Annotated in this window: 49 protein-coding genes (1 of these 49 cut by a window edge); 21 read left to right on the plus strand and 28 right to left on the minus strand. The window is 65.9% G+C overall.

From position 1 onward, the window contains the following. Positions 1-45: 45 nt before the first annotated feature. The 4 genes from gcvH to ACFWZ1_RS14180 all read right to left on the minus strand — a co-directional run bounded on the left by gcvH (position 46) and on the right by ACFWZ1_RS14180 (position 3,740). The gene (gene gcvH / locus ACFWZ1_RS14165) at positions 46-441 is read right to left on the minus strand and encodes a glycine cleavage system protein GcvH (protein WP_231321437.1); all 396 of its coding nucleotides are present in this window, start codon (positions 439-441) and stop codon (positions 46-48) included. Positions 442-525: 84 nt separating this feature from the next. Continuing rightward, positions 526-1,626 (minus strand): glycine cleavage system aminomethyltransferase GcvT, encoded by a 1,101-nt coding sequence (gcvT, locus tag ACFWZ1_RS14170; protein ID WP_439666909.1) that lies wholly within the window; start codon positions 1,624-1,626, stop codon positions 526-528. 124 nt (positions 1,627-1,750) lie between these two features. Continuing rightward, the gene (locus ACFWZ1_RS14175; RefSeq protein ID WP_439666910.1) at positions 1,751-2,338 is read right to left on the minus strand and encodes an alpha-ketoglutarate-dependent dioxygenase AlkB family protein; all 588 of its coding nucleotides are present in this window, start codon (positions 2,336-2,338) and stop codon (positions 1,751-1,753) included. Between the two features lie 4 nt (positions 2,339-2,342). Continuing rightward, positions 2,343-3,740: an amidase gene (locus tag ACFWZ1_RS14180; RefSeq protein WP_439666911.1), complete on the minus strand. Its 1,398-nt coding sequence runs from the start codon at positions 3,738-3,740 to the stop codon at positions 2,343-2,345. Positions 3,741-3,889: 149 nt separating this feature from the next. Between ACFWZ1_RS14180 and ACFWZ1_RS14185 the strand changes: the two genes are divergently transcribed. Beyond that, positions 3,890-5,506, plus strand: coding sequence for a 4Fe-4S dicluster domain-containing protein (locus tag ACFWZ1_RS14185; RefSeq protein WP_439666912.1), 1,617 nt, complete (start codon positions 3,890-3,892; stop codon positions 5,504-5,506). A gap of 95 nt (positions 5,507-5,601) precedes the next feature. Here the strand turns inward: ACFWZ1_RS14185 and ACFWZ1_RS14190 are convergent, their stop codons facing one another. After that, complete coding sequence (locus ACFWZ1_RS14190; protein ID WP_439666913.1) at positions 5,602-6,513, minus strand: glycosyltransferase family 2 protein; 912 nt, start codon at positions 6,511-6,513, stop codon at positions 5,602-5,604. A 239-nt stretch (positions 6,514-6,752) separates the two neighbouring features. Here ACFWZ1_RS14190 and ACFWZ1_RS14195 point away from each other — a divergent pair, with 239 nt between their 5' ends. The 7 genes from ACFWZ1_RS14195 (at position 6,753) to ACFWZ1_RS14225 (ending at position 14,018) form a co-directional block, all read left to right on the plus strand. After that, positions 6,753-7,499: an electron transfer flavoprotein subunit beta/FixA family protein gene (locus ACFWZ1_RS14195; RefSeq protein WP_439666914.1), complete on the plus strand. Its 747-nt coding sequence runs from the start codon at positions 6,753-6,755 to the stop codon at positions 7,497-7,499. Positions 7,500-7,614: 115 nt separating this feature from the next. Next, complete coding sequence (locus tag ACFWZ1_RS14200; protein WP_439666915.1) at positions 7,615-8,559, plus strand: electron transfer flavoprotein subunit alpha/FixB family protein; 945 nt, start codon at positions 7,615-7,617, stop codon at positions 8,557-8,559. A gap of 45 nt (positions 8,560-8,604) precedes the next feature. Beyond that, complete coding sequence (locus tag ACFWZ1_RS14205) at positions 8,605-9,714, plus strand: glycosyltransferase family 4 protein (protein ID WP_439666916.1); 1,110 nt, start codon at positions 8,605-8,607, stop codon at positions 9,712-9,714. Between the two features lie 10 nt (positions 9,715-9,724). Continuing rightward, entirely contained in the window at positions 9,725-10,432 is a 708-nt protein-coding gene (locus ACFWZ1_RS14210) for a class I SAM-dependent methyltransferase (protein ID WP_439666917.1), read from the plus strand. Positions 10,433-10,435: 3 nt separating this feature from the next. Next, a complete protein-coding gene (locus ACFWZ1_RS14215; protein ID WP_439666918.1) occupies positions 10,436-11,377 on the plus strand; it encodes a lysylphosphatidylglycerol synthase domain-containing protein in 942 nt (313 codons plus the stop codon). Between the two features lie 119 nt (positions 11,378-11,496). Continuing rightward, entirely contained in the window at positions 11,497-12,441 is a 945-nt protein-coding gene (locus tag ACFWZ1_RS14220) for a glycosyltransferase family 2 protein (protein ID WP_439666919.1), read from the plus strand. Between the two features lie 167 nt (positions 12,442-12,608). Further along, positions 12,609-14,018, plus strand: coding sequence for a mannose-1-phosphate guanylyltransferase/mannose-6-phosphate isomerase (locus tag ACFWZ1_RS14225; RefSeq protein WP_439666920.1), 1,410 nt, complete (start codon positions 12,609-12,611; stop codon positions 14,016-14,018). Between the two features lie 40 nt (positions 14,019-14,058). On the opposite strand, the gene ACFWZ1_RS14230 is transcribed toward ACFWZ1_RS14225, so the two are convergent. The 10 genes from ACFWZ1_RS14230 to ACFWZ1_RS14275 all read right to left on the minus strand — a co-directional run bounded on the left by ACFWZ1_RS14230 (position 14,059) and on the right by ACFWZ1_RS14275 (position 29,580). After that, the gene (locus ACFWZ1_RS14230) at positions 14,059-15,405 is read right to left on the minus strand and encodes a phosphomannomutase (RefSeq protein WP_439666921.1); all 1,347 of its coding nucleotides are present in this window, start codon (positions 15,403-15,405) and stop codon (positions 14,059-14,061) included. Between the two features lie 4 nt (positions 15,406-15,409). Continuing rightward, a complete protein-coding gene (locus ACFWZ1_RS14235) occupies positions 15,410-17,908 on the minus strand; it encodes an ArnT family glycosyltransferase (RefSeq protein ID WP_439666922.1) in 2,499 nt (832 codons plus the stop codon). 115 nt (positions 17,909-18,023) lie between these two features. After that, entirely contained in the window at positions 18,024-18,917 is an 894-nt protein-coding gene (locus tag ACFWZ1_RS14240) for an NAD-dependent epimerase/dehydratase family protein (protein ID WP_439666923.1), read from the minus strand. Continuing rightward, on the minus strand, positions 18,917-19,951 hold the full coding sequence (gmd, locus tag ACFWZ1_RS14245; RefSeq protein WP_439666924.1) for a GDP-mannose 4,6-dehydratase: 1,035 nt from the start codon (positions 19,949-19,951) through the stop codon (positions 18,917-18,919). The genes ACFWZ1_RS14240 and gmd overlap by 1 nt, the downstream gene beginning before the upstream one ends. Before the next feature lie 76 nt (positions 19,952-20,027). Beyond that, complete coding sequence (locus tag ACFWZ1_RS14250; RefSeq protein WP_439666925.1) at positions 20,028-23,480, minus strand: glycosyltransferase family 4 protein; 3,453 nt, start codon at positions 23,478-23,480, stop codon at positions 20,028-20,030. A 2-nt stretch (positions 23,481-23,482) separates the two neighbouring features. Beyond that, the gene (locus tag ACFWZ1_RS14255) at positions 23,483-24,934 is read right to left on the minus strand and encodes an FkbM family methyltransferase (RefSeq protein WP_439666926.1); all 1,452 of its coding nucleotides are present in this window, start codon (positions 24,932-24,934) and stop codon (positions 23,483-23,485) included. Continuing rightward, positions 24,931-26,157 (minus strand): ABC transporter ATP-binding protein, encoded by a 1,227-nt coding sequence (locus ACFWZ1_RS14260; RefSeq protein ID WP_439666927.1) that lies wholly within the window; start codon positions 26,155-26,157, stop codon positions 24,931-24,933. Before ACFWZ1_RS14260 ends, ACFWZ1_RS14255 begins: the two co-directional genes overlap by 4 nt. Then, complete coding sequence (locus ACFWZ1_RS14265) at positions 26,154-26,948, minus strand: ABC transporter permease (RefSeq protein ID WP_439666928.1); 795 nt, start codon at positions 26,946-26,948, stop codon at positions 26,154-26,156. The genes ACFWZ1_RS14260 and ACFWZ1_RS14265 overlap by 4 nt, the downstream gene beginning before the upstream one ends. Continuing rightward, positions 26,945-28,417: a glycosyltransferase gene (locus ACFWZ1_RS14270; protein WP_439666929.1), complete on the minus strand. Its 1,473-nt coding sequence runs from the start codon at positions 28,415-28,417 to the stop codon at positions 26,945-26,947. Before ACFWZ1_RS14270 ends, ACFWZ1_RS14265 begins: the two co-directional genes overlap by 4 nt. Continuing rightward, positions 28,414-29,580 carry a trans-sulfuration enzyme family protein gene (locus ACFWZ1_RS14275; protein ID WP_439666930.1) on the minus strand — a complete coding sequence of 389 codons (1,167 nt, stop codon included), beginning with the start codon at positions 29,578-29,580 and terminating at the stop codon, positions 28,414-28,416. Before ACFWZ1_RS14275 ends, ACFWZ1_RS14270 begins: the two co-directional genes overlap by 4 nt. Before the next feature lie 158 nt (positions 29,581-29,738). Between ACFWZ1_RS14275 and rfbB the strand changes: the two genes are divergently transcribed. The 8 genes from rfbB (at position 29,739) to ACFWZ1_RS14315 (ending at position 37,901) form a co-directional block, all read left to right on the plus strand. Further along, complete coding sequence (rfbB, locus tag ACFWZ1_RS14280) at positions 29,739-30,788, plus strand: dTDP-glucose 4,6-dehydratase (protein WP_439666931.1); 1,050 nt, start codon at positions 29,739-29,741, stop codon at positions 30,786-30,788. 10 nt (positions 30,789-30,798) lie between these two features. Beyond that, positions 30,799-31,686 (plus strand): glucose-1-phosphate thymidylyltransferase RfbA, encoded by an 888-nt coding sequence (gene rfbA / locus ACFWZ1_RS14285; RefSeq protein WP_439666932.1) that lies wholly within the window; start codon positions 30,799-30,801, stop codon positions 31,684-31,686. After that, positions 31,683-32,240 (plus strand): dTDP-4-dehydrorhamnose 3,5-epimerase, encoded by a 558-nt coding sequence (gene rfbC / locus ACFWZ1_RS14290; protein ID WP_439666933.1) that lies wholly within the window; start codon positions 31,683-31,685, stop codon positions 32,238-32,240. The genes rfbA and rfbC overlap by 4 nt, the downstream gene beginning before the upstream one ends. Further along, positions 32,237-33,166 carry a dTDP-4-dehydrorhamnose reductase gene (rfbD, locus tag ACFWZ1_RS14295; protein ID WP_439666934.1) on the plus strand — a complete coding sequence of 310 codons (930 nt, stop codon included), beginning with the start codon at positions 32,237-32,239 and terminating at the stop codon, positions 33,164-33,166. Before rfbC ends, rfbD begins: the two co-directional genes overlap by 4 nt. Positions 33,167-33,277: 111 nt before the next feature. After that, positions 33,278-35,464: a TIR domain-containing protein gene (locus ACFWZ1_RS14300; protein WP_439666935.1), complete on the plus strand. Its 2,187-nt coding sequence runs from the start codon at positions 33,278-33,280 to the stop codon at positions 35,462-35,464. 26 nt (positions 35,465-35,490) lie between these two features. After that, complete coding sequence (locus ACFWZ1_RS14305; RefSeq protein ID WP_231321490.1) at positions 35,491-35,865, plus strand: hypothetical protein; 375 nt, start codon at positions 35,491-35,493, stop codon at positions 35,863-35,865. 95 nt (positions 35,866-35,960) lie between these two features. Further along, positions 35,961-36,119 carry a hypothetical protein gene (locus ACFWZ1_RS14310; RefSeq protein ID WP_439666936.1) on the plus strand — a complete coding sequence of 53 codons (159 nt, stop codon included), beginning with the start codon at positions 35,961-35,963 and terminating at the stop codon, positions 36,117-36,119. 90 nt (positions 36,120-36,209) lie between these two features. After that, positions 36,210-37,901 carry a hypothetical protein gene (locus tag ACFWZ1_RS14315; RefSeq protein WP_439666937.1) on the plus strand — a complete coding sequence of 564 codons (1,692 nt, stop codon included), beginning with the start codon at positions 36,210-36,212 and terminating at the stop codon, positions 37,899-37,901. Positions 37,902-37,917: 16 nt separating this feature from the next. On the opposite strand, the gene glmS is transcribed toward ACFWZ1_RS14315, so the two are convergent. The 5 genes from glmS to ACFWZ1_RS14340 all read right to left on the minus strand — a co-directional run bounded on the left by glmS (position 37,918) and on the right by ACFWZ1_RS14340 (position 43,162). After that, positions 37,918-39,747 (minus strand): glutamine--fructose-6-phosphate transaminase (isomerizing), encoded by a 1,830-nt coding sequence (gene glmS / locus ACFWZ1_RS14320; protein WP_231321495.1) that lies wholly within the window; start codon positions 39,745-39,747, stop codon positions 37,918-37,920. Positions 39,748-39,818: 71 nt separating this feature from the next. After that, on the minus strand, positions 39,819-41,189 hold the full coding sequence (locus tag ACFWZ1_RS14325) for a pyridoxal-phosphate dependent enzyme (RefSeq protein ID WP_231321496.1): 1,371 nt from the start codon (positions 41,187-41,189) through the stop codon (positions 39,819-39,821). A 172-nt stretch (positions 41,190-41,361) separates the two neighbouring features. After that, positions 41,362-41,589 carry a YdcH family protein gene (locus tag ACFWZ1_RS14330; protein WP_231321497.1) on the minus strand — a complete coding sequence of 76 codons (228 nt, stop codon included), beginning with the start codon at positions 41,587-41,589 and terminating at the stop codon, positions 41,362-41,364. A gap of 344 nt (positions 41,590-41,933) precedes the next feature. Continuing rightward, positions 41,934-42,590, minus strand: a complete 657-nt coding sequence (locus ACFWZ1_RS14335) for a hypothetical protein (protein WP_231321498.1) — start codon at positions 42,588-42,590, stop codon at positions 41,934-41,936. Next, a complete protein-coding gene (locus ACFWZ1_RS14340) occupies positions 42,587-43,162 on the minus strand; it encodes a DUF4398 domain-containing protein (protein ID WP_439666938.1) in 576 nt (191 codons plus the stop codon). Before ACFWZ1_RS14340 ends, ACFWZ1_RS14335 begins: the two co-directional genes overlap by 4 nt. A gap of 97 nt (positions 43,163-43,259) precedes the next feature. On the opposite strand from ACFWZ1_RS14340, the gene ACFWZ1_RS14345 reads away from it, so the two are divergent. Continuing rightward, on the plus strand, positions 43,260-44,375 hold the full coding sequence (locus ACFWZ1_RS14345; RefSeq protein WP_231321500.1) for a PilT/PilU family type 4a pilus ATPase: 1,116 nt from the start codon (positions 43,260-43,262) through the stop codon (positions 44,373-44,375). A 148-nt stretch (positions 44,376-44,523) separates the two neighbouring features. Here the strand turns inward: ACFWZ1_RS14345 and mnhG are convergent, their stop codons facing one another. From mnhG to ACFWZ1_RS14375, 6 genes are read right to left on the minus strand one after another with little or no spacing between them, the layout of a single operon-like run. Beyond that, on the minus strand, positions 44,524-44,865 hold the full coding sequence (gene mnhG, locus ACFWZ1_RS14350) for a monovalent cation/H(+) antiporter subunit G (protein ID WP_439666939.1): 342 nt from the start codon (positions 44,863-44,865) through the stop codon (positions 44,524-44,526). Beyond that, positions 44,862-45,143 carry a K+/H+ antiporter subunit F gene (locus tag ACFWZ1_RS14355; RefSeq protein WP_209622171.1) on the minus strand — a complete coding sequence of 94 codons (282 nt, stop codon included), beginning with the start codon at positions 45,141-45,143 and terminating at the stop codon, positions 44,862-44,864. Before ACFWZ1_RS14355 ends, mnhG begins: the two co-directional genes overlap by 4 nt. Next, the gene (locus ACFWZ1_RS14360) at positions 45,140-45,625 is read right to left on the minus strand and encodes a Na+/H+ antiporter subunit E (protein WP_439666940.1); all 486 of its coding nucleotides are present in this window, start codon (positions 45,623-45,625) and stop codon (positions 45,140-45,142) included. The genes ACFWZ1_RS14355 and ACFWZ1_RS14360 overlap by 4 nt, the downstream gene beginning before the upstream one ends. Further along, entirely contained in the window at positions 45,622-47,175 is a 1,554-nt protein-coding gene (locus ACFWZ1_RS14365; protein ID WP_439666941.1) for a monovalent cation/H+ antiporter subunit D, read from the minus strand. Before ACFWZ1_RS14365 ends, ACFWZ1_RS14360 begins: the two co-directional genes overlap by 4 nt. Next, positions 47,172-47,510: a Na+/H+ antiporter subunit C gene (locus tag ACFWZ1_RS14370; protein ID WP_439666942.1), complete on the minus strand. Its 339-nt coding sequence runs from the start codon at positions 47,508-47,510 to the stop codon at positions 47,172-47,174. Before ACFWZ1_RS14370 ends, ACFWZ1_RS14365 begins: the two co-directional genes overlap by 4 nt. Further along, a complete protein-coding gene (locus ACFWZ1_RS14375; protein ID WP_439666943.1) occupies positions 47,510-50,398 on the minus strand; it encodes a monovalent cation/H+ antiporter subunit A in 2,889 nt (962 codons plus the stop codon). Before ACFWZ1_RS14375 ends, ACFWZ1_RS14370 begins: the two co-directional genes overlap by 1 nt. Before the next feature lie 190 nt (positions 50,399-50,588). Between ACFWZ1_RS14375 and ACFWZ1_RS14380 the strand changes: the two genes are divergently transcribed. Continuing rightward, positions 50,589-51,473 (plus strand): universal stress protein, encoded by an 885-nt coding sequence (locus ACFWZ1_RS14380; RefSeq protein ID WP_439666944.1) that lies wholly within the window; start codon positions 50,589-50,591, stop codon positions 51,471-51,473. 174 nt (positions 51,474-51,647) lie between these two features. Here ACFWZ1_RS14380 and maiA read toward each other — a convergent pair whose 3' ends face one another. After that, complete coding sequence (gene maiA, locus ACFWZ1_RS14385) at positions 51,648-52,307, minus strand: maleylacetoacetate isomerase (RefSeq protein ID WP_439666945.1); 660 nt, start codon at positions 52,305-52,307, stop codon at positions 51,648-51,650. A gap of 189 nt (positions 52,308-52,496) precedes the next feature. On the opposite strand from maiA, the gene ACFWZ1_RS14390 reads away from it, so the two are divergent. Together ACFWZ1_RS14390 and ACFWZ1_RS14395 are read left to right on the plus strand one after the other, a co-directional pair. Continuing rightward, entirely contained in the window at positions 52,497-53,675 is a 1,179-nt protein-coding gene (locus ACFWZ1_RS14390; protein ID WP_439666946.1) for a phosphoglycerate kinase, read from the plus strand. Next, positions 53,675-54,313: an HAD hydrolase-like protein gene (locus ACFWZ1_RS14395; protein WP_231321517.1), complete on the plus strand. Its 639-nt coding sequence runs from the start codon at positions 53,675-53,677 to the stop codon at positions 54,311-54,313. Before ACFWZ1_RS14390 ends, ACFWZ1_RS14395 begins: the two co-directional genes overlap by 1 nt. A gap of 171 nt (positions 54,314-54,484) precedes the next feature. Here ACFWZ1_RS14395 and tkt read toward each other — a convergent pair whose 3' ends face one another. Then, on the minus strand, positions 54,485-56,494 hold the full coding sequence (gene tkt, locus ACFWZ1_RS14400; protein WP_439666947.1) for a transketolase: 2,010 nt from the start codon (positions 56,492-56,494) through the stop codon (positions 54,485-54,487). A 395-nt stretch (positions 56,495-56,889) separates the two neighbouring features. Between tkt and ACFWZ1_RS14405 the strand changes: the two genes are divergently transcribed. Continuing rightward, positions 56,890-57,307: the 5' portion of a porin family protein gene (locus ACFWZ1_RS14405; protein WP_231321521.1), read on the plus strand. Its footprint extends 176 nt past the window's final position; 418 of the gene's 594 nt are visible here — the first part of the coding sequence; it begins with the start codon at positions 56,890-56,892; its stop codon lies off the right edge, out of view.

Here is a 57,307-nt window from a genome sequence, read left to right on the forward strand (position 1 = left end):
CGCGCCGCTGGGGCGCCCCCGCGGGCGGCCCACGACGATGGACCGTCAGTGGTCTTCGTTCTCGATCTGCTCGGCGTACGCGTCGGCATCGAGCAGTTCGTCCAGCTCGGCGCGATCGCTGATGCGCACGGCGAAAATCCAACCGTCGCCGAAGGCGTCTTCGTTGATCGTCTCGGGCTTGTCGTTGAGCAGCTCGTTGACCTCGACGATCTCGCCGGACACCGGCGAATAGATGTCCGACGCGGCCTTCACCGACTCGACCACGGCCACGCCGGTGCCGGCCTGCACGCTGGCGCCGATCTCCGGCAACTCCACGTACACCAGGTCGCCCAACTGGCCCTGCGCGTGGTCGGAGATGCCCACGCGCACCACGCCGTTGTCTTCGACGCGGGCCCACTCGTGGGATTTGAGGAACTTCAGGTCGCCGGGAATCTCGCTCATGGTCGGGTCCAGTCGTTGTCGTGGGATTGGAGCGGCGATTCTAGCCGCTCCGGAGGAAACTCTATAAAGGGTTGCGGGCCTGGATCAGATGCCTTCGCAAGGCTTGCCATCGCGCACGAACGGATACTTCACCACGCGCACCGGCACCTCGCGGCCACGGATGTCCACCCGCACCTCGCCCGGCTCGCCGGCCGGGATGCGCGCGAACGCCACCGCCTTGTCGAGCGTGGGCGCAAAGCTGCCGGACAGGACCTCGCCCTCGCCGTTGGCAGTGAGCACCTTCTGGCCGTGGCGCAGCACGCCTTTTTCGTCGAGCACCAGGCCGACCATCACACGCGGCACACCAGCATCTTTCTGCGCCTCGAGCGCCGTGCGGCCGATGAAGTCGCGCCCCTCGTCCAGCACGATGGTCCAACCCAGGTTCGCCTCCCACGGCGACACCGTCTCGTCCATGTCCTGGCCGTAAAGGTTCATGCCTGCTTCCAGGCGCAACGTGTCGCGCGCGCCCAGGCCAGCCGGCTTGACACCGGCGTCGGCCAGCGCCTGCCACAGGGCGGCCGCCTGCTCGCCGGGCACGATGATTTCGAAGCCGTCTTCGCCCGTGTAGCCGGTGCGCGCGATGAACAGCGGCATGCCATGCGGGCCCTGCGCGGCGGCGGCGGCGAAGCGGCCGAGCTTCTCGATGCGCGGGCGATCGACCTCATGCAGCAGACCAATCACCCTGGCACGGGCGTTGGGGCCCTGCACCGCGATCATCGCGAAGTCGGGGCGCTCCTTCACTTCCACGCCGAACGCCCTGGCCTGCTGTTCGATCCAGGCCAGGTCCTTGGCGCGCGTGGCGGCGTTCACCACCAAGCGGAAATGCGCCTCATCGAAGAAGTACACGATCAGGTCGTCGATCACCCCACCCTGCTCGTTGAGCATGCACGAGTACAGCGCCTTGCCCTGCACCTTGAGCTTGTCGACGCTGTTGGCCAGCAGATGGCGCAGGAACTCGCGCGTGCGCGGACCGTGCAGGTCGACCACGGTCATGTGCGAAACGTCGAACATGCCGGCGTCGCGGCGCACCGCGTGGTGCTCCTCGATCTGCGAGCCGTAGTTGATCGGCATGTCCCAACCGCCGAAGTCCACCATGCGGGCGCCCGACGCGCGGTGGGTGTCGTTGAGTACGGTCTTTTCGGTCATCGGACGGACGCCTTGGGGAAAGGTGGATTATCGCTGGGGGCCGGACGCAAGCCAAGCTGCGCGTAGCTCTCCGCCGAAGCGCATCCGTGCAACCGTCACGACCCAAGGTTGCGTGGGCGCGCTCCTATGGGATCCGGCGAAAGGTCAGATTGATGCGTGGCGTAAGGACGCGCGCGGCGCGCGGCAGGGCGTGCTGATAGAGGCGCTGGGTCGCGCCGGCCATGCGCAGCAGGCTGCCGTGCGGCAGCTCCAGTTCCAACGCAGCCGAACTACGCGGCGATTTGCGTCGAAAGAGGAAGCGGCGCGATGCACCGAGGCTGAGCGAAGCGATCACTGGCGCCGGTCCCAGCTCCGGCTCGTCATCGCTGTGCCAGCCCATGGCGTCGCGGCCGTCTCGATAGAGATTGGCCAGCACGCTGTTGAACGTGCCGCCGCAGGCCTGCTCCAGGCGCGGGCGCAGCGTCGCCAGGGCGGGCGGCCACGGACGTGGCTCGAAGCGCGTGCGCGAATAGACGTAGCTCGCGCCGGGGTCGCCGATCCAGCAACTCAACCGCGGCGAGGCGACCTCGCGACCGAACATGCGGATGACGTGAGTCTCCCAGGCAATCGTGTCGCGGAGCTCCTCAAGCAGCGCATCAGCCTCGGCCGGTGCCAACCAGTGCGTCCACAGCGCGAGGTCCGCGCCGGCAAGCGCGAGCGGCTGCCAGCCCACGCGCTCAGGCGATCGCCGGGTAGGTCGGCTCGGCGTCCAGCGTCGAGGAGCACACCGCGGCCAGCTCCAGCAGGCGCAGGTCCGAACCGCGCGCACCGACGAACTGCAGGCCGATCGGACGACCATCAGGCAGCGCGCCCATCGGGATGCTCACCGCCGGGCAGCCGGCGAGGCTGGCGAAGCTGGTCAGGTCGGCCGCCGAGTCGGGCGCGGGGCCATCCAGCGGAAACGCTCCCTGCGGCGTGGTCGGCAACACCAGCACGTCGATCTGCGCGAACAGACGACGCATCTTGAGCGTGGCCGCGTCGAGCACGCGGTCGGCGATGGCGTAGTCGGCCGCGCTCTTGCGCGCGGCGTAACCGAGCATCTCGCGCAGCCGTGGCGAAACTGGGCGTGCCGTGTCGGCCAGATCCTCGGCGAAGGTGCCGAGCATCTCCGCTTCCATCAGCAGCAGGCCGGCGCGGCGCGTGCGCGCGAAGTTCCAATCGGAGAAGTCCACCGTGCGCCGCTCGCCGAGCTCGCGCGGCAGGCGGGCCAGTGCTGCCTCGAACACCTCGATCACGTCCGGTTCGACGCCGATCGCCGCCAGGTCCGGCAGCAGGCCAGCGCGCAGGTTGCCCGGCTCCCAGTCCGGCGGCGAGAACGCCACGCGTCGGCGGCGCGAACGCGCGTCGTCGGCGTCGTAGCCGGCGAGCACCTGCAGCAGCACGGTCAGGTCGTTGGCGCTGCGCGCGAGCAGGCCCACGGCGTCGAGCCGCCGCGCCGCCGGCAACATGCCGCGGGCGGAAATCTCGCCGTGCGTCGGCTTGAGGGCGTATACGCCGCAGTAGCTGGCGGGGATGCGGATGGAGCCCAGGCTGTCCGAACCGACCGCCGCCGCCGCGAGCCCGGCCGCCACCGCCGCGGCCGCGCCGCCGGAGGAGCCGCCGGCGCTGTAACCGGGCTTGTACGGATTCTGGGTCGGACCGTAATGCGGGTTATCGGTGGCCGCGCCCAGCGCCGCCTCGTCCATGTTGGTCTTGCCCACCAGCACCGCACCGGAAGCGCGCAGGCGTGCGACCACGTGGGCATCGTCCTGCACGGGCTGCTCGCGCCCGGGCAAGCCGGCGCGGGTGGGCCAGCCGGCCATGTCGAAATTGTCCTTCAGCGCGATCGGGATGCCGTCAAGCCGACCCAGCACACCGTCGCGGCGGCGATGGGTCGCGGTGCGCGCCTGCTCCTGCAACAGGCCCGGGCGCAGGTCGACATAGGCATTGAGTTCGGGATTGATCCGCTCGATGGCCGTCTGGTAGACGTCGGCCAGTGCCTGGGGCTGCACGCGCCCAACCGCCAGCCAGTGCAGTAGCTGGCACACGCTGGCTCGGCGCAGGTCGATGTCGGCGATCGGCGGGGTCGAATTCATGCCTCGTCCTTCAGGGTGGATTCCCGATTATCGCCATGGGCCGCAAAGCGATTGCAAGCGACCTTTAGTGAAGAGTCCGGTTTGCCGCCGGGGCCGCGAAACCGGACAATGCCTCTCTTTCCTTATATGTACGCCGCACGGAGTCCGCCATGAGCGAACGCGAAACGATGGAATACGACGTGGTCGTGGTCGGCGCCGGCCCGGCCGGGCTGTCGTTCGCGATCCGCCTGAAGCTGCTGCAGCCGGACACCACTGTCTGCGTGATCGAGAAGGCGTCCACCATTGGCGCGCAGATCCTGTCCGGCGCGGTGATCGAGCCGGCCCCGCTGGACGCGCTGCTGCCCGGCTGGCGCGACAACCCGCCGCCGATCTGCGTGCCGGCCGGCGAAGACGAATTCTGGCTGCTGACCAAGACCGGCGGCCGCAAGCTGCCGGTGCCGCCGGGGATGAACAACCACGGCAACTTCATCGTGTCGCTGGGCGCTATGTGCGCCTGGCTGGCGCCACAGGCCGAGGCGCTGGGCGTGGACGTGTTCCCCGGCTTCGCCGCCGCCGACAACGTCTACAACGAGGACGGCTCGGTCGCGGGCGTGCGCATCGGCGACATGGGTGTGGCCAAGGACGGAACCCACAAGAGCGGCTATACCCAGGGCATCGACATCAGGGCCAAGGTCACCGTGCTGGCCGAAGGCGCGCGCGGCAGCCTGACCAAGCAACTGATCAAGCGCTTCGCGCTGGACAAGGACAGCGACCCGCAGGGTTATTCGATCGGCATCAAGGAACTCTGGCAGGTGCCCGCCGGCCGCGTCACGCCCGGCAAGATCGTGCACAGCTTCGGCTGGCCTGCCGACAACGACACCTACGGCGGCAGTTTCCTCTATCACCTGGACGGCGACCGCGTCGCCCTGGGCTACGTCAGCGGACTGGATTACCGCGACCCCGAATACAAGCCGTGGGAAGCCTTCCAGCAGTGGAAGAACCACCCGCACGTCAAACCGTTGCTCGAGGGCGGCAACATCCTGTCGGCCGGCGCGCGCGCCATCGTCACCGGCGGCTACCAGTCGCTGCCGAAAGTCGAGATGCCGGGTGCGATCCTGATCGGCGACACCGCCGGCCTGCTCAACGTGCCCAAGATCAAGGGCACCCACCAGGCGATCCGCAGCGGCATGCTCGCCGCCGAACACCTGGCCGCCAACGGCCTGAACGCCGCCGGCTTCGACGCCGCCCTGCGGGCCTCGCCGGCGATGGCGGAATTGAAGCAAGTGCGCAACATCAAGCCCGGCTTCAAGAAGGGCCTGTGGTTCGGCATGGCGAACGCCGCCTGGGAAACGGTCACCCGCGGCGCCTCGCCGTGGACGCTGAAGAACAAGCCAGACTGGAGCTCGCTGGAAAAGGTTGGCGAGTACGAGGAACCCAAGCGCGACTACGTGACGCGCGACCTGGCCCCGCGCGATCGCCTGGCCGGCGTCTACTTCGCCGCCACCGAGCACGACGAGGACCAGCCGATTCACCTGCACGTGGCCGATACCAACATCTGCATCGAACGCTGCAGCGTCGAGTACGACAACCCCTGCACCCGCTTCTGCCCGGCGAACGTGTACGAGATCGTGGAAGACGTCATGCCCGATGGCAGCCAGTCCAAGCGACTGCAGATCAACGCCGCCAACTGCGTGCACTGCAAGACCTGCGACATCAAGGATCCGTACGAGATCATCACCTGGGTTACCCCCGAGGGCGGTTCGGGTCCGAACTACCAGAATCTTTGACGTGTCTTGCTACAGCGCAGGTTCCCAAGCGCCCTAGCCGATGGGGCAAGCTTCAAGTCTCAAGTCCGTGCGACGTGGCACCGGCCTTTTCGCCTTCACGCCTCGTCCGCCGGGCAGGGACCGCTGCGTCCCCGCACACCGTCCCAGAGTCCACGCAGCATGTAGCGCCAATGTGCCGGTCGCGGTCCGATCAGAACGCCGAACAGGAACAGCTTTGCGAACAGTCTTGGCAGATCCTGGGCAACCCATATCCGCGGAACATGCCGCATGCGATACAAAAGCACCCGGTTGCGCATGATGAAATAGAGGCGCTGGGGGCCATGGACGACCACCGAGCCCAGCCGCAGTGGCAATGGCTTGCGCGCATCGCCCAGCCGATGATGCATGGTGGCACCGCATAGGCCGTAAAGGGCGTAGCCCTTTGCCTGCGCACGAAAGCCCCACTCAAGGTCGACATTGTCGATGAACAGCCCCTCATCCATCGGGCCGATCGTATCGAGCACTTCCATTGGGATGAGCATGCCCGAGGCGATCAGAAAATCGCACCTTACGGCTTGTTCCCCATCGCACCACAACCGTTGATTGACCGGAAACCGTATCCGCACAAAAGGCGCAAACCGGCTCTCACGAAGATCATGGAAGCGAGGCCCAACCGCAGCCACTTGGTGCTCGGCCCGCAGGCGGGCCAATCCTTCGACCAGGCGGCCAACCATGCCGGGTGCAGGAGTGCTGTCCTGGTCCAGAAGCAGGATGTGGTCGTATCCATGTTCCCGCGCCCACGCGATTCCGCGGTTCTGGGCGGCAGCAAGACCGATATTGCGCTCCCCGGGAATGAACACCGCGCTCGCCGGAAGGGCGCTAGCAACCACGGGGTTGGGGCCACTGTTGTCTACCACTACCACCTGCGCCGACTGTGCGGAGACGATGTCCACCAGCTTGCCCAACAACGCGAGATCCGGGTGATAGGTCACCACGATCGCACACACCGCTGACGCTTCGTTGTACATCCAGCTATCCATTTGTCAGCGCGCCGTCGGCGCGGAACGACCAGGCTATAGCTCGATCGTCCCTCTGTGGCAGAGCACCACACACAGCGGCACTCAACCGCACCATTCTACGCATGTGGCCACATCGTCAGGCGGTCTCTTCGCGCCCCGGAAGACGACCGGCGGCTCAACGGCTAAACTGGAGGGTATCGCCTTCTCCCTGTCTGTCAGCAGACACCCAAGCTTCCGAGGAAAACGGAATGAAGATTCTGGTCGGCTACAAGCGCGTCGTGGACTACAACGTCCGCATTCAGGTCAAGCCCGACGGCACTGGCGTGGTGACCGATGGCGTGAAGTTCTCCGCCAACCCCTTCGACGACATCGCCCTGGAAGAAGCTCTGCGCTTGCGCGAGAAGGGCGTAGCCGAGGAAGTGGTAATTGTGAGTATCGGGCCGGCCGACCTCACGGCGCACCTGCGCAATGGCCTGGCGATGGGCGCCAACCGCGCCATCCACGTGACCACTGCCGAGGCCGTGCAGCCGCTTACCGCTGCGCGCATATTCCTCAAGCTGGTCGAGAAGGAGCAGCCGGCCCTGGTGATCCTGGGCAAGCAGGCCATCGATGACGACGCCAACCAGACCGGCCAGATGCTGGCTGCGCTGTGGGACCGCCCGCAGGCGACCTTTGCCGGCAAGGTCGAGATCGCCGACGGCAAGGCCACGGTCACCCGCGAAGTGGATGCCGGCCTCGAAGTGATCGAAGCTGAGCTGCCCGCCGTGATCACCACCGACCTGCGCCTGAACGAGCCACGCTTCATCAAGCTGCCCGACATCATGAAGGCTAAATCCAAGCCGATCGAGACGATCGAGTTCGGCTCGCTCGGCGTGCAGACGAACGACCATCTCAAGACCATCCACTACGCCGCGCCGGCCAAGCGCAGCAAGGGCGTGATGGTGAGCGACGCCGCCGGACTGGTCGCCGCCCTGAAACAGAAAGGTCTGCTGTAACCCCTTCCCGCATCACTTGCAGGAGCCCGCTTGCGGGCGATGCTCTTTCTTCCGCACGAACAAAGGCATCGCCCGCAAGCGGGCTCCCGCAAGGGAAGCAGCTCCGGAGAAACCCATGAGCAAGATCCTCGTCATCGCCGAACACCTCGGCGGCAAACTCAACTCCTCCACCGCCCGCGCGGTCAGTGCCGCGGCGGCCGTCAAACCCGGCGCCATCGACGTGCTCGTGCTCGCCGACGGCGTCGACGCCATCGCTGCCGAAGCGTCGAAGATCGAGGGCGTGAGCCGCGTCCTCACCATCGCCCGACCGGAGAACGCGCATCCGCTGGCCGCCGTGCTGGCGCCGCAGATCGCCGAGGCGGCCGCCGGCTACAGCCACGTGTTCGCGCCTTCCACCACCTTCGGCAAGGACGTCGCCCCGCGCATCGCCGCGCTCCTGGGCGTCGCCCAGGTCAGTGACGTGATGTCCGTGGAAGACAGCCATACCTTCAAGCGCCCCATCTACGCCGGCAACGCGATCGTCACGGTGGAAGCCGATGCCGCGCATGTCGTCGTCGCCACCATCCGTACCGCCTCCTGGTCGGCCGCCGCCAGCGGCGCCAACAGCGCACCGATCGAGGCACTGGCCATCGACGCGGCCCTGCCCACGCACACCCGCTTCGTCGAACTGCAGCAGGGCAAGAGCGATCGGCCGGACCTGCAGAGTGCGCGCAAGGTGGTTTCCGGCGGCCGCGGCGTCGGCTCGAAGGAGAACTTCGAGATCATCTACAGATTTGCGGACAAGATCGGCGCGGCCGTCGGCGCCTCGCGCGCCGCCGTCGACGCCGGGTACGTGCCGAACGAACTGCAAGTCGGCCAGACCGGCAAGATCATCGCCCCCGAGCTGTACATGGCGATCGGCATCTCCGGCGCCATCCAGCACCTCACCGGCATTAAGGACGCCGGCACCATCGTGGCCATCAACAAAGATGCAGAGGCGCCGATCTTCGAAATCGCCGACATAGGGCTGGTGGGAGATCTGTTCAAGCTGCTGCCGGAGTTGGAGCAGGCGCTGGGCTAGCGCGCGATGACAGGGAAGACGAACGCTACCGCACGGAACACACACATGAAACCTCGATTGCTGCTTATCTCACGCAAGTGGCCGCCAGCTATTGGGGGGATGGAGACCTATTCCGTCGAGCTGGACGCAAGCCTGCAGCCGCACTTCGAGATCACCCGCAAGGTATTGCCCGGAAAGGCAAACGGGCGACCGCCAGGGCTCATCGCTTACGCCTTTTTTCTCCTCAAGACCACCATCTACTGCTTGCTGCACGCTAACCGCTTCAGCCATGTCGTACTGGGTGACCTGGTTCTGTTCCCGGCGGCACTTTGCTGCCGGCTAAAGGCTCCTCGGCAGAAGCGTCTCGTCGTGGTGTACGGACTCGACTTGGTTTATTTCAAGCGAAAGGGGCTACTACCCAGCCTCTATGGCGCCTATTTCTGGTTATTTCGCAAGGCACAGGGCGCCTTCGACGGTATCGTGGCCATATCCGGCTACACGGCGAAACTTGCGGCTGAGGCGGGGCTCAAGCGTGTTCACGTCATCAATCCGTCACTTCCGCACACGGCTTTGACCGAGGATAGCGGCGCTGCCGACACGCTCATTCCCAGTGCGTTCTTGAACTGTGGATCTCGCCGAATTCTCCAGTTTGGCCGACTGGTGCCTCGCAAGGGAGCGGCATGGTTTGCAGTCAACGTGCTGCCAAAGCTCTCCGATGTAGAGTTTTTCGTAGCTGGTGCGAGCTACGACGCCGCGTCATTCGAGATCCTGCGAACCTGCGCTAGGACGTGTTACCTCGGCCCGCAACCTTCAAACGTACTGGCCGCCATGATCCGCCAAGCCGACATTGTGGTCATGCCCAACATTGCCTTAAGCGCCACCGGACATGACGTCGAGGGATTTGGCCTGGTGGCCATCGAGGCATCCTCCTTGGGAGGGCTGCTCGTCGCGTCCCGTCTCCATGGGATCGAGGATGCCGTTCTGAATGGCGCCACCGGCATTTTGGTCGAACCGGCCGATGCCGTCGCCTGGCAGATTGCATTGACGGCGTTGCTGGACGAGCCAGCGAACAAACAACAACAGCGCCGGGCAACCGCGAGGGAAAAGACACGCGCATACTACTCGCGCGAGAGATTGGGTAACGACATCCTGAAATGCTTTGCCTCGACCTCATGAGGAGGTGCGCATGTCCACCTTGAAAGACTATGAAAGGGCGATAGATTTCTATAACGACAAGTACTACGGCAGGGAATTCGCCCTAAAGAACACCAGCTGGCACGACAAGGTGGTTGCCAAAAGACTCGGCTCCCTGGATGGCGCGCAAGTGCTGGACGTAGCCTGCGGCGGAGGTAAGTGGCTGAAGCTTCTCGCCGAGCGCGGCGCACAGATCGCGGGCGTGGATATTGCCGACCGTGCCATTGACTACTGTAAGCAGACCGTTGTCCAAGGGGAATTCCACGTTGCTGCCGCCGAGGAGATGCCCTTCGAGTCGGGTCGCTTCGATGTCATCACCTGCATGGGATCGCTGGAGCATTTTGCGGACAAGTCCCGTGCACTGGGGGAAATGCAACGGGTCGCCAAGCCGACCGCGAAATTCTTGCTGCTCGTGCCCAACGCGGGATTTGCGACCCGGCGCATGGGGCTGTTCCGGGGCACCCTCCAGACAGCCGTGCGCGAGGACGTCTACTCGCTGGCCGAATGGGACCAGTTGTTCCGCGAAAGCGGATTGAGCGTTACCGCGCGGTGGCGCGACTTGCACGTACTGTCGTGGAATTGGATCTGCCAGAAAAACCCGGTGACGTGGCCCCTTCGTGCCGCGCAGGCTCTTGTGCTCGGTATCTGGCCGATTAGCTGGCAGTACCAGGTTTACCATCTTTGTCGAAAATTGAACTGAGGCATGAATCAGAACGCCAAACGGCTACTCCACCTCATTGGAGCCTTACTATCCCTGATTCTGATCGCGTACCTCGCCTCACGGTTTATCCAGCTGCGAGAGGCAGTCGCGGCGCAGCTGCATAACGATTTTCCGTTCAGCATACTTGCTCTGGCCAGTTTGGCGTGTTTATTGGCCTACCTGCCCATCTCCGTGGGATGGGCGTTGCTTACGTTTCCGGACAAGGTAGCGAGGGTGTTTCCGACCTCGGCCGAAATCGTGCTGCTTTCGCAAGCGGCCCGGTATCTGCCAGGAAACATTGGTCACCTCGTGGGACGGGTGATGCTCACCCGCAAACATCTCGGCGTCAGTGTCGTGAGCGGGTCAGCCCTGATGACGATTGAACTGCTGCTATCTCTTGCTGCCGCCGCCCTGCTCAGCTCCGCCGCGCTTCCACAGTTGGCCTTACTCGCGCCTCCCTGGCTGTCCGGCCCTCTAGAGGCGCCCCATGCCGTCTGGGTAGGCGTGGCGGTCACCCTGATAGGACTTATCGTCGTTTTCATATGCGCCAAACGCTGGTTGCAAATCACTCTCCCATCCTTGCGCACGGTCGCACTGGCCTCGCTTTGTTACGCTGCGGCACTGGTGGTGGGAGGGCTTTCACTTTGGATGCTGCTGGGTGCGCAACACTCACGGAATGTGCCAGTTAGCCTTGCTCTGCTGGCCTACACGACCTCTTGGCTGGCCGGCTTCGTAACGCCGGGGGCTCCATCTGGGTTGGGAGTAAGAGAATTCATCCTTGTGCGCTTGCTGGCCGGTTCCGTTGGCGAACCAGCAGCTCTACTCGCCGCAGTGTTGCTGCGTTTCTGCTCCGTGTGCGCGGACATTGCCGCGTTCGCCATCGGTTTGCTGATGGCGCGCTACACCACTCGACCCGCCCTCGCCGGGCACGCTGACCCAGACTGATCCGCTGGCAGGGCGCAGCAGGGTCACGAGGTGCGTATCGCCAGGGGCGCTGCAGGATTCACGAAACTGTCCAATCTTTTTGGGGATGGCCGCTGCCAACCCTGCTTCCAAGGAAAACCATGAAGCTCATCATTCAGATCCCGTGCCTGAACGAGTCGGAGACTCTTGCCATCGCGCTCGCTGAGCTCCCGCTCGCGGTTGATGGATTTGATACCGTCGAGTGGTTGATCATCGATGATGGCTCGACGGACAACACTGCCGAGGTCGCCCGCCAGAACGGCGTACACCATGTTGTGCGCCACCCGGTAAACCGGGGCCTTGCCGTGGCGTTCATGTCGGGGCTGGATGCCTGTTTGAGACTGGGTGCGGACGTCATCGTCAACACCGATGCGGATAATCAGTACTGCGGCGCCGATATCCCCAAGCTGACCGCGCCGGTGCTCGCCCACGAGGCCGACATCGTCATCGGTGCCCGCCCCATCGACGAGACCGAGCATTTCTCCTGGATCAAGAAGAAGCTTCAGCGCCTGGGTAGCTGGGCCGTGCGCGTGGCCAGCAAGACGGACGTGGCCGATGCCCCGAGCGGCTTCCGCGCCATTTCGCGTGAAGCGGCCATGCAGCTGAATGTTTTCAACGCCTATACCTACACGCTCGAAACCATCATCCAGGCCGGCCAAAGCAACCTGCGCATCGTATCCGTGCCTGTCCGGACGAATGGTGACCTGCGGCCGTCGCGGCTGGTCAAGAGCATTTCCAGCTACGTGCAGCGTTCACTGGTCACGATCCTGCGGGTTTTCGTGATCTACAAGCCGCTCAAGTTCTTCGCCTTCTTCGGCTTTGTCTTCACGCTCGTGGGCGTGGCCGCCGGCGTGCGCTACCTCTGGTACTTCTTCGACGGCAGCGGCGGCGGTCACGTGCAGTCGGTGATCCTGTGCGCGCTGAGCCTGATCGTGGGCGTACTGTTCTTCATGATGGGCGTGATCGGCGACCTCATCGCCACAAACCGGAAGCTGCTCGAGCGCATCCATCTTCGCGTGCAGCGCCTGGAGCATCGCCAGAAGTGACGGGCGGCGACGGACTGTCGCCCCATCGAGGCCTTTGCACAGGACATTCAGGCGGTTGGCCACCTCGCCCGTTGCAGAATTCGTGCAGGCATAGCTGGCGCCTCGGTGCGCGCTCTCGGACAATAGTGGACATTAGACCGGCGAACCGGTATTGAAAGGAGTTCTATATGTTGATCCCCGTCATTCTCAGCGGCGGCAGCGGCACCCGGCTCTGGCCGCTGTCGCGCAAGAACCTGCCGAAGCAGTTCCTGCCGTTGGCCGGCGACAGCAGCCTGTTCCAGCAGACCGTCGCGCGCACGCATGGGCTTGCCCATGCTGCCGCACCCATCGTCGTGTGCAGCGAGGACCACCGGTTTCTGGTCGCCGAGCAGCTGCTTGAGCTGAATGTCGAAGGCGCCTCGATCATGCTCGAGCCGCTGCCGCGCAATACCGCCCCGGCGATCGCCCTGGCGGCGCTGCAGGCGATGGCACGCGACCCCGACGCGGTGATCCTGGTCCTGCCGGCCGATCACCTCATCGGCGACGAGCAGAACTTCCAGCAGGCGGTGGCCAGTGCGCTGCCCGTCGCCCGGGAGGGCTGGCTGGTGACATTCGGCATCCGGCCGGACGGCCCCGAGACGGGGTTCGGCTACATCCGCCGAGGGGAGGCCATTCCCGGTGCCTTCCGCGTTGACCGGTTCGTGGAGAAGCCGGACGCCGCCACGGCCCAGTCCTATCTCGATGATGGCGGCTACGACTGGAACTCCGGCATGTTCATGTTCCGGGCAAAGCGGTACATGGAGGAGCTCGAACGCCATGCGCCGGACATCGCCGCGGCCGTGCGCACCTCATTCGAGACCGCCTCCGCCGACCTGGATTTCGTGCGCATCGACAAGTCGACCTTCACCGCGAGCCCCGAGGACTCGATCGACTACGCGGTGATGGAGCGGACCGATCGTGCCGCCGTGGTTCCCGTCAGCTGCGGCTGGAGCGACATTGGCTCGTGGGCCGCCTTGTGGATGGCTGCCGAGAAGGATGCCGATGGCAACCGCCTCGAAGGCGATGTGATCACCATCGACAGCCATAATTGCCTTGTCCGCTCGGGGGACCGGCGCTTGATCGCGACGATCGGCGTCGATGACCTGGTGGTGGTCGATACCCCTGACGCCACCCTGGTCGCGTCGCGTGGACGTTCGCAGGACGTGAAGAAGCTGGTTGACAAGCTCAAGGCCGCCAATCGGCCCGAGCATCTCTTCCATCGCAAGGTCTACCGACCGTGGGGCAGTTACGACTCCATCGACATGGGCGACCGGTTCCAGGTCAAGCGCATCGTGGTGAAGCCCGGCGCGGCGCTCAGCCTACAGAAGCACCACCACCGTGCCGAGCACTGGATCGTCGTATCGGGCACCGCGGAAGTGACGCGCAACGAGGAAGTGTTCTTGCTCAGCGAGAACCAGAGCACCTATCTTCCGCTGGGCAGCGTGCATCGGTTGCGCAACGTAGGCAAGGTGTCGCTCGAACTGATCGAGGTCCAGTCCGGAAGCTATCTGGGCGAAGATGACATCGTGCGTTTCGAAGACGTCTACGGTCGCGCCTGATCGCGACGCAAGGGCGATGAATCGCCCATGCGCCGTCGGGTCAGCCTTCGATCAAGCGACGCAATTCGCCGGTTTTTTCATGCATCAGCGCGATGCTCCCTCGCGCCTCGACGTTCAATCGCAGCAACGGCTCAGTGTTGGACGAGCGGACATTGAAACGCCAGTCCGCAAAGTCCACACTGAGCCCGTCGGTGTGGTCCACCACTGCTGACGGCATCGTGGCATAGCGATCCTGCAGCCGGCCGACCACGGCCGCTGCGTCGACCACCTTGAAATTGATCTCGCCGCTGCAGGGGTACGCGGCAATGCGCTGCTCGACCATCTGCGCCAGCGGCATCCGCATGCGGCTCATGCGCTCGGCAATCAACAGCCACGGGATCATGCCCGAGTCGCAATACGCAAAATCGCGAAAATAGTGATGCGCACTCATCTCGCCACCGTAGAGCGCATCCTCCGTCCGCATCCGCTCTTTGATGAATGCGTGACCGGTTTTGCTCATGATGGCCACGCCACCGGCCGCCTTGACCATATCAATGGTGTTCCAGGTCAGGCGCGGGTCATGCACGATCTTGCCGCCGGGGTGCTTCTCCAGCATCTGCGCGGCCAGGAGGCCGACCAGGTAGTAGCCCTCGATGAACTCACCTTGGGCGTCGAAGAAAAAGCAGCGGTCGAAGTCGCCGTCCCAGGCGATCCCGAAATCCGCGCGGCTACTCCGCACTGCCTCGGCCGTGGCGGCGCGATTCTCCGGCAGCAGCGGATTCGGAATGCCGTGCGGAAAACGACCGTCCGGTTCGTGATGGATGCGGATGAATTCGAACGGCAGGTGCGGCGCCAGCTTGTCGATTACCACGCCTGCCCCGCCATTGCCGGCGTTGACCACAATCCTCAGCGGTCGCAGAGCGCTGCGATCGACGTAGCCGAGCAGGTGCTCGATAAACGCAGACTTGTCCGCCTCCACCCGTAACGAACCGATAGTAGCCGCCGGGACAAACCCGCCCGACTCAGTCAGCGCCTCGATATCGCGCAGCCCGGTGTCGCCGCTGACCGGACGCGAGCCGTCGCGCACCAGTTTCATCCCGTTGAAGTCCATCGGGTTGTGGCTGGCGGTCACCATGATGCCGCCGCCCACGCCGCGATGTGCCGTCTGGAAATAGACCTCCTCGGTACCGCACAGGCCGATGTCGATCACCGAAGCACCGGAGTCGTTGAGTCCGCGCGCCACGGCAGCGGCCAACGCCGGGCTGTCCAGCCGCACATCGCGACCGACCACGACCTCGCGCGGCCCGAGGATCTGCGCGAACGCGCGGCCGATGCGGTAGGCGATCTCGTCGTTCAACTCATCGGGCACGCGGCCGCGGATGTCGTAGGCTTTGAAGCACTTGAGCATGGGGTCACTTTGTGTTGCGTATCGTGGAGGGACTGGCGGGGTCCGGTGCCGGCGAGTTCAAGGGAGTCGCCGTGACCGATTTCAGGCCGAGGGCGAGTAGGCGTCCGTCGCTTCCGATGCCTATGGCTTGCGGGGAAGCCGCATCCGGCAGATCGAAACCGATGATCAGTTTGCCCGTTGCGGAAAGAACGCCCTCCGGGAGATCGACGTCGAAGTCCAGGTTCGATTGGGGAAAGGCCACGTCGCGCTGAGCGACCGGCGCACCGTTCAGCGTGATGCCGATCCGTTGACGCGAATGCTTGGGCGCTACCAGCACATTGGCCTCGAAGTGCAGACGGATGCCGCCCGCTGTCGCTGGCAACTCACGAGGATCCAGCGACAGTTCCGCGTGCTTGCCGAGGCTCCATGTGCCCCAGCTCTCCGGGGTGCTCCATCCACTGATCAACCATGCATTCCATGCCCCTCGGGTGTTGAACGCCTGCATATGAGAGAGCGGCAACACCGATCGGACGAGGCGGTAAAGATACAGTCGCTTCTCTGCGTTCAACATGAGCTCATGAGGAAACAGGAAGCTTCGAGCGAAGCTCCAGACCTCCATCCGCTCGCTGTTGACAAGCTCAAATCCCTGCGGAGCGAACGGGGCCGTGGAAAGCAGAAAGACGTCGTCGAACCGCGCATCCAGAGCGGCGGTATAGGCGTGATCGTTCAATGAGCTGTCGCTGACATTGACCACCTCGCGGCCGAACGTGTACAGCAACGGGGTCTTTATCTGGCTCACTTCCGGCCATCCCGGCTGCAAGGAGGTCACCAAGATCAGGTCGTTGGCCCCTACTGGCGCGATGATCCGCTTCAGCGAGTCGTAGAGTCCCGCGTTTTCACTCTTGCCGAGTTGGCCCGCGCTAGCCACCACCATGTAGAGCAGCGACACGCCGAGAAACCAGCTTATGGCCGCCTTGCGCCACCCGACGGCCATGCCGGCCCACGCAAGGACGACCAGCAGCATCAGGTAGGGAACATTCTCGCTCAGGAGATAGCGCGCGTAGTAGGGACCGTAGGGAACGGTCCATTGCAATAGGGAGGCGTATACAAGGAACCCAGCGGCGAAGAGGCGTAGGAACTCGACCTTTGGGTCGTTCTGGCGCCGGAACACCATGACGACACCCGCTAGTAGCAGGGGACCCATATAGACCAGCAACTGGAATAGGCTGGATGCCTCGACCGCCACCCATCCCGAGCCCGCCAGATGCCACCGCTTGCCGAGCCATGCGTCCTGAACGAAGTGACTCGTCCAGCCGAGCTGGTAGATCTTGAAGACGCCGGCACCCAAACCCAAGGCGACGACCATCCCGATGGTGTGTTGGGCCGGGACAAGAAGATTGCGTTGCATTGACTCGCGCGCCCGCCCTCCGCGACCCGCTGCGGCAATGATCAGCCAGGCACCCAACGCGGCGACGGCGCTACTGAAAACACCAGCGTGCCAATGGCCACGGAACACGCGTGCGAATGACAAACCGTAAATGTCGCGCGAATAGAAGCCGGACCAATGCAACCCATAGCCCACCGACAACGCGTAAAAGACGGTCACGGCAGCGCACCACCCAAACATTGCCCGTCTCAGGTGACGATCCGGATCCCCGATCGCGCTCGCCATCGCTGCGGCAAGAACGAAGGGCATGTACATGAAGCCGCTGATCCGGGTGACGAAGAGGCAACCGAAGGCCGCCGCCGACAGCCACAACCACCGAGATCGGAAAGCACCCATCGCCTCGTTCCGACCGATTGCCAGGCAGGTGAAGCCGACCAACGAAAAGGCGAGTGCAGGAACCTCCGTCACGGGAAACTTGGAGAAGAACGCATGCAGCGGATTGACGGCGAGCAGGCCACCGGCAACCAGCGCAGCGCGTGGCGACCCTGAAACCGCCAGCCCCAGACGATAGACGAAGACGATCGACAGCCAACTGAAGAAGGTCAGCGCGTAAATCCCGAAGGTGGCACCGAACAAGCCCTCAAAGATGGCCATCCAGACGGGAAACAGGTGGTAAAACTGGAACTGCAGCCGCGGGCCAGAATGCTCGGCGAGGTAAACACCGGGCAGATAGTCGGCACGGCGGTTCTCTTCCAGATACGTCTTTTTAAAAGAGGGGTCGTCAAGCTTTTCCAGCGCCGTATCCTGTACCTCGATCCCTCCCGTGCGGGCAAGATGATGGGCGACGTTGACGTAAACGCCCTCGTCCTGCCCACCCAATACGTAGTGGTAGGCCGGCAGCCGGAAGAACAGGCAGACTAGGGTCAGTAGCGCCAGATGCCGCCAATCCGGCGACACGCGTGAGGGAGACCCGCGATCCCGCATACACCAGGCATATGTGCCCGTCACCAACAGCGAAGCGAGGCAAACCTGCAGCGCCAGGAAACAACCCGCCAATGCAGTGACCAGCCCGAGCACACTCGCCGACAGCAGCCAGACAACTAGCAGCTCCAGCCACCGGTCAACCCGCTCGTTCACGATCAAGTCCCGTTGAACCATTCCCACTACTCCCTTGCCCGGTACGTGAACCAATGAACGAATTACCTACAACGCTTTGTGGTCAAGATACCCACGGCCGGACAACCCGGTGGCGTCAACCGCCGGCATACATCCACGCAAGTGTTTCCTTGAGCGGAATCATCGGGGCGAGAGGCATACAGGCCTTGAATCGCGCGTTCGAACCCACCAGCCGGTGGACTTCGTTGGCGCGCACAAAGTCCGGATTGACCTGTTTCACGATCCGATAGCCGGCGATGTCGCCCATCATGTCCAGCACATCATCGAGCGAATGCCCCTCGCCGCTACAGAGGTTGAAGGTCTGGCCGATGGGTTTCTTGTCCACGATTGCCCGATAGCACCGAGCCACATCCCGAACATCGCTGAAATCCCGGACCACGTTCGTGTTGCCCAGTTCGATGATCTGTTCGCGGCGTCCGAAGTGCGCCAGGACCTTAGGAATGAGGAACTGTTCGGACTGGCCGACACCGGTGTAATTGAACGGCCGGGTGATGACGATGGGCAGCTTTTCCATCCACAATCGTGCCATGTATTCCATGGCCAACTTGCTCACCGCATAGTCATTGGCCGGCGCCGGCGGCGTACCCTCTGCAATCGGCTCGACCTCGGCGTTGCCATAAATGTTGGCACTGCTGGCAAGGATGACGACTTCCGGTTTTTTGGATGAAGCCGTCAGCGCCTCAAGTAGATTGCGGGTGCCGACGACGTTGACCCGATACATCTCCTCGACGTCACCGTGCGCCACGAAAGCAATCGCGGCCAGGTGCAGCACCACATCAGGTCTGACGGCCTCCACAACCAGCCGCACCGCTTCGCGATCCAGCAGATCGGCCCGGATAGATCCCGGCGCACCGTCTTCCCCGTGGTTGGACAGGCCGAACACCTCGTAGCCGGCCCGTTCCAATTCGCGAGCGACATAGCGACCGGTGAATCCGCTGCGGCCCGTCAGCAACGCGCGCGGCTTCGCCATCAGAACGACGCACCGCGTTCGTTGCGGACGAGATCGGCCTCGACCATCATGCGGCACAGCTCTTCCAGCGAGGTCTTCGCTTCCCAACCGAGCTTATCGCGTGCCTTGGCGGCGTCGCCGATCAGCAATTCCACTTCGGCGGGACGGTAGAAGCGTGGATTGATGCGCACCAGCTCGCGCCCGCTTGCAGCGTCGACACCGCGCTCTTTCTCCGCGTTACCGCGCCAGTCGAGATCGATCCCCACCGCCTTGAACGCCATGGTGACGAAGTCGCGCACGGTTTCCGTTCGGTTGGTTGCCAGCACGTACGTGTCCGGCTCATCGGCCTGCAGCATTCGCCACATGCCCTCGACGTATTCCTTTGCGTAACCCCAGTCGCGCTTGGCATCGAGGTTCCCGAGCTCGAGCGCGTCGAGCTTGCCGAGTTTGATCTTGGCCACCGCGTCGGTGATCTTGCGGGTCACGAATTCGCGCCCACGCAAGGGCGACTCATGGTTGAAGAGAATGCCGCTGCTGCCAAAGATGTCGTAGGACTCGCGGTAGTTCACCGTCATCCAGTGCGCATACAACTTGGCAACACCGTATGGACTGCGCGGGTAGAACGGGGTCGACTCGGTCTGCGGCACCGCCTGCACCTTGCCAAACATCTCGGATGTGGATGCCTGGTAGAACCGTATCTTGCGATTCACCGTACGGATCGCCTCGAGCATGTGCACGGCGCCGATACCAGTGATGTGGCCAGTGGTAATCGGCTGGTCGAACGACACGCCCACAAAGCTCTGCGCGGCGAGGTTGTACACCTCGGACACTTCAGTGTTCTCTAGCAGGCGGATGCTCGATCCAAGGTCGGTCAGGTCGTATTCGACGAGCGAAAGGTTGGGGTGGCTTTCGATGCCCAGCTCTTCGATGCGCCAGAAATTGACCGAGCTGGTCCGCCGATACGTACCGTAGACCCGATATCCCTTTTCCAGCAGCAGTTGTGTGAGGTATGCACCATCCTGGCCGGAAACGCCTGTGATCAAGGCCGTTTTCATGAAAGACTCCTGTTGAATTCGATTGAAAATTTCTTCCCAGCCTGGATGAAGGCTGAGCTCAAACCGTCGCATTTTCTCAGCCGCCGTGTCCGACGGCAATGGAACATGCGGAAATCGGTTCCACCTCGACCGCGGTCACCCAGATGCTGGTGTTGGCCTCCACCGAGACACGCACCTCGAGATCGGCGACATCCACCTCCAGGACCAGTTCGACCTCGGCCAGCATCGCACCGGCTTGGCGTTCATCGGCGACGAACGAACGCTCCGCGTGGATCGTGGCACCGGCGGAACTGCACACGTCTAACGATCCCGAGCCGGGACCACCTCCGTAGATCCTGACACTGTACCGCCCGGCACCCAACGGCACGTAAGGGCCGTACAACAAAAGCCCGGCGGCCCCGCTTGACACCATGCGGCCCCGAGTAAGGTGCCCTACCTGCGTGAGGAGCCGGTAGTCGAATGCTTGGTAGCGACGCAAGGAACCGGGCATCCATCGGTAGTCCCAACGCTCGTTGCAGAGTACGTCGATCAATTGGGCGGTGGCTTCGCTCCACGTATTCCAGCGCATGCCGCTGGACTGCGGCGCACGAACGATCGCATTGAGCTCCAGCCAGGCCCGCAATGCATTGCTCAGGTCGTCGGCGCCGTAGCCGGAGAAATAATACGCATGCTCGCCGGCAATCTCCCTGAATACCGGCAGGTCGCGCGCAATCAGCGGCAACCCGTGATGAGCTCCCTCGATCAACGGCAGACCGAACCCTTCGCCTTCCGATGCCATGACCAGCGCCGATGCGCGCCGATAGGCCGCGAGAAGCAGATCGTCGCCAGCCTTCTGGAACCAGAAAAACCGCTTACCCCGTTGCGGGTGGTCGGCCATGTGCGCGAGCAGGTCATCGACCAGCCAGCCGGGCTTTCCAATCACCAGCAAATTGACCTCCACGCCCTGCTGCCATAGCAGTTCGCAGGCAGCCAGCGCCTGGGCATGTCCCTTGCGCGGCTCCACCGTTCCGACCATCAGGAAGGTGGGGCGGTCGCCCAATTCCGGCAAGCGGGCGGAGGGCTCAGCCTCGCTCGCATCCGGCGCGCCGGCCGGGTCCAGATCAGCACCCAGATGGAACCAGCCGATGCCCAGCGGGCGCTGCCGCTCGGGGCGCGCCTGATGCAACCACGATTCGAACTCGTCGGCGACCGCCTTGGAGATGCAGACCACGCTATCTGCCACCTCGGCGATGGACTCATACCAGCTCCTGAACAGCGGCAACCCGGGCGGATCGAAGCAATCAGGACGCAACAACGGCAGCAGATCGTAGACGACGTAATGTTGTCGCACGCCGCGATTGCGCATGCGGCGGAACACATCGATATGCCGGGGAATCAGATGCGCAGCCAGGTCTAGCCCCAGGTAGACGTCGCCGGGCGCGAGGTCCACCGGCTCATCCGGCGGAAGCGGATATCCCTCGAAATAGCGTCGCTGGCAATAGCTGCGCGCATAACGCAGGACACCATCCTCGCACAGGCAAACCGGCTCAACCCGATACCCTTGGAGCGGTGTCTCCAACAGCTCGTCCAGCACGCGGCGAACGACTCGCTGGATGCCGGTGCCGGCGTCATGAACTGCGAGATTGGAAACATCCACCAGCCACTGGGATGTAGTTCGGGGGTATCTCATGTTGGCTGCTAACGCCGACGCGACGCGGGACCAATCTGCGGCCGATGTATCCGCTGCCTCCAACGCGACGAGCTCCGCGATAACTGCGCGCAGATTCTCGCGCCAAGTCCATGATGGTGGCACTTCCTCCTGGGAGGCCGGGTTCACCGCCCGCAGAATCTGGCTCCGCCCCAGCTGCAGGAAACTTTCCGGCGTTACCAACCTGTCGAGCACAGCTTCGGCAAAACCAGCATCGATGGCGGCACGCAAGGCCCGATACCCGCCCGCGTGGTAAAGCAGCGCTATCACCAACTCACGGCCGTCGGCGGATTGTGCAAGCGCATGCAGTGCCCTGCCAAAGCGTTGGTCGCGTAACAGGATGTCGACCGCACCAGTGGTGGCAAAGCCAAGTGTCTTGGCGCAGTAAGGGTCGTCAGCCAACTCGATCACGACGCGTTCGACGCGGGTATCGTTTTTTCGGTCCTCGACAAACCTTGCGAGTGAGCGCTGAGGCGACAATTCGCGGCAGTCGCTATCCGCGTACACCACGGCGGGAGCCAACGAGTCCACCGCAACGGTGGACCCTGGGGCAACCAGGACGGCGGTAATCCCGGCCTTTGGTGCGACCTCGGAAATCGCCGGGCGCGATTTGAACGATTTTCTCAACTGCACCGTTGCCTCGAAGGCGTCAAGTGCACGCTTCGCTGATTCTGGCCAGGAAAAACGCCGACACTGCGCCTTCGCGTGAGCAAGAAAGCCTGCCCGAAACGCTTCGTCCGTGAGTGCCAAAGTCATCTTTGCCGCCATGGCATCGACATCGCACGGATCGAACAATGCGTCGGGGTACCCAATGACTTCCGGAAGACTGGAGGTCGCGGAGCCGATCACGACTGCCCCGCTAGACATCGCTTCCAGGGCCGGCAGGCCAAAGCCCTCCTGCAGCGAGGGGAAAACATAAAGCGAGCAGAGGTTGTAGAGCTTGACCAGATCGCGATCGGGCACGTAACCGGTGAAAACAACTTCGTCCGCCGCCAGGCCGAATGCCTGGATGAGCATGGTCAAGGCTTCACGCTCGGGCGCCGGCGCGCCACCGACGATAGCCAGTTGGTGCGCGCGCCGAAGTTCGACCGGAAGTGCGGCGTACGCGCGAATGAGGGCCGCGATATTCTTGCGGGCATCGAAACCGCCTGCGTACATCACGAACGGGCGCTGCAGGGCATAACGATGCATCAATTCGCCCCTGAACGTCTCGGCGTTCTCCAGTGGGGCGAAGACCGCGTCGGAGGCACCGGATATGTCGACCAGGCGCTCGCCGGGGATGCCCAACAACTGCGTGGCTTCGTCACAGGAAAACCGGGAGATCCCAAGCAGAACGTCCGCCCTTCGCAAATGGCTGACCTTTTCCATATACCAGCGGCACACGCCTGGATCGGAGAGATACACATCCCGATGACTGAGCGGGATTAGGTCGTAAAGGGTGACGGCGGTGGCGTAAGAGCGATCTGATGAAACCGTCGCTATGACATCGTCGCCCCAGCCATCAAACAGGCTGGCGACATGAACGACATCCGGATTCAGCTCCCGAAGCACCTGAGTCCGCAATGCCTCGGAGGCACGCATGCGGAAGGCGTTGCCGGGGTCGATGTAGGCAGTGGGACACAAAGACTCCCATGTGACAAGGCGATCCTGCGACAGATAACCATCGAATTGCCCGCGGAGGAATTCGATGGATTCGCCCATTGCTGCATTCAGCAGAATGGTGATCTCATGTTCGCGCGGGTCGGCGGCGATGGCCTTGGCCAGGGCCAGGGAGTATCGGCCGATGCCGCGACGGCGGCCTTCCGGCGATTGGCATGCTTGCAAATCCAATACGACGTGCACGCTCACTCGCTCCCGCAAGAGTCATCGTTGCAGCGGCGGCGTTGTCTAGCGTCCCGTATCTCCTCAAAGACCCGCATGGCCCGGCTCGTCATTGGCAACGCGACCTGATCCCGACGCACCAGTTCACCTTCAGCCTCGATCGGCGGTGCGCCGAACAGGAAAAGGCTTGCCAGCGTGCTCAGCCTCGAGTCCTTCCCGGCCAGCCTCGTAGCGGTGGCGCTGAGCCATTGCCACTTGGCTATTCGCCGAAGGAGAGGCCGTGCAGTACGCGCGGGCCATCGCAATATGAAATAGAGGATGTGACCACCCGCCCTCATCAACCTCTGCGTGCCACGCTTCAGGAGGCGCAACGGAAAGGTGATGCGCCACGATGTACTGCGATGAAGCGCATGAATCAGGCAGTGCAGGCGCGCCACCTCCTCGTCGCGGAGATGGACCTCGCGGTGTAGGCGCGCCACCTCCTCGTCGCGGAGATGGACCTCGCGGTGCAAGCGATCCACTTCCCGGTCGCGGCGAAGAATCTCACCATGCAATCGGGCCAACTCCGCCCGCATGAACGACTCGCGTTCTATCGATTGACTGACCAGTCGCCGCTGTTCGGCCAACGCGGTCATGTGGAGTGCCTCACGCTTTTCGAACTCTGAGAGTCGTGCGCGGTGCTCCACCAGCGCTGCTTCACGCCGCTCGTTTTCGTTGTGCAGGTAGTCGACGCTATGGCGCAGAGCCGTCGAAGCCCCGCGCAACCGTTCCAGTTCATCGCGTGCAGCTGCTTCCGACGCGCGAACAAAGCGATCGAAGACATTCGGCGGATAGGAAAACGCCCCGTCCAACTCGGCGTGTTCGTCGGCCACGTAGAAACGATTGAGGCCGTCCTCGTACACGAAATGGTAGCCGCGGCTGGTGAGCAGCGGCTCCCATTCTGCATAGGCGGGGGTCTGACTGTTGGGTTCGGTGGCTTCCAGCAGGATGACCCAAGGCCGGACATGCTGGAGCGAAATCCCCCGCAGCGCGGCCGCCTCGGCTCCCTCGCAATCGATCTTGAGAAAATGGACCTCAGCCACTTGGTGGCCGTCACAGATGCTGTCCAACGTGACGCAGGCCACGTCCGATTCCCGTATGAGGTGCCCGGCGCTGGCGTGACGGCTGGCAAAGCCAGGGTCTGTCGTGGAGAGGCCGCTATCGACGACTTCGAACAGGTGCAAGGTGCCCGGTCGGTCGGACACGGCGACCTGCAGGTTGATGTCGCGCGGACGGTCGGTGCAAAGTCTCTCGAACCAAAACGTCACCGGCTCGACATTGATGCCATGCCAGCCCTGGTCATAAAGCGCCTTGGTCACAGAGTCATCGACCGGATCCTGCGCGCCCACGTCAATGTAGAAACCCTGCTCAACGCCGCGCAGGGCGCGCGCGAGCATGACGTCTTCGTAATTCTGGGCGTAGGAGACGAAGCTCATGGGCTTGCAATCTCAATCTGCGGCGGCACCCAAGCCGTGCCCACGAAAACCTGGCGCGACAGATTGGAAACGTTAAAGACGAGCGCGAGATCTCGCCATTCGTAGTTGTTGACCAAGTGGGTCTCGGTGCTCACTAGGGCAGTGGATATCGAATAGGTCCCCGGGCCAAAGTTCATGGGGAAATGGATGCGGAACTCGATGCGCTGGCCCGCGCGAACTTCCTCCAACTCCTGGTGGGTGTGGTGGGTGTTGGTGCCGAACACCGCCTGCCCCAGCCTGTCCTTGATCATGTAGCCAAGGACGAGGCGCGGGATGTCCGCGTTTGCTGCCACGCGAATGCGCAACGTCACTGGTTGGCCGACATCGACGAACTCCACAGGCTCGTCCTGGGTATTGAGGAGCACCACCTCTTCCACACGAGCTTCGCCGGTACCCGATATCGTCTGCTCTCGTCCGCTGACATGACTGGTCACGCTGACGCTGCTGTTTTCGCGCTCGGCAATCAGCGCGTTGTAGAGGTCCATCACCGCGGCGGGCTCGCCGTCTTTCACGAGGCGTCCATTTTCAAGCAGCAGCGCACGATCACACAGACTCTGGATGGCGCCGCTGTCATGCGAGACGATCAGCAGCGTCGTGCCCTGCTCCCGGAACTCGCGGATGCGCTTGAAACACTTGTGCTGGAAATACGCGTCGCCAACCGACAGCGCTTCGTCAACGATAAGAATGTCCGGGCGGAAGGCAGTGGCCACGCTGAAGGCCACGCGCATCTGCATGCCGCTGGAGTAGGTTCGGACGGGTTCGTCGAAGTATTCGCCGATTTCCGCGAAAGACTCGATGTCCGTCATCGCCGCACTTATCGCTGCCCGCGCGAAGCCCATCAGCCCCGCCGCGTGATATACGTTCTCGCGCCCGGTGAGGTCGGGATCGAACCCCATGCCGAGCTCCAGGATCGCGGCAATCCGGCCACCCACTTTGATCGAGCCTTCGCTTGCGCGCATGGTCCCGGTGATCAGCTTGAGCAGGGTGCTCTTGCCCGCGCCGTTCTGGCCGACGATGCCGATCGACTCGCCGGGAGCGACATCGCACGACAAGCCACGCAGGACCCATTGCTCCGAGCGCACGCTTACCGCGACGCCCAGCCAGGTCGCGAAGCGGCGCCACTCGCTGCCGTAGTCCCGGTACGCCTTGCCAAGATTGCGCACGCTCAACAATGTGCCACTCATATGACATCCACCATTTCGGGCGCCGCGCGGCGGAACAGGATAAGGGCGAAGGCAAGCAGCACCAGCGATGCGCCGCCGATCACCACCAAGCCCAGCAGACCCGGCGCCTTCCCGTAGAGGATCACGCTCTGGAAATCAGCCGCGAGGTGGTACATGGGGTTGAACGCAAGGATCTTCTGCAACTGCACGGGAAGGATGGTCGGCATGTAGACGATCGGGGTCAGCCAGAACAGTAGCTGCAGCACCACCGTCATCACCTGAGCGATATCACGCACGAATACGTTGAGCACGCCCAAGATGAGTCCGACACCCAGGGCGAAAACCAGGTTGACGCCCACAAGCACCGGCAGCCACAGCATGCTCCAGCTGGGCGGATGGCCGATGAGGGCGAAAACGCCAGCCGAAGCCAGCAGCAGCAGGAAGTTGTTCACCAGTGCGGACCCGGTCGTGACCAGCGGCAGGCACACCCGCGGAAAGACGATCTTCTTCATCAGGTTGCCGTTGTCGACGAACATTGTCAGCGAACGCGTGAGCACTTCGCTGAACAAAGCCCACGCGATCATCCCCGCCATCAGGTAGATCACATAGCCATAGCGGTTATCGATGCCCGGCAGCTTCGCCGCCATGATGCGCGACAACACGAGGGAATAGATGGCCACCTGTGCCAGCGGCTGCAGGATCATCCACAGCGCACCCAGCTTGCTGCGCGCGAAGCGGGAGCGCAGGTCGTTCTTTATCGACGAGATAATAAAGTGGCGGTAGCTCCATACCGCCGCCAGCATGTCGTTCATGAGGCACCTTCGTTAATAGGGTCGGCATCAGCACCCCTGCCGGACGCATTCGGGGCGGATGCAGCCGACGCAATCTGGGCCAGCCGCTGGATGAGCTTGCCCGCCACAGCCTGGGGGGACAGCTTTTCAAGTATGTCCGATGAGGCCTGACGGCCGATTCCCGCCGCGTACCCAGGTTCATCCACCAAACGACGCATGTACGCTGCCGCGTGCTCGACATTGGGCTGCGCCCATCGCTGACCTTCGTGGTAGAGGTATTCGCCCTCGGACACGCCGACCATCTCGTAGTCGACCAGACAGCTGTTCTCGGGCGTCATGAATTCCATGTTGCCGGACCAGGCCGTTGCTATGACCGGCTTGCCAAGCCGCATGCATTCCGCGAGCCCGAGACCAAAGCCCTCGGACCGGTGCAGCGAGATATATGCATCGGCGCAACGCTGCAGTGCCTGAACATGGGCGCGGTCGATCACGTCGTCGCGCACCAGGATGCGCTCGTCGCCGCCGGCCGCATCCAACAGTTCACGCAACCGATCCGGATGACGGTGTCCGTTGCTCGATTTGATCAGCAGCTGGACGTCCCGCCGACCATCGTCGAAAGCGTTACGGAATGCACGAATCGTCGCCAGGGGATTTTTGCGAGCCTGGAACGAATTGAAATCGAAGCTGTTCAAAAACAAGAATGCGTCGTCACGAAGCCCGAAATCGCTCCGAGTCAGACCACTGTCCGGCATCTCCAGAACTGGCAGGGGCACGTGCAACAGCGGTTTGTCTGTAGCGCGTCCGACCACCTCATGAATGAACGCGGAAGAGACCATGACCTCGTCGACCTCGGCCAGTGCCGCCAACCATTCCCGCGGGAACGTCTCCAGCTCCCAGAACCAGCAGCCGATCGTGTAACGGTTGCCCAGTCGCTCCCTGCCGATGGTGGCGATGGCCGCGTCCATGTAGTCGGGATTGACGAAAACCAGGTTGATCCCATAAGGCGTATCCGTGCCGATATGCTGCTCCAGGCTGGTGTCGCCCATGCTGTGAGCCATATCCAGCGCAATGTCGTATACGGCCACCGGGTAGCCCGCCCCCAGCAACGCACGCGCATATAGCCGCGCGCTCTCGGCCAGGCCAAATTGACCGCGCGCGTAGGCGAAAATGTTCACCCCGGCCGCCGCACCGAATCGAACATCTGCCGGAGCGACGGGCTGAGCAAGTGCGGGCAGCGGGGCTGCCAACGCCCACCGCGAAGTGCGCTTGAATCTGACCCGCTCTCCAGCGCGGCGCGCAAGCGCCTGAGACACGCCCATGCGCCAGGCCATCGGCAAACGGCGATAGATCGTCCTCAGCCATTCCTGCCGGCGTATCCATGCCGAAAGATTGAGGAGTGCCAGTCCAGGGCCCGGTTTCTGCTTACCGCCAATGCTCACGGCGTTTCCCGCATGCAGATCATTGCAGGCATCCGCGTTGTGCAGCTTCATTGACCAAGCGCACTCGAAAGCTCCGCACGCAGGTCGGCAATATCCTCTACCCCTACTGACAAGCGGATCAAGCCATCACTGATCCCCAAACGCTTGCGGTTGGCTGCAGGCACCGAGGCGTGCGTCATGATCGCAGGGTGTTCAATGAGGCTCTCCACACCGCCCAGCGATTCCGCCAGCGCGAAGAGCTTGCAACGCTCAAGCATGCGACGGGCTTTTTTCAGCCCACCCTTTACCTCGATGGTGACGATGCCGCCGAAGCCGTCCATTTGGCGACGAGCCAGCGCATGCTGGGGGTGGCTTCGAAGTCCCGGATAAATCACTCGCTCGACCGCCGGATGTTTTTCGAGCCACTGCGCCAGCTCCAGCGCGCCTTGGCAGTGTGCCTCCATGCGCAAGTGCAGGGTCTTGAGGCCGCGCATGGCAAGAAATGCGTCGAACGGACCGGCGACGGCGCCGACGGAGTTCTGCAGGAATGCCATCCGTTCCGCCAGCTCATCGCTGCCGGCCACCACGATGCCACCGACCATGTCCGAATGGCCGTTGAGGTACTTGGTGGCCGAGTGCAGCACCAGGTCTGCGCCAAACTCGAGCGGGCGCTGGACCATCGGCGAGCAGAAGGTGTTGTCCACCACCAGAATGAGCCCGTGCTTCTTCGCAAAGGCGGCGATCTTGGCCAGATCGACCAGCTTGAGCATCGGGTTGGTGGGCGTCTCGGCCCAGATCATGCGGGTGTTCGGCTTGAGCGCAGCCTTCAATGCCTTCGGGTCGTTGAGGTCGATGAAATCGAAATCCAGCCCGGCCGAACGCCGGCGCACCCGTTCGAAGAGCCGGTAGCTGCCGCCATAGAGGTCATCCATGGCGATCACGTGGCTGCCCGAGTCGAGCAGGTCCAGCACCGTCGCCGCCGCGGCAAGACCCGAGGCGAAGGCGAAGCCGGCCAAGCCGCCTTCAAGGTCCGCCACGCAGCGCTCGTAGGCCATGCGGGTGGGGTTCTGCGTTCGCGAGTACTCGTAGCCCTTATGCTTGCCGGGGCTTTCCTGCACGTAGGTCGAGGTAGCGTAGATGGGCGTCATGATCGCGCCGGTGCTCGGATCCGGATGCTGGCCGGCGTGGATGGCGCGGGTTCCAAGTCCGAGGGGGGCGGCGTTCTTCTGGGTCATGATGATTCGGCAGCAGGCCGGCGCGAGTGGGGGCTGCCATCTTAACCGCGAACCCCGCTTTTTCCTTAACTTTTCAGCTCGCCGCTAGCCTGTCACGGCGCCCGTTGCAGACCGGTCGTTCAGGCACAATGGGCAATGGGAATCAAGCAGACAAGCTCATGGAAACCTTGCTCGTCACCGGCGGCGCCGGCTTCATCGGCGCCAATTTCGTGCTGCAGGCGGTGGCCGACGGGCTGCACGTGGTCAATCTGGACAAGCTGACCTATGCCGGCAACCTGGACACCCTGGCCTCGCTCGGGGGGAGCGACCGCCACCTGTTCGTGCAGGGCGACATCGGCGACCGTGCGCTGGTGGCCCGGCTGCTGGCCGAACACCGACCACGGGCGATCGTCAACTTCGCCGCCGAATCCCACGTGGACCGGTCGATCGACGGCCCGGCCGCCTTCGTCGAGACCAACGTCGTCGGCACGCTCGGCCTGCTCGAATGCGCCCGCGACTACTGGCGCGGCCTGGTAGGCGGGGCGCGCGAAGCGTTCCGCTTACTGCACGTCTCCACCGACGAGGTGTATGGCTCGCTCGGCGCCGAGGGCGAGTTCACCGAGGCCACGCCGTATGCGCCCAATTCGCCCTACTCGGCGTCGAAGGCCGCCTCCGATCACCTGGTGCGCGCGTTCCACCATACCTACGGCCTACCCACGCTCACCACCAATTGCTCGAACAACTACGGGCCCTACCAGTTCCCGGAGAAGCTCATCCCGCTGGTGATCCAGAAGGCACTGGCCGGCGAGCCGCTGCCGGTCTATGGCGACGGCCTGAACATCCGCGACTGGCTCTACGTCGGCGATCACTGCAGCGCGATCCGCCGCGTGCTCGAGGCCGGCCGCGTGGGCGAGACCTACAACGTGGGCGGCAACGCCGAGCGCGAGAACCTGACCGTGGTCAAGACCATCTGCGCGCTGCTCGACGCGCACCGGCCGCTGGCCGACGGCCGGCCGCGCGAATCGCTGATCACCTTCGTCAAGGACCGTCCCGGCCACGACCGGCGCTACGCCATCGACGCGGGCAAGCTGCAGCGCGAACTCGGTTGGTCGCCCACGCATACTTTCGAGAGCGGAATGGCACATACCGTGGACTGGTACCTGGGTCACCAACTATGGGTGCAGCGGGTCCTGGATGGGAGCTATCGCATGGAGCGATTGGGATCATGAGGAACTGGGCATGAGAGCACGCAAGGGAATCATCCTGGCCGGCGGTTCCGGCACGCGGTTGCACCCGATCACCCAGGGCGTCAGCAAACAGCTGCTACCCGTGTACGACAAGCCGATGATCTACTACCCGCTGGCGATCCTCATGCTCGCGGGCATTCGCGAGGTGCTGGTGATCAATACCCCGCATGAGCAGTCGCTGTTTCAGCGGCTGCTAGGCGACGGTTCGCAGTGGGGCATGGACATCCATTACGCGGTGCAGCCCTCGCCGGATGGGCTGGCGCAGGCCTTCCTGATCGGCCGCGACTTCCTGGGCGGCGCGCCCAGCTGCCTAGTATTGGGCGACAACATCTTCTACGGCGTGGGCCTGAGCGAACGTCTACAGCGCGCGGCGACGCGCGAGCACGGCGCCACCGTGTTCGGTTACTGGGTGCGCGAGCCGGAGCGCTACGGAGTGGCGGAGTTCGACGGCGACGGGCGCGTGGTGGACCTCGAGGAAAAACCACCCAGACCCAAATCGAACTACGCGGTCACCGGGCTGTATTTCTACGACGAGCGAGCCTGCGACTTCGCTTGCTCGCTCCAGCCGTCGGCCCGCGGCGAACTGGAGATCACCGATCTCAATCGTCGCTACCTGGCCGAGGGCGCCCTGCATCTGGAGCAACTCGGTCGTGGCTACGCTTGGCTGGACACCGGCACGCACGAGTCGCTAATGGAAGCGGGCAACTTCATCCAGACCATCGAGCACCGCCAAGGTCTCAAGGTCTGCTGCCCGGAGGAGATCGCCTTCCTAAAGGGTTGGATCGGTCCGGAGCAGTTGTTGCGCCTGGCGGAGCCACTTGCGAAAACCGGCTACGGGCAGTACCTGAAGAACTTGGCCGACCAGGGGCTGGTGCCATGAAGGTCATCCAGACGACACTGCCCGGCGCCGTGGTGATCGAACCGCAGGTGTTCGGCGACGCACGGGGATTTTTCTACGAGAGCTTCCACGCGGCCAAGTTCCGGGAGGCGGGCGTCGATGCTCGCTTCGTGCAGGCAAATGTCTCGCGCTCAGCCAAGGGGGTGTTGCGCGGGCTGCATTACCAATGGCCCCACCCGCAGGGCAAGCTGGTCAGCGTGCTCGAAGGTGAGGTCTACGACGTCGCAGTGGATATACGCCGTGGTTCGCCCACCTTCGGTCGCTGGGTCGGCGCCATGCTCACTGCCGAGAATTTCCGCCACTTCTGGGTGCCCGAAGGCTTCGCACATGGCTTCTGCGTGCTGTCGGAATTCGCCACCTTCAGCTACCAGTGCACCGCGCTGTACGAGCGCGAGCATGACGCGGGCATCCGCTGGAACGACGCGGACATCGCCATCGACTGGCCGGTCAGCGCCCCGCTGCTGTCGGACAAGGACCTCCGCGCACCGTTCCTGAAGGACGTGCCGCCCGAGCGCCTCCCCGTCTACTCGCCATGAAAATCCTGCTGCTGGGCGCCAACGGCCAGCTTGGCCGCAGCTTCGTGGAGGACGGTGGCCTTGCCGCTCGTGGTGAACTCCTCGTGGCCACACGCGACGGCACCCTGTGGGACGGCGAGCGCGCCGAAGCGGTCGACCTCGCAGCGCCCGGGGTGGACGCGCTGCTGGACCGCCTGCGCCCGGACGTGATCGTCAACGCCGCGGCCTACACCGCCGTCGATCGCGCCGAGCAGGAAGAAGCGCTGGCCCTGCGCGTCAACGGCGAAGCCGTCGGCGAACTGGGCAAGTGGGCCGCTGCGCACGATGCGCTCGTGCTTCATTACTCCACCGATTACGTGTTCGACGGCAGCGCGAAGATGCCCTACCCCGTCGACGCGCCTACCTGCCCGCTGGGCGCCTACGGCCGCAGCAAGCTCGCCGGCGAAGCAGCGCTGCGCGCCAGCGGCGCCGACCACCTGATCCTGCGCACGGCGTGGGTGTACGCCCCGCACGGCCACAACTTCCTGCGCACCATGCTGCGCCTGGGGGCCGAACGCGAGGAGCTGCGCGTGGTGGCCGACCAATACGGCGCGCCCACCTCCACCGCGGTGATCGTGCGTGCCAGCCTGGCCCTGCTCGACCGCTGGTTCGCACGGCCCGGCGCACGCGCCTCGTTGCGCGGCACGCATCACGTGGTCGCCAGCGGCCATACCAGTTGGCACGGCTTCGCCAGCGCGATCTTCGACGAAGCCCATGCGCGGGGACTGCTCGCGCGCGTGCCCCGCGTGCTGCCGATCGCAACTGCCGACTATCCCACGCCCGCCCGCCGCCCGGCCTGGTCCGTGCTGGACAACACCGGCCTGGGCCAGTGGCTCGCAAGTCCGTTGCCCGACTGGCGCGAGGGCTTGCGTGAGGTGATGGACCGGCTGGCCGACCGGGTACCCTGACCGGCAGAAGGCTGCCGCCCCCATCGTGAGGCCGGCATCACGCGGGCCGTGCTAGGTTCCGCCCGCCGCCAGCGCCAGGGGACTGTGCGACTCGCCAAAGGGTCGTGCGCCATGAACCAGGTTTCCGCCGAAGGCGAATACCGCTACCGCGCGTTCATCAGTTACAGCCACCGCGACCGGCGCTGGGCCGAGTGGCTGCATCGTGCCCTGGAAACCTACCGCGTGCCCTCGCGCCTGGTCGGCCAGGTCACGGACGCGGGCATCGTGCCGCGGCGGCTCGCTCCCATCTTCCGCGATCGCGAGGAACTGGCCAGCTCCCACGACCTGGGCCACAAGGTGGACCTGGCGCTGGCGCAATCGGCCAACCTGATCGTCGTGTGCTCCCCCGCGGCGGCCGCCTCGCGCTGGGTGGGCGCCGAGATACGTGCGTTCCGGCGGCTCGGCCGCAACGATCGCATCTTCTGCCTCATCGTCGCCGGCGAACCCAATGCGCCGGCCGGGCAGTCCGCCGAGGAATGCCTTTCCCCCGCGTTGTGCGGCCCTATGGACGGCCAGACCGATGCGGAGCAAGACGAGCCGATCGCCGCCGACGTGCGCCCAGGCAAGGACGGCAAACAGGCGGCCAAACTCAAACTCGTGGCCGGCCTGCTCGGACTGGAACTGGACCAGCTGCGCCGGCGCGAGCTGCAACGGCGCAACCGGCGGCTCGCGGCGGTTGCGGCGCTGTCCACGCTGGTGATGCTGGTGACCACCCTGCTGGCGATCGACGCGATGATCGCCCGCCGCACCGCCGAGCGCCGGCAGAAGCAGGCCGAGGCGTTGATCGGCTTCATGCTCGGCGACCTCAACGACAAGCTGGCGCAGGTGCAGCGGCTGGACATCCTGGAAGCGGTCGACGACAAGGCGATGGCTTACTTCCAGTCCCTGCCCGCCACGGACGTGACCGACGACGTGCTGGAACAGCGCGCCAAGGCGCTGGAGAAGATCGGCAGCGTGCGGCTGGACCAGGGGCGCCTGGCCGCCGCCACGAGCGCGTACCGGGCCGCCGAACCGCTGGCGCGGGCGCTTGCCCAGGCGGCGCCGGCCGACCGCGAAAGGCAGATTGCCTACGCGCGGGTGCAGGCCTTCCTCGGCATGAGTGACTGGTACCAGGGCCACCTCGAGGCGGCTGGTCGCTACTTCGCCGCGGCGCAGGCCACGCTCGAGCGGCTGGGCGCGCCGGCGCGCACCGACCCGCGGGTGCTGTTCGAACTGAGCACGCTGGACAACGACATCGGCCACGTTCTGGAAGCGGGGGGCCGCCTGGACGAAGCCGCCGTGCACTACCAGCGCATGCTCGAACGCTGCCGCCTGCTGGCCGCCCACCCCTCGCCGCGCAGCGAGTGGCTCGAACACCTGGGCGAGGCACACAACAACCTGGGCAAGGTGGCCCTGATGCGCGGCGACCTGCTGACCGCGATCGACGAGTATTCGGCGGACGATGCGATCGAAACGCAGCTGAGCCAGGCCCACCCGCAGGACAACGGCCAGCACCAGAACATGGCGCGCGTGCGCGCCATCCTGGCTCGCACGCTGGCCCTGGCCGGTCGCATCGAACAGGCGGACCGCGACACCGGGGAGGCGCTGGCGGTGATCGAGGACATCCACCGATTCGATCCCAGCCTGACCGACGCCAGGGAGAGCCTCGGCCTGTACTCGACCCAGCTTGCCCGTCTGCGACGCATGCAGGGCGACACCCGCTCGCCCCGCGCCCTGTTGGCGCGCGCGACCGGCACGCTCGAGGGCCTGGCGCATCACGATCCCAGCAACACCGGCTGGCAGCAGGACCTGGCCGATGCCCGCATCGAGCGCGCGGCATGGCTGCAGGCGACCGGGCGCCCTGACCAGGCGCGGGCCGACGCGCAGGCCGCGCTGGCGGTGCTCACGCCCCTGCTGGCGGACCAGCCGGACGAACGCGCCCTGCTGCTCTCCACCGTGCGCGCGCGCCTGCAACTGGCCGACCTGCAGACCGGCAAGGACGCCGAAGGCTTGCGGTTGTCCGCCCTGCAGGACTTGCGCGGGGTCGGCAGCGGCGCCGGCGACGTCCGCCTGCTCGCCGCGCAGGTCGACGCCCTGCTCGCTCTGGGCCACATCGACGAGGCCCGTCCGCTGGTCCGGCGGCTGTGGTCCTCGGGCTACCGCGAACCGGCGCTGGTCCGGCGGCTGGCGCGGGCGGACATCACGTTCGGGCCTAACCCCGCCTTCGAGCAACGCCTGCAAGACGTCCTCGACCGGCGCGCACTCGCACTCGCGCGCTGACCTCCACCACCCCACGGGAGAACACCATGGATCACGTGCTCAACGTCAGTCTGGACAAGTCCACCACGCCCTGGCTGGTCGACATCGACCAGCACGGCAACGCCAACCAGGTCGGGCGCAGCCCGCAGCCGCAGACCCTGGCCTGGGAGCTGACCGGCAACGCCGCCGGCGGCGACCTGTTGCCGCTGCAATGGGTCGAGCCACCTCCGCCGGGCATTTTCGGCCCGCCCGAGGTGGCTGCCAACGGCCAGCGCATGACCATGACCGACCTCAACGACGACCAGGATTCGACCGGCACCTGGATCTACAGCCTGAGCCTGACGCTGGACGGCCAGGAGTACTCCACGCAGGGAACCATACCCACTGGCACCACGACCAATCCATCGATCAAGAACAACTGATCCCGTCGCACCGGCATCACCGGCGCGTAACGACGCAAGACGTACACGCACACGGCGGCCGTGCCGGCCGCCGCCAGGCCCATCGGAGGCTGACCATGACCAAGCCACGCACCATCCAGGGCACCCCGGACGAACCGAAGTCGACCGCCGAGCGCAAACCGCCCGACAACCCGCCAGAGGAACTCGAGATTCCCGAAGACACACTGGCCGCGGCCAGCACGCGGGATCCGACGATCATCAATCGCACCAGCTAGCACTCGCCGCGCAGCCGAACGACGGTTGCGCAAGGAACGGCGGCCGCCCCGGCCGCCGTGGCGCCTCCGGCCGCAAGCCCTGGAGCACCCATGACGCCCCTGGTGATCGGCGTGACCAGCCATCGCGACCTGCCGCCGGCCGACATCGAGGCCGTCCGTGCAGCCGTGCGGCAACTGTTCGGGACGCTGCGGGAATCCTGGCCTTCGCTGCCGCTGGTGGTGCTTTCCGCGCTGGCCGAGGGCGGTGATCAACTGGTGGCCGAGGAAGCACTGGCGCAGGGCGCGCGGTTGATCGCCCCGCTGCCACTGCCGCGCGAACTCTATGTGGAAGACTTCACCGACGCGGTGGCGCGCACGCGTTTCGAGGCGCTCTGCGGGCAGGCCGAGGTGATGACGTTGCCGGTGCGCAAGGGTCACTCGCACCGCGAGGTGGGCAACCCCGGCACCGCGCGCGACCAGCAATACGCGCAGGCGGGCGTGTACATCGCCAGCCACTGCCACATCCTGCTGGCGATCTGGGACGGCCAGCCCTCCGACCGTCTCGGCGGCACCGCGCAGATCGTGCGCTACCACCTGCGCGGCACCCTGCCCGGCCCGCCCAGTGAGGACCGCGACCCGCACCACATCCTGGCCGCGGGCGACGAGCGGCTGCTCTATCACGTGCTCTGCGGGCGGGCAGACCTGGCCGACGATGCACGCCCGGCGGTCACGGCTTCCTGGCGGCATGCCCTGGCGGCGACGCCCGAAGACCACCTGCCGGCGCCGTTCCGGCTGATGTTCGACCGCATGGCCGAATTCAACGACGAATGCACCACGTACGCCGACGCGATCGATGCATCGACGCGCCCCGGCGTGCACGTCGATCCCGCCACGCCGGCCACGGCCCGCATGGGCATCGAGCGCACCTTCCACGAAGCGGACTGGCTGGCCATGCACTTCCAGCACCGCGTGCTGCTGGCCATGCGCACCATCTACACGCTGGCTGCCCTGATGGGCATCGCCTTCACCTGCTACGCGCACTTCGCCGAGCAGAACTACCTGATCTACCTGTTTTTGCTGCTGTTCGCCCTCGGCACCACCATGACCGCGATCGCCAAGCGCCGCGGCTGGCATCGCAAGTACCTCGATTACCGGGCGTTGGCCGAAGGGCTGCGCATCCAGTCGTACTGGCGGCGCGCCGGCATCTCATTGACGCGCGACCACGCCTTCGCGCACGACGACTTCCTGCAGCGCCAGAACGTCGAGCTGGGCTGGATCCGCAACGTGATGCGCGCCTCGGGCCTGCCGCCCAGCTACGCGCCGCCGGCGAACGCGGCCGAACTGGCCGGCGTGATCGCCGAGTGGGTGGGCGAGCCGGGCCGCTCGGGCCAGCTGCATTACTACGAGCGCAAGAGCATCGAATGCGCCGGGCTGCATCGCGTGACCGAGGCACTGGGCGCGCTGAGCCTGTGGGGCGGCGTGTCGATCAGCGTGTTGCTGGCGGTGTTCGCGTTGCGCCTGGAGGATGAAACCAAGGCCGGCCTGGTCGCGGTGATGGGCATCCTCTCGATCATCGCCGCCGTGCGCCAGGCGTACGCCTACCGCAAGGCCGACAAGGTGCTGCTGAAACAGTACCGCTTCATGGAGCGCATCCTCGGTACCGCGCGCTCGGCGCTGGACCAGACCGACGACCCGGCCGAACAACGCTCCATCCTGCGCGCGCTCGGCCACGCCGCGCTGACCGAGCACGCCGAGTGGACCCTGATGCAACGCGAACGGCAGGTCGAGCACGGGCCGATGTAGCCCGTGCCGCCCAAGCTCATTCCACCGTGACCGACTTGGCGAGGTTGCGCGGCTGGTCGACGTCCGTGCCGCGCAGCACGGCGACGTGGTAGGCGAGCAACTGCAGCGGCACGGTGAACACGGCCGGCGCGATGAAGTCGCCGCCGCCGTCGATGCGCAGGGTGGTGCCGGTGGCGTTGCCCGCATCCATCGGCGCGTCGCCATCGGCGAACACGATCAGCCGGCCGCCGCGGGCGCGCACTTCCTGCAGGTTGGATTTGAGCTTGTCCAGCAGCGGACCGTTGGGCGCCACCGCGACCACCGGCATGGCTTCGTCGACCAGCGCCAGCGGACCATGCTTGAGCTCGCCGGCGGGATAGGCCTCGGCGTGGATGTAGGAGATTTCCTTGAGCTTGAGCGAGCCCTCCAGCGCGACCGGAAACTGTGCGCCGCGGCCCAGGAACAGCGCGTGTTCCAGGGGCACGAACAAGGCCGCCAGTTCCACGATCTGCGGTTCCAGCTGGAGCGCCTCCTCGATCGCGCGCGGCAGGTGCGCCAGCTGCGCGCACAGGTCGGCGTAGCGCGCCTTGTCCAGCCCGCGCTGCTCGGCCAGCTTCAGGCACAGCAGCGCGAGCGCGGCGAGCTGGGTGGTGAACGCCTTGGTCGAGGCCACGCCGATCTCGGGACCCGCGCGCGTCATCAGCTTGAGGTCCGCCTCGCGCACCACCGAGGACTCCGGCACGTTGCAGATCGCCAGCGTGGCCAGGTAGCCGCGGCGACGTGATTCACGCATCGCCGCCAGCGTGTCGGCGGTTTCGCCGGACTGCGAGATCGCCACGAACAGGGTGTCGGCCGGAACCACCGTGTCGCGGTAACGGTATTCGCTGGCCACTTCGACGTTGACCGGCAGGCGCGCGTGTTCCTCGATCCAGTACTTGGCGACCAGGCCGGCGTGGTAGCTGGTGCCGCAGGCGACGATGTGGATACCCTTCACCTTCGCCAGCAGCTCGTCGCCGCCGACGCCGAAGATGTTCGGCAGCACGCCGTGCGGGCCGATGCGCGCCTCCAGCGTGTCGTTGACCGCGCGCGGTTGCTCGTGGATTTCCTTCTGCATGTAATGGCGGTAGTCGCCACGCTCGACCGCGTCCGTCGACAGCTCGCTCTGGTGCACCGCGCGCTCGACCGGCGTGCCGTCCAGGCCGTAGACCTGCACGCTGTCGCGGGTGATCTCCACCACGTCGTCCTCGTCCAGGTAGAGCATACGATTGGTGACCTGGATCAGCGCCTGCGCGTCGGAGCCCAGGAAGTTCTCGCCGATGCCGATGCCGACCAGCAACGGCGCGCCGCGGCGGGCGCCAACCACGTGGCCGGGCTCGTCGCGGCTGATCACGGCGATGGCGTAGGCGCCCTCCAGCGAACGCACGGTGGCGAGCACCGCCTCGCGCAGCTGCATGCCGCCGGCGATGCGCTCCTCGATCAGCGCGGCCATCACCTCGGTGTCGGTCTCGGAGGTGAACACGTGGCCGCGCGCCTGCAGTTCGGCGCGCAGGTCGGCGTAATTCTCGATGATGCCGTTGTGCACCAGCGCGACGCGGCCGACCATGTGCGGATGAGCATTGGCCTCGTTCGGCACGCCATGGGTGGCCCAGCGCGTGTGCGCGATGCCGGTGCCGCCGCGCAGCGGGTCGGCCAGGTACAACGCCTCCATCTCGCGCACCTTGCCCTTGGCGCGCACGCGGCGGACCTGTCCGGCTTCGAGCACGGCCAGGCCGGCGGAGTCGTAGCCGCGGTATTCGAGCGCCTTGAGGCCGGCGATCAGCAGCGGGGCGACGTCGCGCTGGGCGGTGGCGGCAACGATTCCACACATGGGGTCAGGCTTCCTTCGGGGCGAGGGCGGAGCGTAGTTACGGTTTCGCGAAGACGGCGTCGCGACGGCGCTTAGTGCACCTTGCGCCGCAGGTAGTTCAAAAGGTCGATGCGGGTGATCAGGCCCAGGAACTGGTCGCCGTCGACCACGATCGCCACGTGCCCGCGCTCGAACACCGGCAGCAGCGCTTCGATCGGCGAGTGCACGTCAAGCTTGGTGAGCGAGGTGATCATCGCGGTGGAGACCGGGTCGCGGAAGCGCACCTCGTTGGCGTGCACGTGCATCAGCACGTCCGACTCGTCCAGGATGCCGACCAGCTTCTGGCCATCCATCACCGGCAGCTGCGAGACGTCGTACAGCTTCATGCGGGTGTAGGCGGTCATCAGCAGCTCGTTCGGGCCGACCACCACGGTGTCGCGCTGCGCGAACGGGCGCAGCAGGAGGTCGCGCAGGTCGCCGTACTGGTGGCGCTCGATGAAGCCGTTGTCCAGCATCCAGTAGTCGTTGTACATCTTGGACAGGTACTTGTTGCCGGTGTCGCAGACCAGCGTCACCACGCGCTTGGGCGTGCCCTGCTCGCGGCAGTACTTGAGCGTGGCGGCCAGCAGCGTGCCGGTGGAGGAGCCGCCGAGGATGCCCTCCTTCGCCAGCAGCTCGCGCGCGGTGAGGAAGCTTTCGCGGTCGGAGATGGCGTAGGCCTTCTTCACGCGCGAGAAGTCGCTGATGGTCGGCAGGAAGTCCTCGCCGATGCCTTCGACCATCCAGCTGGCGGACTTGTCCGAGAGCGTGCCCTCGTTGATGTACTGCGCCAGGATCGAGCCGACAGGGTCGGCCAGCACGATCTCGGTGTCCGGCGAATGTTCGGCGAAGAACTGCGACAGGCCGGTCATGGTGCCGGAGGAGCCGCAGCCGATCACCACCGCGTCGACGCGCCCGTCCATCTGCTCGAGGATTTCCGGCCCGGTGGTCTGGATGTGCGCACGCGGGTTGTCCGGGTTGCCGAACTGGTTGATGAAGTAGGCGCCGGGCGTTTCGCGGGCGATCCGCTCGGCCATGTCCTGGTAGTACTCGGGGTGGCCCTTGGCCACGTCCGAGCGCGTCAGCACCACTTCGGCGCCCATCGCCTTGAGGTTGAAGATCTTCTCGCGGCTCATCTTGTCCGGCACCACCAGGATCAACCGGTAGCCCTTGGCCTGCGCGACCAGCGCCAGCCCCAGGCCGGTGTTGCCGGCGGTGCCCTCGACCAGCGTGGCGCCGGGCTGGATCTTACCGGCGCGCTCGGCGCCCTCGATCATCGACAGGCCGATGCGGTCCTTGATCGAACCGCCCGGGTTGGCGCTTTCGAGCTTGAGGAACAGCTCGCACAACCCCGTATCGAGGCGCTGGGCCTTCACCATCGGGGTGTTCCCGATCAGTTCGAGCACGCTTTGGTGGACCGTCATGGCAACTCCGTCGAAAGGCGGCGCCCGCGGGCGCTGGACAAGCCCGGAATGATAACCGAGCCGCCCGCCACGGTTGCGTCCGGCAGCCTTTGCGCCACGTGCGGGCTTCAGAAACGACGCGGCCCCGGCGCTTCGCGATGAAGGGCCGGGGCCGTCAAGGAAAACGGTGGAATCAGTGGATCCGTGGGACTCGCGCATCCCACATGCGTTGCAGGCGTTCCTTGGCGTGGAGCTTTTCCTTCTTCATGCCGGCCAAGGTGACATCGTCGATGGGAAGCACGCCGATTTCGGCATCGTGCACCTTGCTTTTCAATTCGCGGTGATGCTGGAAGAGCCGGCGAAATTCGGCATCGGCCTTCATAAATGCTTCGACATCGTCACGCTGCTGGTTTTCGAACATGATCCGACCTCCTCGCGAGATGAGCGGGCGCGTGATCGGCACGCCCGCGGGCGGATGAAGCGCGCGCACCCACGTCCCGTACGCATGAACGCGAAACAGGAACAATCGTTCGGGGAAAATGGGCGCATGTTTCAGGTCAGTGAGCCATGGAACGGGTGCGCCATGGCAGCCCTGACCCTACTCCCGCGCCCGGGGGCGTGCAAGCCACCGCGGGAGACCGCAAGGGCACGCGATTTCCACGGTTGAGCCCGCCTATGCGACGTATGGCCGCCTGCAGGGAGCGCCGTCGGGCGCGACCGGGGGACGGTCGCCCAAACGACGCTCCTGCAAGGCGTGACGGGCGCTCAGTGGCCCTTGGCGCCCTTGCTGGAACTCTTCTTCGGCGTGGGCTTTTCGGCAGGCGCGGGGGACTCGTCTCCCTGCATCTGCGAGCGCATGGCGCGCGCGGCCTGGGCGGCAGCTTCGGCCTCACGGCGAGCCGCGCGGGCGACGCGGCTCTGCGCGGCGGCCAGCTTCTTGGCACGCTCGGCCTCCGCGCGCGCCTGCTCGGCGGCCTGCGAGGCCTCCATGCCCTGTTGCTGCAGACGGGCGGCTTCTTCCTGCGCCATCTGGTACTGCATGCGCTGGCGCTCCAGTTCCATGCGCGCGGCTTCCGCCTCGCGGCGGCTGGCGTCCAGCAGGATCTGCGCGTGTTCGCGGTCGAGCTGGTCGAGCTTTTCGCGGGCGTCCTGCAACTGCGCGGCAGCCTTGGCCAGGTCGACGCGACGTTCGGCCAGGTACAGCGCGTGCGGGCGCTCGCTGCGGCTGGACTGTTCCAGCCGGTCGATCGCGGCGTGGGCGAGCGCCTGCTCGGCCTGGGCATAAGTGCCCAGGGTGGGGTCGCTGGCCAGCTGGTTGAGGCTGGAGTTGAGGCGGTTGACGTCCATGTCGTCCTGGCGCGCCAGGGCCGGGCCGGCCAGCACAAGCAGGCCAATCAACGCGGTGGTGGCAAGGCGCTTCATCGCTGGCCTCCGTCGTTCGTCCGGGTGCTCGACGCAGGCGCGGGCATCGGCTGGAAGCCGCCATCCTGCGGCAGCGGCGCGGACAACACCGAGGCCGACGGGGCCGGCATGTCCTCGAGCGTTTCGGGGGCGCTGCTGCCGGAGGCCGGCGCGGCGGCCGGGGCCGGCTGGGGGTGCTGCTCGGTCTGCTGGCGCAGCCCGGCATTTTCCTCGACCTTGGCCTGGATCTGGGCGCGGGCGCTGCCCAGCTGTGCGCGGGTACGGGCCAGTTCGGCGTCGGCGCGGGCCTCCTCGGCCAGGTTGGCGGCGTCGGCGTACTTGCGGGCCGCCATCGCGGACTGCGCCTGCTGGAATTTGGCCTGGGCGAACCCGAGGTCGACCGGATCGTAATCGGCCGCGCCGGCGTCGCGGGCCGACTGCAGCAGCGCCTGGGCCTGGTTCATCGAAGCGTCCGGCGGAGGGACCGTGGCGCAGCCGGCCAACGCCAGCATTGCCAGTCCCAGGGTCAAGCCACCGGCTGCCCGGCCGATACGCTTGATGCGCCCGGGCGGCCGGGAAAAGATGTGCACCATCACTCATTCCTCGCGCAGTGTCGCCGCGTATTGTGGGCAGGCATAATCCTGCTTTGCAACGCGCCACAAGAACGCGCGACCACCTCAGGGGTCCTTCGTGGATATCGGTTACTTCCTCAAGCTGATGGTAGACAAGGGCGCGTCGGACATGTTCCTGACCACCGGCGCCCCGGTGAACATCAAAGTCGAGGGCAAGCTCTACCCGCTCGGCAACACCGGCCTGCCCAGCGGCATGGTCAAGAAGATCGCCTATTCGCTGATGGACGAGGGCCAGGTGCCGCAGTTCGAGCGCGACCTGGAACTGAACATGGCGCTGGCGGTGAAGGAAGCCGGCCGCTTCCGCATCAACGTGTTCAAGCAGCGCGGCGAAGTGGGCATGGTGATCCGCGCGATCAAGAGCGAGATCCCCTCGATCGACCAGCTGCAACTGCCGACCATCTTCCGCGACCTGATCATGGAGCAGCGCGGCCTGATCCTGGTGGTCGGCGCTACCGGCTCGGGCAAGTCGACCACGCTGGCGGCGATGCTCGACCAGCGCAATTCCAACTCGCCCGGCCACATCCTCACCATCGAGGACCCGATCGAATACCTGCACCGGCACAAGAAGTCGATCATCAACCAGCGCGAGGTCGGGCTGGATACGCACAGCTATCACGAGGCGCTGAAGAACGCGATGCGCGAGGCGCCGGACGTGATCATGATCGGCGAGATCCGCGACACCGACACGATGGAGGCGGCGGTCGCGTTCTCCGAAACCGGCCACCTGTGCCTGGCCACGTTGCACTCGAACAACGCCGACCAGACGCTGGAGCGCATCCTCAACTTCTTCCCCGAATCGGCGCACAAGAACGTGCTGATGAACCTGGCGCTCAACCTGCGCGCGGTGATCAGCCAGCGCCTGGTGATCGGCAAGGACGGGCGCCGCGTGCCGGCGGTGGAAGTGCTGCTGAACACGCCGCTGATCCGCGACATGATCCGCCGCGGCCAGATCCACGAGATCAAGGAAGCGATGGACCGCAGCCTGCAGGAAGGCATGCAGACCTTCGACCAGTCGCTGTACAAGCTCTACAAGAGCGGCCGCATCGAGCTGGAGGAAGCGCTGGCCAAGGCCGACTCGCGCGATGGCCTGGCGCTGAAGATCCGCCTGTCCGAGGGCGGCGGGGCCGAGGCCACCGAACTGGTCGGGAACGATCCGTACGGCCTGGGGTTCTGAACCTGGCAAGCCGGCACTGAAGGAAGGGCGCAGCGATGCGCCCTTCCTTTTTGGCTCGTATCACTCGATTCCCTGGCCCAGGGGCATCCTTCCCCGAGTTTCGGCAAACATCACTCCGCGAAAGCGGGAAGCGCGGCCGGTGCGGACCTCAGCGCGGCGGCATCTGCTGTCCGTCCTCGACCCGGTGCCGGTACAGCGCCGCGCGCACCAGCAGCATCAGCGTGATCGGCGTGGTCAGCGTGAGGAACACGCCGATCAGGATCACGTGCAACACCGGCCGCCCCTGCATTGCCGAAAAACAGACTACCGACGCGGCGACCATGAAGAACGTACCCAACGTGCTGCCCAGCGTGGGTGCATGCACGCGCTTGTAGAAGTCACGCAGGCGCAGCAGCCCCAGGGACCCGGTGAAGGCGAAGCCGGCGCCGAGCAGTACCAGCACGCCCACCAGCACGGCGACCCATGGCGGCAGGCCGTCGAGATGGTTCATTCGATCACCTCTCCGCGCAGCAGGAACTTGGAAAACGCCACCGTGCCGGCGAAGCCCAGCAACGCGATGATCAATCCGGCTTCCACGTACAGCACGCTGCCGGTGCGGATGCCGATCGAGAGCAACAGCAGCATCGCGTTGACGTAGAGCGCATCGAGCGCCAGCACGCGATCCTGCGCGCGCGGCCCGCGCACCATGCGGATGATCGCGCAGGCCATCGCCAGCAGCAGCAGGAGCTGGGCGACCACCACCGCGATCGCGAGGAAGCCATGGCTCATTGGAAGATCTCCTTGAGCGGCTGCTCGTAGCGCCGCTTGATCGTGTCGATCCAGACCGACTCGTCGACCAGGTCCAGCACGTGGATCAGCAATACGTTGCGCCTTGAATCGTGGTCGACCCAGATCGTCCCCGGCGTCGAGGTGATGATGCAGGCCAGCGCCGCCAGCCCGTAGGGGTCGGTGAGCTCCAGCGGGATCTCGACGAAGCCGGAAACGAAACGCCCCCGCCGGCGCAGCACGATCCCGGCCACCGCCAGGTTGGAGCGCACGATGTCGCGGATCACCCGCAGCAGCAGTCGCACCATCAGCGGTACGTTGCGCACCCGTGCCGGCGGCGCACGCAGCTTGCCAAACGCCCACGCCAGGCCCGGCGCGATCACCATGCCGGTAAGCCACGTCCCGGGCGCCAGGCTCTGCTGGAGCAGCAGCCAGGCCAGCAGCAGGAAGCCGGCCATCAGTGGATGCGGTACCAGTCGCGTCATGGCAGCACCGCCCGGATGTAGTGCTGCGGCGCATGCAGTTGCGCGGCCGTGTCCATCAGGTAGCGCATCGGGGCGCCGGCCAGCACGGTCAGGCCCAGGCACAGCGCCAGCAGGATCACCACCGAAGCCGCCTCACCCGCACGGATGGCGGGAAACACCCAATCCTCGTCGGCCCAGAAAACCTGGATGCCGGTGCGGCACATCGCGATCACCGTGCACAGGCCGGCCGCCACGATCAGCGCGAACAGGGCCGCCGCGCCCGCTCCGCCGCCCAGCATCGGCGACAGCAGCGCGAACTTGGCCAGGAAGCCGGACAGCGGCGGCAGTCCCGCCAGCACGAGCGCGCAGACCAGGAAACACGCGCCCAGCAAGGCCACCGGCGCCGGCACGCCGGCCGGGCTCTCGTCCTCGTCGGCGTACAGCGCCATGCCGGTCGGGTCGTAGGGCTCCAGCAGCGAGGCGCCCTCGGCGTCCTCGCGCGGCGCGATCAACCCGGCAAGCAGGAAGAACGCGGCGATCGCCAGCGTCGAGACGACCAGATAAGCCAGTGCACCGGCCGTCACCGCCGGCTGCTGCAGGCCGACCGCGCCGAGCAGGCTGCCGGAGGACACCAGCACGTTGTAGCCGGCGAGCTTGCCCAGCTCGCGCGCGCCCAGCATGCCGACCACGCCCACCGCCACGGTCGCCGCGCCACCCCACAGCAGCCAGCCGGCGCCGAAATGCGCCGAGGCGGGGCCCGCCCCGTCGCCGAACAGCAGCAGGCTCAGCCGCAACAACACGTACACGCCCACCTTGGTCATCACCGCAAACATCGCCGCCACCGGCGCCGGCGCGGCGGCATAAGTGCGCGGCAGCCAGAAGCCCAGCGGCCACATCGCAGCCTTGACCAGGAAGGCGATGCCAAGGATCGCCGCGCCGGCGTGCATCAGCGCACGCGTGTTGTCCGGCACCCGCGGCACCAATTGCGCCAGCGCCGCCATGTTGAGCGTGCCGGTGACGCCGAAGATCAGGCTCACGCCGATCAGGAACAGCATCGAGGCAAGCAGGTTGACCACGATGTAATGCATCCCGGCGCTTACCCGCCGCGCGCCCGGCCGATACAGCGCCAGCCCGTAGGAGGCGGCCAGCAGCACCTCGAAGAACACGAACAGGTTGAACAGGTCCCCGGTGAGGAAGGCGCCGTCGAGCCCCATCAACAGGAACTGCACCAGCGGCTGCACCGGCCCGCCCGGCCGCCGGCGGCGGCCCAGCGCGCAGGGCAGCAGTGCCAGCGCCAGCACGGCGGTGAGCAACAACATCAGGGCGGAAAGCCGGTCGGCTACCAGCACGATCCCGAAGCGGGCCGGCCAGTCGCCGATGCGATAGACCACGGCCGGTTCGTCGCCCGCGCCTACCCGCAACAGCAATGCCACGGCCAGCCCCACCAGCGCCACGCAGGAGGCCGTACCCAGCGCCGCCACGGCGCCGCGCCGGCGCTCGCCCAGCAACAATTGCAGCGCGCCCACCGCCAGCGGCAGCACGATCGGCCAGACCAGCAGGTGCGCGCTCACGGCGTACCGTCCTTGCCGTCGACGTGGTCGTTGCCGGTCAGCCCGCGGGAGGCCAGCAGCACCACCAGGAACAGCGCGGTGGTGGCGAAGCCGATCACGATCGCGGTGAGCACCAGCGCCTGCGGCAACGGGTCGGTGTAGCGCGAAAGGTCGGCGCCACCGCGCAGCACCGGATCGGCGCCGGTACGCAGGCCGCCGATGCAGAAGATGAAGAGGTTGACCGCATAGGAAAGCAAGGTCAGTCCGATGATCACCTGGAACGTGCGCGGGCGCAGCAGCAGCCATACGCCGCAGCCCGCCAGCACGCCGATCGCCAGGGCCAGCACGAGCTCCATCAGCGGTCCTCCGGTAGTTCATCGACGGATGCGCGCGGCCGGCGCAGCGACTGGTGCGCCAGCGCCACCAGCATGAGCGAGGTTGCACCCACCACCACGCCGAACACGCCCAGGTCGAACAGCATCGCCGAGGCCAGCGGCAGCTCACCCAGCAGCGGCAATGCCAAGTGGCGCGAGTGCGAGGTGAGGAAGGGATAGCCCAGGAGCATCGAGCCCAGGCCAGTCGCCACCGCCAGCAAAAGGCCGGCACCGATCCAGCGCACCGGGGCCACGCGCAGCCGCGTCTCCACCCAGCGCGCACCGCGCGCCATGTACAGCAGGATCAGCGCCACCGACACCGTGATGCCGGCGGCAAAACCGCCGCCGGGAAGATCGTGCCCGCGCAGGAACAGGTGCACGCCGAACAGTACGACCACGGGTGCCATCAGCTGGATGATCAGTCCCGGGATGCGCAGGTAGTCGGCCAGCGCCGGCCGCGCATCCGTACCGGCGGCCGCATCCCAGGCCGCCTGCAGGCGCTGCTGCGCGGGCGCGTCCACGCTCTCGACGGCCGGGCGAAAGCGACGCAGCAGCGCAAATACCGATAGCGCCACGATCGCCAGCACGGTGATCTCGCCCAGCGTGTCGAAGCCGCGGAAATCGACCAGGATCACGTTCACCACGTTGTGGCCGCCGCCCTCGCTGTAGGCGCGCTCCAGGAAGAAACGGGAGATCGAATCGGCCACCGGATGGCGCATCGCCGCATAGGCCAGCGCCGCCATGCCCAAGCCCGCGCCGGCCGCTACCAGCGCATCGCGGTAGCGACGAAACCGCGCGCGCGGCGTGTCCAGTGCCAACCCGGCGATGCGCTTGGGCAGCCAGCGCAGCCCGAGCAGGATCACGATGGTGGTGACCACCTCCACCAGCAGTTGGGTCGCGGCCAGATCCGGCGCCGACAGCCACACGAAACTCACGCACGACACCAGCCCGGCGCCACCGGTGAGCACCAGTGCAGCCAGCCGGTGGAACTTGGCCTGCCACGCGGCCCCCACCGCGCAGGCGCCGCCGAGCAGCCACAGCAGCCCGAAGGCCGGGTCCACGCCCGTGGCGCGCAGGCCGAAGCGCAGCGGCGTACCCCACATCGCCAGCCCCGCCGCGACCATCGCCGCCAGCACGATCAGCAGCAGCTGCGGCTGCAGCCGACGCCCCGGGAAAGTGCGCTCCAGTGCGCCCGGCAGGCTCGAGGTCAGCAACGCCAGCACGCGTTCGAACAGCAGTCGTCCGCTCAACCGGCCCAGCAGCGGCACGGTGTCGCGCGAGGCGAACCAGTGGCGCAACGCGGCGTAGGTCGCACAGCCGGCGGCGAACGCCACCGCGCTCATCAGTAGTGGCGCATTCAGCCCGTGCCACACCTTGAGGTCGAACGCCGGTGTGTCCACTCCCAGCACTGCCCGCGCCGCCGCCTGCAGGAACGGCCCGATCACCCGCGCCGGCAGCACGCCCACCAGCACGCAGGCCAGCGCCAGCAGGCCGATCGGCAGCCGCATCCAGCGCGGCGGCTCGTGCGGCTGGCGCGGCAACTCCGAGCGCGCCCGGCCGAAGAACACGCCGATCACGAAACGCAATGAGTAGACCACCGAGAAGGCACTGGCCAGGACCGCGATCGAGGCTGACAGCACGTCCACCACCGGACCGTGGTGGGTGGACACCGCCACCGCGAAGAACATCTCCTTCGACAGGAACCCGTTGAGCAACGGAACGCCCGCCATCGCCGCGGCGGCGATCATCGCCAGCGTCGCGGTGATCGGCATCGCGTGGCGCAGGCCGCCGAGCCGGCGCAGGTCGCGCGTGCCCGCCTCGTGGTCGACCGCGCCTGCGGCCATGAACAGCGATGCCTTGAAGGTGGCGTGGTTGACGATGTGGAAGATCGCCGCCACCGCGCCCAGCGCGCTGCCCAGGCCCAGCAGCATGGTGATCAGGCCCAGGTGGCTGATCGTCGAATAGGCCAGCACGGCTTTCAGGTCGCGCTGGAACACCGCCGCGGCCGCGCCCAGCAGCAGGCTGGACAAACCTGCGCCGCCGACGATCCAGAACCAGGCATCGGTGCCTGAGAGCACCGGCCAGAAGCGCAGCAGCAGGAACACCCCGGCCTTGACCATCGTCGCCGAATGCAGGAACGAGGACACCGGCGTGGGTGCGGACATCGCCTGCGGCAGCCAGAAGTGGAACGGAAACTGCGCGCTCTTGGTCAGCGCGCCCAGCAGCACCAGCACCAGCATCGGTGTGTACAGCGCCGAGGCGCGCACGCGCTCGCCCGCGGCCAGGATCACGTCCAGGTCGTAGCTCCCGGCGATGCGCCCCAGCAGCATCATGCCGGCGAACAGGCACAGGCCGCCGCCGGCGGTGACGATCAGCGCCATGCGCGCGCCCTCGCGCGCCGACGCGCCCTGGTTCCAGTAACCGATCAGCAGGAACGAGAACAGGCTGGTCAGTTCCCAGAAGAACACCAGCTGGATCACATTGCCGGACATCACCACGCCCAGCATCGAACCCATGAAGGCCAGCAGCAGCGCGTAGAAGCGCGTGAGCGGATCCTCCGGCGGCATGTAGTAGCGCGCGTACATGCCCACCAGCAGGCCGATGCCGCAGACGAGCATGAGGAACAGCCAGGAAAAGCCGTCCACCCGCAGCACCAACTCCAGACCCAGCGAAGGCACCCAGCGCACGGCGCTGCGCAATGCCGTCCCGTCGGCCAGCGCCGGATGCAGCATCGCCGACATCACCAGCCCGACCGCCGCGGTCACCAGCATCAACCCGGTCGCCGCCTGCCGACCGCGCAGCCACGGCACCACGAGGCTCGCCGCGAAGGGCAGGCAGAGGATGGCGAGCGAGGCTGTGTCGTAGGGCATCAGGCCACCGTTCGTGGAGGAGGCGTCCACCGGCGCGGTGCGCGAACGACCGCGGCACATCCGTTGGGGAAACGGGGCGCGCGGGTGCTGGTGGAAGGCCGTCAGCCCGAGTCTACAGGCCGCCTCGCGCCAGCGGAAAGCTCTATAGTCCAGACAGGCCGCCACGCCACACCTCGACCGGAGAGCGCGCATGAACGACCCCGTCACGTCACCGGCGTCGCCGCAGCGGATCCTGTTGGCGACTGACCTGAGCAGCCGTTGCGATCGCGCGCTGGATCGCGCCGTGCAACTGTCGCGGCAGTGGCAGGCCGAGCTGCACGTGGTGCACGTGCTGGTCCCCGGCAACGAAGGCAGTTGGCCCGCGACGCCCGCGCCCTCCTGGCGACATGCGCCGACCACCGCGACGGTGGCCGAGCGGCAGTTGCGTCGCGACCTCGGGGACGATGTGGCCGGCCTGGTACTGCACGTGATCGAGGGCGACCCGGCTGCCACCATCCTGGACACCGCCACGCGCGAACATTGCGAACTGGTCGTGCTCGGCGCTGGCGAAACGCCGGCACACGGCACGCTCGGCCATGTCACGGAGTTCCTGCTGCGCAAATCGCCGGCCTCGCTGCTGGTGGTGCGCGAGCGTCCGCACGGGGTTTATGCGCACGTGCTGGTGGGTACCGATTTCACCGCCGAGTCGCGCCACGGGCTGATCGCATCCGCCCGCTGGTTCCCCACCGCCCGGCTGGCGCTGATGCACGTGCTGGACATCCCCTACAAGTCGCTGTGGCTCGACGCGGAACATGGTGAGGAACTGGCTCGGATGGAGATGGCGACGATGCAGTCCTTCCTCGCCGACACGCCGCTGGCGGCCGAGGTCCGCGCGCAGGTGCTGACGCTGGTCGAGCACGGTCATCCGGAAGTGATGCTGCGCGAGTACGTGGTCGAGAAGGAAGCCGACCTGGTGGTGATCAGCGCCTTCCGCCGCGGCCTGGCGTTCCATCTGCTGGTCGGCGGGACTTCGCGGCGCATCGTGCCGGCGATTCCTACCGACGTGTTGCTGGTGCGCGCGGTGGCGGATTCATAGCTGGCCTGGGCGGGAGGCGACGGCAAGGCTTTCCCCACCTGCCCCCCGGCCGCCTTCCCCGTGAAGGGGAAAGGATCAAAAAATGTGAGGCCGGATGATGAGCCTTCCTTCCCCGCGCAACGGGGGAAGTTGCCGACACTCGCATGGGAACTCCAGCCCCGATCCTGCAACGCCTCAGGGCGCGTCAGGTTGGCGCTCCGGCATCGCCTGCTGGAACGCCTCCAGCTCGTTGCACGAGGCGTGGATGCGCGCGAGGGTAGGCCAGCGATCCATCGGGAGCTGCCAGCGCAGCGCGTTGTACACCTGCGGCACCAGGCAGGCATCCGCCAGGCCGGGCGCGTCGCCGTGGCAGTAGCGGCCGGCGGCGCTGTTGCCGGCGAGCATCGCCTCCAGCGCGTCGAAGCCGGTCTCGATCCAGTGCCGCGACCAGGCCAGCTTCTGCGCCTCGTCGGCACCCAGCTGGCCCTCCAGGTACTGCAACACGCGCAGGTTGCCCAGCGGATGGATGTCGCAGGCCACGGCCATCGCCAGCGCACGCACGCGGGCGCGGCTGCGGGCGTCGGCCGGCAGCAGCGCCGGCTCCGGATGGGTTTCCTCCAGGTACTCCATGATCGCCATCGACTGGGTGATCACCCGCTCGCCGTCGCGCAGGCAGGGAATGAGCTGCTGCGGATTGAGTGCGCGGTAGGCCTCGCCGTGCTGTTCACCGCCGTCGCGCAGCAAATGCACCGGGCGCGTTTCGTAGCGCAGTCCCTTCAAATTGAGCGCGATGCGCACGCGGTAGACCGCGCTGGAGCGCCAGTAGCCGTACAACGCCAACAGTTCCGCTGCCATGGGGTTCTCCGTGCCGGTGATGGTGGGAAGGATAAACCGGGCAGGCGCGACCACGCGCACCCCATGGGCCGCAACCGCGGCCGCCGGTTGCGGCGTTGCATCATCGGTACCCGCGCCGGACAATAGGCGGTTCGCGCCGGTCAAGGCGCATCCCGCTGAATTGCAATCCCCTTTCCGAGGAGTGGCGCCGTGTCCATCACCCGCATGAGCGATCTGGAGCTGCGCGGCAAGCGCGTGCTGATCCGCGAAGACCTGAACGTGCCGATCGACGACGGCCGCATCACCTCGACCCAGCGCCTGGACGCGGCGCTGCCGACGATCAAGGCCGCGCGCGACGCCGGCGCGAAGGTGATGGTGCTCTCGCACCTGGGCCGCCCGAAGGAGGGCCAGTTCGACGCCGAATCCTCGCTCGCTCCGGTCGCGAAGTGGCTGGGCGACAAGCTCGGCACGCCGGTGCGCCTGGTCGCCGACTATCTCGGCGGGGTCGACGTCGCCGAAGGCGAAGTGGTGGTGCTGGAGAACTGCCGCATGAACGTCGGCGAGGGCAAGGACGACGAGGCGCTGTCGAAGAAGTACGCGGCGCTGTGCGACGTGTTCGTCATGGACGCCTTCGGCACGGCGCATCGCGCGCAGGCTTCCACCCATGGCGTGATCCGCTTCGCGCCGCAAGTCACCGCCGGCCCGCTGCTGTCGGCCGAGCTGGACGCACTAGGCAAGGCGCTGGAACAGCCGGCACAGCCGTTGCTGGCGATCGTGGCCGGTTCCAAGGTGTCGACCAAGCTCACCCTGCTGGACAACCTGATCGGCAAGGTCGACCAGCTGATCGTCGGCGGCGGCATCGCCAATACGTTCATCGCCGCCGCCGGCTACGGGGTCGGTAATTCGCTCTACGAGCCGGACCTGATCGACGCGGCGAAGAAGGTCATCGCCGATGCCAGGCGCCGCGGCGCCGAGGTGCCCCTGCCGGTCGACGTGGTCGTGGCGCCGGAGTTCTCCGCCAATGCGGCGGCGACGGTCAAGCCGGTCGATGCGGTCAAGGACGGCGAGATGATCCTGGACATCGGACCGGAGACCGCGCGTCGCTATGCCGAACTGATCGCCAACGCCGGCACCGTGGTGTGGAACGGCCCGGTCGGCGTGTTCGAGTTCGACGCCTTCGGCAAGGGCACCGAAACGCTGGCCCACGCGATAGCCGACTCCAAGGCGTTCTCGATTGCCGGCGGTGGCGACACGCTGGCCGCGGTGGACAAGTACGGCGTCGCCGACAAGGTCTCCTACATCTCCACCGGCGGCGGTGCGTTCCTGGAATTCCTGGAAGGCAAGGAGCTCCCTGCCGTGGCCGCGCTCAAGGCGCGTGCGAAGCACTGATGCTCTGCCTGTTCGACCTCGATGGCACGCTGATCGACTCCGAGCACGGGATCACCGCGTGCGTGAAACACGCGCTGGAGCGCCTGCGCGTGGCCATCCCGAGCACGGAGGAATTGCGTCGCTGGATCGGTCCTCCGCTGCGGCACAGCTTCGCGCCGCTGCTGGGCCATGACGCGGCACGGGTCGAGGCGGCGGTGGAGCATTACCACGAGCGCTTCGACACCCACGGCTGGCGCGAGCACGCCGTCTACCCGGGCATCGAGCCGTTGATCGGCCGCCTGCTCGACGCCGGCCACCAGCTGGCCATCGTTACCGGCAAGCCGCACCGGCATGCCGAACCGATCCTGGCGCAGCTGCCGTTCGGCCAAGCTTTTTTGCGGCTGTACGGACCCGATCCGTCGAGCGCCAACAGCGAAAAGGCGGACATGATCGCCGCCGCCATGGCGGACTTCGGCGTTCGCGCCGAGGAAACGGTGATGATCGGCGACCGCCACTTCGACATCGAAGGTGCCGTTGCCAACCGCGTGCGCGGCATCGGCGTGTTGTGGGGCTTCGGCAGCCGAGCGGAGCTGGAACAGGCGGGTGCCGCGGCGATCGCCAGATCGCCTGAAGAACTGGGCGTGCTGCTCGGCGCGTGACGTACTCCTCCCTGAAAGCCCGGGGGGAACCGATGGGCCGTCGTGCCGAGAATGGCTGCCTCTCGCCGCCGGAGAGAGGGCTGGGGTGAGGGGCCGCGCTTGCGGCAAAACCTCCCTCACCCGCCTGTGGTCTTCCCACTCAACCGGGAAGACCCGATAGAGCGAAGTCGATCAGCCGACCGCGCGCTTGACCGCATCCACCACGTTCGTGACGGTGAAGCCGAAATGCTCGAACAGCTGCGGCGCCGGGGCCGAGGCGCCGAAGCCGGTCATGCCGATGACTTCGCCATCCAGGCCCACGTACTTGCGCCAGTAGTCGGCCGTGGCCGCTTCCACCGCCACGCGCGCGCGGCACCACGACGGCAGGATGCCCTCGCGGTACTCCAGCGGCTGCTCGTCGAACACCTCGGTGCAGGGCATCGAGACCACGCGCACCGGCACGCCCTGCTGGGCCAGCGTCCGGGCCGCTTCCATCGCGAGCTCCACTTCCGAGCCAGTGGCGATGATGATCGCCTTGAACTTCGTGTCGGCCGGATCGGAGAGGACGTACGCGCCGCGCGCGATGTCGGCCACCTGCTGCTCGCTGCGCTGCTGGTGCTTGAGGTTCTGGCGCGAGAACACCAGGCAGGCCGGATTGCCCTTGCGCTCGATGGCGGCCTTCCACGACACGGCCGATTCGACCGCGTCACAGGGGCGCCACACCTGGTTGTTCGGAATGTAACGCAGGCTGGCCAGGTGCTCGACCGGCTGGTGCGTCGGGCCGTCCTCGCCCAGGCCGATCGAATCATGGGTGTAGACGTGGATCGCGTGCGCCGGGATCAGCGCGCTCATGCGCACGGCGTTACGCGCGTAGTCGGAAAACACCAGGAAGGTGGCGTCGTAGGGAATGAAGCCGCCGTGCAGCGCCAGGCCGTTGGCGATCGCGGTCATGCCGAACTCGCGCACGCCGTAGTAGACATAGTTGCCCTGGCCGTCGCTGCTGTTGCCGTTGCCGGCGTCCTTGCTGCCCTTCCACTTGGTGAGGTTGGAGCCGGCGAGATCCGCCGAGCCGCCGATCAGTTCCGGCAGCAGCGGACCGAAGGCGTCCAGCGCCATCTGCGAGGCCTTGCGCGAGGCCACCTCCGGCCCTTCGGACTGCATCTTCGCGATGTAGGCCCGCGCCTTGTCGTTCCATTCGGGCGGCAGCTCGCCAGAGAGGCGGCGCTTGAATTCGGCGGCCAGCTCCGGGTGCGCCTTGGCGTAGGCATCCAGCGTGGCGTTCCACTCCTGCTCGCGCTTGGCACCGGCGGCCTTGGCGTCCCAACCGGCATAGATTTCGGAAGGAATTTCGAACGGCGGGTAGCTCCAGCCGAGCTGCTCGCGCGCGGCGGCGATCTCGTCCTTGCCCAGCGGCGCGCCGTGGCTCTCTTCCTTGCCCTGCTTGTGCGGCGCGCCGAAGCCGATGATGGTGCGGGCGCAGATCAGCGTGGGCTTTTCGCTCTGCGCGGTGGCCTGCGAGATCGCGCGCTTGATCGCCTCGGCGTCATGGCCGTCCACGCCGCGGATCACGTTCCAGCCGTAGGCCTCGAAGCGCTTGGCGGTGTCGTCGGTGAACCAGCCGTGCACCTCGCCATCGATGGAGATGCCGTTGTCGTCGTAGATCGCCACGAGCTTGCCCAAACCCCAGGTACCGGCCAGCGAGCAGGCTTCGTGCGAGATGCCTTCCATCAGGCAGCCGTCGCCCAGGAACACGTAGGTGTGGTGGTCCACTACCGTGTGACCGGGCCGGTTGAAATGCGCCGCCAGCACCTTCTCGGCGAGCGCGAAACCCACCGCGTTGGCCAGGCCCTGGCCGAGCGGGCCGGTGGTGGTTTCCACGCCGGGCGTGTGGCCGTACTCGGGGTGGCCGGCGGTCTTCGAATGCAGCTGGCGGAAGCGCTTGAGCTCCGCCATCGGCAGGTCGTAGCCGGCCAGATGCAGCAACGCGTACTGCAGCATCGAGCCGTGGCCGTTGGAGAGCACGAAGCGGTCGCGGTTGGGCCACTTCGGATCTGCCGGGTTGTGCTTCAGGAAATCGTTCCACAGCACTTCGGCGATGTCGGCCATGCCCATCGGCATGCCCGGATGGCCGGACTTGGCCGCCTCGACGGCGTCCATGGCGAGGGCGCGCACGGCGTTGGCAAGTTCGCGGCGGGTGGTCATCGGTCGAATCTCCGGGCAAGCGGCAAAGCGCCAATTGTCGCCGATCGGGAGGGTTGCTGTCGCGTCGCCGCGTGCAAGTACCTGCCGCGACGATTAATTCGGGCTTAACCGACGCCGGAGCAATACCGCGCAACTTCAGGTAGCGCCCGTTCCAATGTCAACGCGCATGATTCGTGCGCGACGACCGGCGAGCCTTCCGGAAAAAGCGGAAGGACGTCCAGGCGTCCAAACGACCTGGTCGCGGAACTTAACCGCAAATTACCGGCATCGTCATGCGCATTGAATCTTTGGCGCACCGGCCGCATCCAAGAAGTCGCGTGTCGCTCTTCCCCTTTTCAGGGCGCACGCAAGCGATCGACTCCCCACGATCGCCACAACAACAGGAGAATCTCCCAATGAAAAAGACGCTGATTGCCCTTGCCTTTGCTTCCGCCGGCCTGCTGGCCGTCCCCGCCGCGTTCGCGCAGAGTGCGCCGACCCACAACGACGGCTGGTTCGTCAACGGCAACGTCGGCCGCACCTCGATCGACAAGGGCCCGTACGACAACCACGACACCGGTTATGCGATCGGCGGCGGCTACCGCTGGGCGATCACCCCGTCCGTGGCGCTGGGCGCCGAGGTGGGCTACAACGACCTGGGCAACATCCACGTCAAGAACATTTTCAACAGCAATGACGTGGTCGAGCAGGGCCGCTCGCAGCTGCATGGCTGGACCGCCGGCGTGAACGGCCATTTCAACGTGGCGCCGAACTGGTACGTCAGCGCACGCACGGGCCTGTACAGCTGGAAGGGCCACGGCCTTTCCAATGACG

The sequence above is a fragment of the Frateuria sp. GZRe14 genome (genome assembly GCF_051900395.1).
GTDB classification, from domain to species: Bacteria; Pseudomonadota; Gammaproteobacteria; order Xanthomonadales; family Rhodanobacteraceae; genus Frateuria_A; species Frateuria_A edaphi.

Bases quoted from the DNA above. Each gene is read 5' to 3' on its own strand.
- ACFWZ1_RS14310 (WP_439666936.1), top strand. From the start codon at position 35,961: ATGACCAAGCCACGCACCATCCAGGGCACCCCGGACGAACCGAAGTCG.
- rfbA (WP_439666932.1), top strand. From the start codon at position 30,799: ATGAGAGCACGCAAGGGAATCATCCTGGCCGGCGGTTCCGGCACGCGG.
- gcvT (WP_439666909.1), bottom strand. From the start codon at position 1,626: ATGACCGAAAAGACCGTACTCAACGACACCCACCGCGCGTCGGGCGCC.
- ACFWZ1_RS14200 (WP_439666915.1), top strand. From the start codon at position 7,615: ATGAGCAAGATCCTCGTCATCGCCGAACACCTCGGCGGCAAACTCAAC.
- ACFWZ1_RS14195 (WP_439666914.1), top strand. From the start codon at position 6,753: ATGAAGATTCTGGTCGGCTACAAGCGCGTCGTGGACTACAACGTCCGC.
- gmd (WP_439666924.1), bottom strand. From the start codon at position 19,951: ATGAAAACGGCCTTGATCACAGGCGTTTCCGGCCAGGATGGTGCATAC.
- ACFWZ1_RS14260 (WP_439666927.1), bottom strand. From the start codon at position 26,157: ATGAGTGGCACATTGTTGAGCGTGCGCAATCTTGGCAAGGCGTACCGG.
- ACFWZ1_RS14360 (WP_439666940.1), bottom strand. From the start codon at position 45,625: ATGACGCGACTGGTACCGCATCCACTGATGGCCGGCTTCCTGCTGCTG.
- glmS (WP_231321495.1), bottom strand. From the start codon at position 39,747: ATGTGTGGAATCGTTGCCGCCACCGCCCAGCGCGACGTCGCCCCGCTG.
- ACFWZ1_RS14325 (WP_231321496.1), bottom strand. From the start codon at position 41,189: ATGACGGTCCACCAAAGCGTGCTCGAACTGATCGGGAACACCCCGATG.
- ACFWZ1_RS14270 (WP_439666929.1), bottom strand. From the start codon at position 28,417: ATGAAGCTGCACAACGCGGATGCCTGCAATGATCTGCATGCGGGAAAC.
- ACFWZ1_RS14300 (WP_439666935.1), top strand. From the start codon at position 33,278: ATGAACCAGGTTTCCGCCGAAGGCGAATACCGCTACCGCGCGTTCATC.
- ACFWZ1_RS14205 (WP_439666916.1), top strand. From the start codon at position 8,605: ATGAAACCTCGATTGCTGCTTATCTCACGCAAGTGGCCGCCAGCTATT.
- ACFWZ1_RS14275 (WP_439666930.1), bottom strand. From the start codon at position 29,580: ATGACCCAGAAGAACGCCGCCCCCCTCGGACTTGGAACCCGCGCCATC.
- ACFWZ1_RS14225 (WP_439666920.1), top strand. From the start codon at position 12,609: ATGTTGATCCCCGTCATTCTCAGCGGCGGCAGCGGCACCCGGCTCTGG.
- ACFWZ1_RS14340 (WP_439666938.1), bottom strand. From the start codon at position 43,162: ATGGTGCACATCTTTTCCCGGCCGCCCGGGCGCATCAAGCGTATCGGC.
- rfbB (WP_439666931.1), top strand. From the start codon at position 29,739: ATGGAAACCTTGCTCGTCACCGGCGGCGCCGGCTTCATCGGCGCCAAT.
- ACFWZ1_RS14185 (WP_439666912.1), top strand. From the start codon at position 3,890: ATGAGCGAACGCGAAACGATGGAATACGACGTGGTCGTGGTCGGCGCC.
- tkt (WP_439666947.1), bottom strand. From the start codon at position 56,494: ATGACCACCCGCCGCGAACTTGCCAACGCCGTGCGCGCCCTCGCCATG.
- ACFWZ1_RS14190 (WP_439666913.1), bottom strand. From the start codon at position 6,513: ATGTACAACGAAGCGTCAGCGGTGTGTGCGATCGTGGTGACCTATCAC.
- rfbC (WP_439666933.1), top strand. From the start codon at position 31,683: ATGAAGGTCATCCAGACGACACTGCCCGGCGCCGTGGTGATCGAACCG.
- ACFWZ1_RS14215 (WP_439666918.1), top strand. From the start codon at position 10,436: ATGAATCAGAACGCCAAACGGCTACTCCACCTCATTGGAGCCTTACTA.
- ACFWZ1_RS14330 (WP_231321497.1), bottom strand. From the start codon at position 41,589: ATGTTCGAAAACCAGCAGCGTGACGATGTCGAAGCATTTATGAAGGCC.
- ACFWZ1_RS14210 (WP_439666917.1), top strand. From the start codon at position 9,725: ATGTCCACCTTGAAAGACTATGAAAGGGCGATAGATTTCTATAACGAC.
- rfbD (WP_439666934.1), top strand. From the start codon at position 32,237: ATGAAAATCCTGCTGCTGGGCGCCAACGGCCAGCTTGGCCGCAGCTTC.
- ACFWZ1_RS14255 (WP_439666926.1), bottom strand. From the start codon at position 24,934: ATGAGCTTCGTCTCCTACGCCCAGAATTACGAAGACGTCATGCTCGCG.
- ACFWZ1_RS14180 (WP_439666911.1), bottom strand. From the start codon at position 3,740: ATGAATTCGACCCCGCCGATCGCCGACATCGACCTGCGCCGAGCCAGC.
- ACFWZ1_RS14355 (WP_209622171.1), bottom strand. From the start codon at position 45,143: ATGAGCCATGGCTTCCTCGCGATCGCGGTGGTGGTCGCCCAGCTCCTG.
- ACFWZ1_RS14265 (WP_439666928.1), bottom strand. From the start codon at position 26,948: ATGAACGACATGCTGGCGGCGGTATGGAGCTACCGCCACTTTATTATC.
- ACFWZ1_RS14305 (WP_231321490.1), top strand. From the start codon at position 35,491: ATGGATCACGTGCTCAACGTCAGTCTGGACAAGTCCACCACGCCCTGG.
- mnhG (WP_439666939.1), bottom strand. From the start codon at position 44,865: ATGAACCATCTCGACGGCCTGCCGCCATGGGTCGCCGTGCTGGTGGGC.
- ACFWZ1_RS14335 (WP_231321498.1), bottom strand. From the start codon at position 42,590: ATGAAGCGCCTTGCCACCACCGCGTTGATTGGCCTGCTTGTGCTGGCC.
- gcvH (WP_231321437.1), bottom strand. From the start codon at position 441: ATGAGCGAGATTCCCGGCGACCTGAAGTTCCTCAAATCCCACGAGTGG.
- ACFWZ1_RS14220 (WP_439666919.1), top strand. From the start codon at position 11,497: ATGAAGCTCATCATTCAGATCCCGTGCCTGAACGAGTCGGAGACTCTT.
- ACFWZ1_RS14315 (WP_439666937.1), top strand. From the start codon at position 36,210: ATGACGCCCCTGGTGATCGGCGTGACCAGCCATCGCGACCTGCCGCCG.
- ACFWZ1_RS14395 (WP_231321517.1), top strand. From the start codon at position 53,675: ATGCTCTGCCTGTTCGACCTCGATGGCACGCTGATCGACTCCGAGCAC.
- ACFWZ1_RS14240 (WP_439666923.1), bottom strand. From the start codon at position 18,917: ATGGCGAAGCCGCGCGCGTTGCTGACGGGCCGCAGCGGATTCACCGGT.
- ACFWZ1_RS14370 (WP_439666942.1), bottom strand. From the start codon at position 47,510: ATGGAGCTCGTGCTGGCCCTGGCGATCGGCGTGCTGGCGGGCTGCGGC.
- ACFWZ1_RS14380 (WP_439666944.1), top strand. From the start codon at position 50,589: ATGAACGACCCCGTCACGTCACCGGCGTCGCCGCAGCGGATCCTGTTG.
- ACFWZ1_RS14230 (WP_439666921.1), bottom strand. From the start codon at position 15,405: ATGCTCAAGTGCTTCAAAGCCTACGACATCCGCGGCCGCGTGCCCGAT.
- ACFWZ1_RS14375 (WP_439666943.1), bottom strand. From the start codon at position 50,398: ATGCCCTACGACACAGCCTCGCTCGCCATCCTCTGCCTGCCCTTCGCG.
- maiA (WP_439666945.1), bottom strand. From the start codon at position 52,307: ATGGCAGCGGAACTGTTGGCGTTGTACGGCTACTGGCGCTCCAGCGCG.